This is a genomic window from Streptomyces candidus, from assembly GCF_014207445.1.
Lineage (GTDB): Bacteria > Actinomycetota > Actinomycetes > Streptomycetales > Streptomycetaceae > Streptomyces > Streptomyces candidus.
Window position 1 is genome coordinate 1 of the sequence record NZ_JACHEM010000012.1, and the last position, 55,474, is coordinate 55,474.

55 protein-coding genes (1 of these 55 cut by a window edge) are annotated in these 55,474 nt (G+C 71.3%); 21 read left to right on the forward strand and 34 right to left on the reverse strand.

The window, feature by feature from the left end:
• Positions 1 to 143 precede the first annotated feature (143 nt).
• Positions 144 to 812 (reverse strand): M23 family metallopeptidase, encoded by a 669-nt coding sequence (locus HNQ79_RS21985; protein ID WP_185033742.1) that lies wholly within the window; start codon positions 810 to 812, stop codon positions 144 to 146.
• Positions 813 to 1,376: 564 nt separating this feature from the next.
• Here HNQ79_RS21985 and HNQ79_RS21990 point away from each other — a divergent pair.
• Together HNQ79_RS21990 and HNQ79_RS21995 are read left to right on the forward strand one after the other, a co-directional pair.
• Positions 1,377 to 1,733 carry a hypothetical protein gene (locus HNQ79_RS21990; RefSeq protein WP_229923290.1) on the forward strand — a complete coding sequence of 119 codons (357 nt, stop codon included), beginning with the start codon at positions 1,377 to 1,379 and terminating at the stop codon, positions 1,731 to 1,733.
• A complete protein-coding gene (locus HNQ79_RS21995) occupies positions 1,730 to 1,975 on the forward strand; it encodes a hypothetical protein (RefSeq protein ID WP_185033744.1) in 246 nt (81 codons plus the stop codon). Before HNQ79_RS21990 ends, HNQ79_RS21995 begins: the two co-directional genes overlap by 4 nt.
• Before the next feature lie 132 nt (positions 1,976 to 2,107).
• Here the strand turns inward: HNQ79_RS21995 and HNQ79_RS22000 are convergent, their stop codons facing one another.
• Complete coding sequence (locus HNQ79_RS22000; RefSeq protein ID WP_185033746.1) at positions 2,108 to 4,636, reverse strand: ATP-dependent Clp protease ATP-binding subunit; 2,529 nt, start codon at positions 4,634 to 4,636, stop codon at positions 2,108 to 2,110.
• 454 nt (positions 4,637 to 5,090) lie between these two features.
• Between HNQ79_RS22000 and HNQ79_RS22005 the strand changes: the two genes are divergently transcribed.
• Complete coding sequence (locus tag HNQ79_RS22005) at positions 5,091 to 5,738, forward strand: SCO3374 family protein (RefSeq protein ID WP_221508032.1); 648 nt, start codon at positions 5,091 to 5,093, stop codon at positions 5,736 to 5,738.
• On the opposite strand, the gene HNQ79_RS22010 is transcribed toward HNQ79_RS22005, so the two are convergent.
• The 10 genes from HNQ79_RS22010 to HNQ79_RS22055 all read right to left on the reverse strand — a co-directional run bounded on the left by HNQ79_RS22010 (position 5,717) and on the right by HNQ79_RS22055 (position 13,848).
• Positions 5,717 to 6,049: a histone-like nucleoid-structuring protein Lsr2 gene (locus HNQ79_RS22010; RefSeq protein WP_185033747.1), complete on the reverse strand. Its 333-nt coding sequence runs from the start codon at positions 6,047 to 6,049 to the stop codon at positions 5,717 to 5,719. The genes HNQ79_RS22005 and HNQ79_RS22010 overlap by 22 nt on opposite strands.
• Before the next feature lie 158 nt (positions 6,050 to 6,207).
• Positions 6,208 to 6,738 carry an amino-acid N-acetyltransferase gene (locus HNQ79_RS22015; RefSeq protein ID WP_185033749.1) on the reverse strand — a complete coding sequence of 177 codons (531 nt, stop codon included), beginning with the start codon at positions 6,736 to 6,738 and terminating at the stop codon, positions 6,208 to 6,210.
• A 9-nt stretch (positions 6,739 to 6,747) separates the two neighbouring features.
• Positions 6,748 to 7,137: a BlaI/MecI/CopY family transcriptional regulator gene (locus HNQ79_RS22020; protein ID WP_185033752.1), complete on the reverse strand. Its 390-nt coding sequence runs from the start codon at positions 7,135 to 7,137 to the stop codon at positions 6,748 to 6,750.
• A gap of 134 nt (positions 7,138 to 7,271) precedes the next feature.
• Positions 7,272 to 7,436, reverse strand: a complete 165-nt coding sequence (locus HNQ79_RS22025; protein ID WP_185033754.1) for a hypothetical protein — start codon at positions 7,434 to 7,436, stop codon at positions 7,272 to 7,274.
• 13 nt (positions 7,437 to 7,449) lie between these two features.
• On the reverse strand, positions 7,450 to 8,058 hold the full coding sequence (locus HNQ79_RS22030; RefSeq protein WP_185034146.1) for a hypothetical protein: 609 nt from the start codon (positions 8,056 to 8,058) through the stop codon (positions 7,450 to 7,452).
• 316 nt (positions 8,059 to 8,374) lie between these two features.
• Entirely contained in the window at positions 8,375 to 9,175 is an 801-nt protein-coding gene (locus tag HNQ79_RS22035) for a type III pantothenate kinase (protein ID WP_185033756.1), read from the reverse strand.
• 2 nt (positions 9,176 to 9,177) lie between these two features.
• Positions 9,178 to 10,218 carry a carboxylating nicotinate-nucleotide diphosphorylase gene (gene nadC / locus HNQ79_RS22040; protein WP_185033758.1) on the reverse strand — a complete coding sequence of 347 codons (1,041 nt, stop codon included), beginning with the start codon at positions 10,216 to 10,218 and terminating at the stop codon, positions 9,178 to 9,180.
• Positions 10,215 to 11,957 carry an L-aspartate oxidase gene (locus tag HNQ79_RS22045; protein WP_185033760.1) on the reverse strand — a complete coding sequence of 581 codons (1,743 nt, stop codon included), beginning with the start codon at positions 11,955 to 11,957 and terminating at the stop codon, positions 10,215 to 10,217. Before HNQ79_RS22045 ends, nadC begins: the two co-directional genes overlap by 4 nt.
• Positions 11,954 to 12,985, reverse strand: a complete 1,032-nt coding sequence (gene panC / locus HNQ79_RS22050; protein WP_185033762.1) for a pantoate--beta-alanine ligase — start codon at positions 12,983 to 12,985, stop codon at positions 11,954 to 11,956. The genes HNQ79_RS22045 and panC overlap by 4 nt, the downstream gene beginning before the upstream one ends.
• Positions 12,982 to 13,848: a Rossmann-like and DUF2520 domain-containing protein gene (locus HNQ79_RS22055; protein ID WP_229923311.1), complete on the reverse strand. Its 867-nt coding sequence runs from the start codon at positions 13,846 to 13,848 to the stop codon at positions 12,982 to 12,984. The genes panC and HNQ79_RS22055 overlap by 4 nt, the downstream gene beginning before the upstream one ends.
• Before the next feature lie 427 nt (positions 13,849 to 14,275).
• Between HNQ79_RS22055 and HNQ79_RS22060 the strand changes: the two genes are divergently transcribed.
• Positions 14,276 to 15,496 carry a threonine aldolase family protein gene (locus HNQ79_RS22060; protein WP_185033766.1) on the forward strand — a complete coding sequence of 407 codons (1,221 nt, stop codon included), beginning with the start codon at positions 14,276 to 14,278 and terminating at the stop codon, positions 15,494 to 15,496.
• On the opposite strand, the gene HNQ79_RS22065 is transcribed toward HNQ79_RS22060, so the two are convergent.
• A complete protein-coding gene (locus HNQ79_RS22065) occupies positions 15,493 to 15,783 on the reverse strand; it encodes a hypothetical protein (protein ID WP_185033768.1) in 291 nt (96 codons plus the stop codon). The two genes, HNQ79_RS22060 and HNQ79_RS22065, sit on opposite strands and share 4 nt — an antisense overlap.
• A 137-nt stretch (positions 15,784 to 15,920) precedes the next feature.
• Here HNQ79_RS22065 and HNQ79_RS22070 point away from each other — a divergent pair, with 137 nt between their 5' ends.
• A complete protein-coding gene (locus tag HNQ79_RS22070) occupies positions 15,921 to 17,033 on the forward strand; it encodes a DUF5937 family protein (protein ID WP_185034148.1) in 1,113 nt (370 codons plus the stop codon).
• Between the two features lie 44 nt (positions 17,034 to 17,077).
• Here the strand turns inward: HNQ79_RS22070 and HNQ79_RS22075 are convergent, their stop codons facing one another.
• Positions 17,078 to 17,764: a response regulator transcription factor gene (locus HNQ79_RS22075; RefSeq protein ID WP_185033769.1), complete on the reverse strand. Its 687-nt coding sequence runs from the start codon at positions 17,762 to 17,764 to the stop codon at positions 17,078 to 17,080.
• Positions 17,765 to 17,877: 113 nt separating this feature from the next.
• On the reverse strand, positions 17,878 to 19,071 hold the full coding sequence (locus HNQ79_RS22080) for a sensor histidine kinase (RefSeq protein WP_185033771.1): 1,194 nt from the start codon (positions 19,069 to 19,071) through the stop codon (positions 17,878 to 17,880).
• Between the two features lie 209 nt (positions 19,072 to 19,280).
• Between HNQ79_RS22080 and HNQ79_RS22085 the strand changes: the two genes are divergently transcribed.
• Together HNQ79_RS22085 and HNQ79_RS22090 are read left to right on the forward strand one after the other, a co-directional pair.
• Positions 19,281 to 20,249, forward strand: a complete 969-nt coding sequence (locus HNQ79_RS22085; protein WP_229923309.1) for an SAM-dependent methyltransferase — start codon at positions 19,281 to 19,283, stop codon at positions 20,247 to 20,249.
• Positions 20,250 to 20,458: 209 nt separating this feature from the next.
• Positions 20,459 to 21,604: an NADH-quinone oxidoreductase subunit D gene (locus tag HNQ79_RS22090; RefSeq protein WP_185033775.1), complete on the forward strand. Its 1,146-nt coding sequence runs from the start codon at positions 20,459 to 20,461 to the stop codon at positions 21,602 to 21,604.
• Positions 21,605 to 21,689: 85 nt separating this feature from the next.
• Here HNQ79_RS22090 and HNQ79_RS22095 read toward each other — a convergent pair whose 3' ends face one another.
• From HNQ79_RS22095 to HNQ79_RS22110, 4 genes are all read right to left on the reverse strand, one after another.
• Positions 21,690 to 22,859 carry a hypothetical protein gene (locus HNQ79_RS22095; RefSeq protein ID WP_185033777.1) on the reverse strand — a complete coding sequence of 390 codons (1,170 nt, stop codon included), beginning with the start codon at positions 22,857 to 22,859 and terminating at the stop codon, positions 21,690 to 21,692.
• A gap of 106 nt (positions 22,860 to 22,965) precedes the next feature.
• A complete protein-coding gene (locus HNQ79_RS22100) occupies positions 22,966 to 23,952 on the reverse strand; it encodes an ABC transporter substrate-binding protein (protein WP_185033778.1) in 987 nt (328 codons plus the stop codon).
• Between the two features lie 152 nt (positions 23,953 to 24,104).
• The gene (locus tag HNQ79_RS22105) at positions 24,105 to 24,773 is read right to left on the reverse strand and encodes an ABC transporter permease (protein WP_185033779.1); all 669 of its coding nucleotides are present in this window, start codon (positions 24,771 to 24,773) and stop codon (positions 24,105 to 24,107) included.
• A 5-nt stretch (positions 24,774 to 24,778) separates the two neighbouring features.
• The gene (locus HNQ79_RS22110) at positions 24,779 to 25,510 is read right to left on the reverse strand and encodes an ABC transporter permease (RefSeq protein ID WP_185033780.1); all 732 of its coding nucleotides are present in this window, start codon (positions 25,508 to 25,510) and stop codon (positions 24,779 to 24,781) included.
• Between the two features lie 186 nt (positions 25,511 to 25,696).
• On the opposite strand from HNQ79_RS22110, the gene HNQ79_RS22115 reads away from it, so the two are divergent.
• Entirely contained in the window at positions 25,697 to 26,854 is a 1,158-nt protein-coding gene (locus tag HNQ79_RS22115) for a betaine/proline/choline family ABC transporter ATP-binding protein (protein WP_185033781.1), read from the forward strand.
• A gap of 10 nt (positions 26,855 to 26,864) precedes the next feature.
• Here HNQ79_RS22115 and HNQ79_RS22120 read toward each other — a convergent pair whose 3' ends face one another.
• Positions 26,865 to 27,977, reverse strand: coding sequence for an alpha/beta hydrolase (locus tag HNQ79_RS22120; RefSeq protein ID WP_185033782.1), 1,113 nt, complete (start codon positions 27,975 to 27,977; stop codon positions 26,865 to 26,867).
• Positions 27,978 to 28,124: 147 nt separating this feature from the next.
• Here HNQ79_RS22120 and HNQ79_RS22125 point away from each other — a divergent pair, with 147 nt between their 5' ends.
• On the forward strand, positions 28,125 to 29,963 hold the full coding sequence (locus tag HNQ79_RS22125; RefSeq protein WP_185033783.1) for a phosphatidylglycerol lysyltransferase domain-containing protein: 1,839 nt from the start codon (positions 28,125 to 28,127) through the stop codon (positions 29,961 to 29,963).
• A gap of 193 nt (positions 29,964 to 30,156) precedes the next feature.
• Here the strand turns inward: HNQ79_RS22125 and HNQ79_RS22130 are convergent, their stop codons facing one another.
• Positions 30,157 to 31,083 carry an NADP-dependent oxidoreductase gene (locus HNQ79_RS22130; RefSeq protein ID WP_185033784.1) on the reverse strand — a complete coding sequence of 309 codons (927 nt, stop codon included), beginning with the start codon at positions 31,081 to 31,083 and terminating at the stop codon, positions 30,157 to 30,159.
• A gap of 161 nt (positions 31,084 to 31,244) precedes the next feature.
• Between HNQ79_RS22130 and HNQ79_RS22135 the strand changes: the two genes are divergently transcribed.
• From HNQ79_RS22135 to HNQ79_RS22160, 6 genes are all read left to right on the forward strand, one after another.
• Entirely contained in the window at positions 31,245 to 31,727 is a 483-nt protein-coding gene (locus HNQ79_RS22135; RefSeq protein WP_185033785.1) for a MarR family winged helix-turn-helix transcriptional regulator, read from the forward strand.
• Positions 31,728 to 31,743: 16 nt separating this feature from the next.
• On the forward strand, positions 31,744 to 32,640 hold the full coding sequence (gene folP / locus HNQ79_RS22140) for a dihydropteroate synthase (RefSeq protein WP_185033786.1): 897 nt from the start codon (positions 31,744 to 31,746) through the stop codon (positions 32,638 to 32,640).
• A complete protein-coding gene (locus tag HNQ79_RS22145) occupies positions 32,637 to 33,092 on the forward strand; it encodes a nuclear transport factor 2 family protein (RefSeq protein ID WP_185033788.1) in 456 nt (151 codons plus the stop codon). The genes folP and HNQ79_RS22145 overlap by 4 nt, the downstream gene beginning before the upstream one ends.
• A 250-nt stretch (positions 33,093 to 33,342) precedes the next feature.
• Positions 33,343 to 33,702, forward strand: a complete 360-nt coding sequence (gene folB, locus HNQ79_RS22150; RefSeq protein ID WP_185033790.1) for a dihydroneopterin aldolase — start codon at positions 33,343 to 33,345, stop codon at positions 33,700 to 33,702.
• Positions 33,699 to 34,298, forward strand: a complete 600-nt coding sequence (gene folK, locus HNQ79_RS22155; RefSeq protein WP_185033792.1) for a 2-amino-4-hydroxy-6-hydroxymethyldihydropteridine diphosphokinase — start codon at positions 33,699 to 33,701, stop codon at positions 34,296 to 34,298. The genes folB and folK overlap by 4 nt, the downstream gene beginning before the upstream one ends.
• Before the next feature lie 72 nt (positions 34,299 to 34,370).
• Entirely contained in the window at positions 34,371 to 34,856 is a 486-nt protein-coding gene (locus HNQ79_RS22160) for a DUF3180 domain-containing protein (protein WP_185033794.1), read from the forward strand.
• Between the two features lie 43 nt (positions 34,857 to 34,899).
• On the opposite strand, the gene folE is transcribed toward HNQ79_RS22160, so the two are convergent.
• The 6 genes from folE to dacB all read right to left on the reverse strand — a co-directional run bounded on the left by folE (position 34,900) and on the right by dacB (position 42,396).
• The gene (gene folE / locus HNQ79_RS22165) at positions 34,900 to 35,505 is read right to left on the reverse strand and encodes a GTP cyclohydrolase I FolE (protein WP_185034149.1); all 606 of its coding nucleotides are present in this window, start codon (positions 35,503 to 35,505) and stop codon (positions 34,900 to 34,902) included.
• Positions 35,506 to 35,645: 140 nt separating this feature from the next.
• Complete coding sequence (gene ftsH / locus HNQ79_RS22170) at positions 35,646 to 37,673, reverse strand: ATP-dependent zinc metalloprotease FtsH (RefSeq protein ID WP_185033796.1); 2,028 nt, start codon at positions 37,671 to 37,673, stop codon at positions 35,646 to 35,648.
• A gap of 219 nt (positions 37,674 to 37,892) precedes the next feature.
• Positions 37,893 to 38,453, reverse strand: a complete 561-nt coding sequence (hpt, locus tag HNQ79_RS22175) for a hypoxanthine phosphoribosyltransferase (protein WP_185033798.1) — start codon at positions 38,451 to 38,453, stop codon at positions 37,893 to 37,895.
• A 29-nt stretch (positions 38,454 to 38,482) separates the two neighbouring features.
• Positions 38,483 to 39,508: a tRNA lysidine(34) synthetase TilS gene (gene tilS / locus HNQ79_RS22180; protein WP_185033800.1), complete on the reverse strand. Its 1,026-nt coding sequence runs from the start codon at positions 39,506 to 39,508 to the stop codon at positions 38,483 to 38,485.
• Positions 39,509 to 39,694: 186 nt separating this feature from the next.
• Entirely contained in the window at positions 39,695 to 40,828 is a 1,134-nt protein-coding gene (locus tag HNQ79_RS22185; RefSeq protein WP_185033803.1) for an Rv3626c family coenzyme F420 biosynthesis-associated protein, read from the reverse strand.
• A gap of 152 nt (positions 40,829 to 40,980) precedes the next feature.
• Positions 40,981 to 42,396, reverse strand: a complete 1,416-nt coding sequence (dacB, locus tag HNQ79_RS22190; RefSeq protein ID WP_185033805.1) for a D-alanyl-D-alanine carboxypeptidase/D-alanyl-D-alanine endopeptidase — start codon at positions 42,394 to 42,396, stop codon at positions 40,981 to 40,983.
• A gap of 178 nt (positions 42,397 to 42,574) precedes the next feature.
• On the opposite strand from dacB, the gene HNQ79_RS22195 reads away from it, so the two are divergent.
• Both HNQ79_RS22195 and HNQ79_RS22200 read left to right on the forward strand, forming a co-directional pair.
• Positions 42,575 to 43,069: an inorganic diphosphatase gene (locus tag HNQ79_RS22195; RefSeq protein ID WP_185034151.1), complete on the forward strand. Its 495-nt coding sequence runs from the start codon at positions 42,575 to 42,577 to the stop codon at positions 43,067 to 43,069.
• A 634-nt stretch (positions 43,070 to 43,703) separates the two neighbouring features.
• Positions 43,704 to 45,419, forward strand: coding sequence for a threonine/serine exporter family protein (locus HNQ79_RS22200; protein WP_373312500.1), 1,716 nt, complete (start codon positions 43,704 to 43,706; stop codon positions 45,417 to 45,419).
• Positions 45,420 to 45,607: 188 nt separating this feature from the next.
• Here HNQ79_RS22200 and HNQ79_RS22205 read toward each other — a convergent pair whose 3' ends face one another.
• Positions 45,608 to 46,348, reverse strand: coding sequence for a DedA family protein (locus HNQ79_RS22205; RefSeq protein ID WP_185033807.1), 741 nt, complete (start codon positions 46,346 to 46,348; stop codon positions 45,608 to 45,610).
• Between the two features lie 167 nt (positions 46,349 to 46,515).
• Between HNQ79_RS22205 and HNQ79_RS22210 the strand changes: the two genes are divergently transcribed.
• Positions 46,516 to 46,881, forward strand: coding sequence for a YbjQ family protein (locus HNQ79_RS22210; protein ID WP_185033809.1), 366 nt, complete (start codon positions 46,516 to 46,518; stop codon positions 46,879 to 46,881).
• A 107-nt stretch (positions 46,882 to 46,988) separates the two neighbouring features.
• On the opposite strand, the gene HNQ79_RS22215 is transcribed toward HNQ79_RS22210, so the two are convergent.
• Positions 46,989 to 47,747, reverse strand: coding sequence for a MerR family transcriptional regulator (locus tag HNQ79_RS22215; RefSeq protein WP_185033811.1), 759 nt, complete (start codon positions 47,745 to 47,747; stop codon positions 46,989 to 46,991).
• A gap of 225 nt (positions 47,748 to 47,972) precedes the next feature.
• On the opposite strand from HNQ79_RS22215, the gene HNQ79_RS22220 reads away from it, so the two are divergent.
• Complete coding sequence (locus HNQ79_RS22220; protein WP_185033813.1) at positions 47,973 to 48,686, forward strand: bleomycin resistance protein; 714 nt, start codon at positions 47,973 to 47,975, stop codon at positions 48,684 to 48,686.
• 17 nt (positions 48,687 to 48,703) lie between these two features.
• Here HNQ79_RS22220 and HNQ79_RS22225 read toward each other — a convergent pair whose 3' ends face one another.
• The 3 genes from HNQ79_RS22225 to HNQ79_RS22235 form a co-directional block, all read right to left on the reverse strand.
• Positions 48,704 to 49,228, reverse strand: coding sequence for a DinB family protein (locus tag HNQ79_RS22225; RefSeq protein ID WP_185033815.1), 525 nt, complete (start codon positions 49,226 to 49,228; stop codon positions 48,704 to 48,706).
• 86 nt (positions 49,229 to 49,314) lie between these two features.
• Positions 49,315 to 50,772, reverse strand: coding sequence for an aldehyde dehydrogenase family protein (locus HNQ79_RS22230; RefSeq protein ID WP_185033817.1), 1,458 nt, complete (start codon positions 50,770 to 50,772; stop codon positions 49,315 to 49,317).
• 180 nt (positions 50,773 to 50,952) lie between these two features.
• Entirely contained in the window at positions 50,953 to 51,816 is an 864-nt protein-coding gene (locus tag HNQ79_RS22235) for a Sco1979 family transcriptional regulator (protein WP_185033819.1), read from the reverse strand.
• Positions 51,817 to 52,133: 317 nt separating this feature from the next.
• Here HNQ79_RS22235 and HNQ79_RS22240 point away from each other — a divergent pair, with 317 nt between their 5' ends.
• Entirely contained in the window at positions 52,134 to 52,625 is a 492-nt protein-coding gene (locus tag HNQ79_RS22240) for an ATP-binding protein (protein ID WP_185033821.1), read from the forward strand.
• Positions 52,626 to 52,746: 121 nt separating this feature from the next.
• On the opposite strand, the gene HNQ79_RS22245 is transcribed toward HNQ79_RS22240, so the two are convergent.
• The gene (locus tag HNQ79_RS22245) at positions 52,747 to 52,989 is read right to left on the reverse strand and encodes a DUF397 domain-containing protein (protein ID WP_185033823.1); all 243 of its coding nucleotides are present in this window, start codon (positions 52,987 to 52,989) and stop codon (positions 52,747 to 52,749) included.
• 262 nt (positions 52,990 to 53,251) lie between these two features.
• On the opposite strand from HNQ79_RS22245, the gene HNQ79_RS22250 reads away from it, so the two are divergent.
• Complete coding sequence (locus HNQ79_RS22250; protein ID WP_185033825.1) at positions 53,252 to 53,791, forward strand: hypothetical protein; 540 nt, start codon at positions 53,252 to 53,254, stop codon at positions 53,789 to 53,791.
• A 45-nt stretch (positions 53,792 to 53,836) separates the two neighbouring features.
• On the opposite strand, the gene HNQ79_RS22255 is transcribed toward HNQ79_RS22250, so the two are convergent.
• On the reverse strand, positions 53,837 to 55,474 hold the 3' portion of the coding sequence (locus tag HNQ79_RS22255) for an FUSC family protein (RefSeq protein WP_185033827.1). It continues 606 nt past the right edge of the window; the window shows 1,638 of its 2,244 coding nt (coding positions 607–2,244); the start codon falls outside the window, past its right edge; its stop codon occupies positions 53,837 to 53,839.

Sequence of the window (55,474 nt, forward strand, 5' to 3'; positions counted from 1 at the left end):
CCCGATCCGGCGACAAGGCGCCACATGGTCATCGATGAACACGTACAGTGCCGCCAGAAGGGCGTCCAGGTCTGTCTTCACACACTGACCAACGGGCGCCCTTCGCCATGGTCGCGACCAGCACAAACATCGGACTCATTCATCTAGACGCGCACGCCCACCGAACGCAGGTAGGCGACCGGGTTGATCGCCGAGCCGTAATTGGCGGTGGTGCGGATCTCGAAGTGCAGATGCGGGCCGGAGGAGTTCCCGGTGTTGCCGGACAGGGCTATTCGCTGGCCGGCCGCGACCCGCTGGCCGGGCTTGACCTGGAGGCGCGAGAGGTGCGCGTACTGGGAGTACGTGCGGTCGGCGTGCCGCACGACGATCGCGTTGCCGTACGCGGGGCCGTCGCCGCCGCCGTTCGGTCCCGCCTTGACGACGATGCCGGGCCCGGCGGCCTTCACGGCGGTGCCGACCGGGACGGCGAAGTCCTGGCCGGAGTGCTTCTGGGCCCACATGCCGCCGCCCTTGCCGTAGGTGGCGGAGAGCGCGTAACCCTGGACGGGCCTGGCCCATGCCCTGGCCCCGGCCTTCTTCTGGACGGCCTTCGTCCGGGTTGCCTTCTTGGCGACGGCCTTCTTGGCGACAGCCTTCTTCTGGACGGTCTTCTTCTGGACGGCCTTCTGCACGGAGGCGGACTTGCCGACGGGCGCGGCGGTCCTAATCTCCGCGGCGAAGGCGGCGCTCCCGGAACCGGCAACGGCCGTCGCACCGAATACGACGGCGACGAGGGCGGTGCGGATCCGCCGGGAATGGGCGCGCTTCGACATGCGGGAAAGACCTCCGGACGTGAAAGATCCCGGCGGGTTCCCGCCGGGCTTGCTCCACCTTGGTAACCCGCCGCTCCCCGCAGCCCCAAACCCCCCACGTACGAGTCCACGTAGTAGCCGGGGCGGATGAACACGGCGCCTTGACGCCCTCAGCTCCGCCCTGCCGTACCACCCGAAACCCGGCGAAAACCTTCCCCTGCTACGCCACCCCACCCGTACCCGGAGCCACGGCGGCCGCTTCCGACAGGCCGTCAGCCCGAGCCGGAGGACCTGCCTCGCGCCGCTGCCGAACCGTCGCAGGACGGCCGGTGAACCCGACTACCACCTCTAGTAGGCGGGGTATCCCCTGTGCGCCTTGTCACGAGCAGCCACCCCCGCGCCGTACCCGGACGGGCACCCCTCGGCCTCAGCGCGTCAACCAGGCACCCTTCGTCCACTCGTACGGACGGCTCGTTGCCGTTCCGCTCGCCCGTCCGTTCCTCGTGCGCAAGTCTCAACCGCATGAGGGGAGTCGGCGTACCGTGGGGACGCAGGACAGTGCTGGCCGGACCGGAGGGGCGCCGTATGGGCGAGAACCGAGCGAAGAACAGCGGCGACAGCGACCCCGTCGGCCCCACAGCCCCCGCCCTCCCCGCCCACCCCACCTGGCACACCGTCGTCAGCGGACGGCAGATCGACCTGCCCGCGACACTGCCCACCATCCGCGCCGCCCTCACCGCCGCGCAGGCCGCCGACCTGGATGCCGAGCTGGCCCGTACCCCGGCCCTCGACCTCCCCCTGGTGCTGGCCCGCTGGGCGCTCGCCCCGACGCAGGCCGCCGCGGAGGACGAAGCGGTCTTCGCCCGCCTGGCGACCGGCGACTTCTCGGACTGCGTGGCCGCCTCGGGCGACGAACCCCGACCCGCCCCGGAAGTTTCATGACGCGTCTGCGCATCCAGTACGCCCCGGCCGCCGAGATCGCCCGGCACGCGATGCACCCGGACCTCCGCCGCCGTTTCGAACACTCCATGCGCGCCCTCGCCCGCGACCCGTACGGCCAGGGAACGCGAGACGTCAAGGGCGAGAAGGACCGCCGGCAGGGGGTCGCGGGCGGGGCCGTGGTCGTCTACTACGTGAGCGCGGCGGTGCTGGTGGTGACGGTGGTACGGATCGTGCACGCGTGACGCCGCGGCCAAGGAGCGGTCGGCGGCGCCGGCCGTAGGGGCCGGCGTCCGTCACGTCACGGGAAAGGGGCCCCGGAAACCTTTCGGTTTCCGGGGCCCCTCACGCGCTCACCTCGGCACGGATGCCGAGCGTCACGCGTCCTTCGTCATGTTCGGCCCGGCGTTGCCGCCCGCGGCCGACTCGATCGGCGGGACGTCGGGCAGCGCCGCCTTCTCCTCGCCGCGGAAGGTGAAGGCCTTCGCTTCGCCCTCGCCCTCGGTGCCGACGACCACGATGTGACCGGGGCGCAGCTCGCCGAAGAGGATCTTCTCGGAGAGGATGTCCTCGATCTCGCGCTGGATCGTCCGGCGCAGCGGCCGAGCGCCCATCACGGGGTCGTAGCCCTTCTTGGCGAGCAGCGACTTGGCTTCCGAGCTCAGCTCGATGCCCATGTCGCGGTCCTTGAGACGCTCGTCCACCTTGGCGACCATGAGGTCGACGATCTGGATGATGTCTTCCTCGGTCAGCTGGTGGAAGACCACCGTGTCGTCGACACGGTTGAGGAACTCGGGCCTGAAGTGCTGCTTGAGCTCTTCGTTGACCTTGACCTTCATCCGCTCGTAGTTGGTCTTGACGTCGCCCTGGGCCGCGAAGCCCAGGTTGAAGCCCTTCGAGATGTCCCGCGTACCCAGGTTGGTCGTCATGATGATGACCGTGTTCTTGAAGTCCACGACCCGGCCCTGGGAGTCGGTCAGGCGACCGTCCTCCAGGATCTGGAGCAGGGAGTTGAAGATGTCCGGGTGCGCCTTCTCGACCTCGTCGAAGAGGACCACGGAGAACGGCTTGCGCCGCACCTTCTCCGTCAGCTGGCCGCCCTCTTCGTAGCCCACGTAGCCGGGGGGCGAACCGAAGAGACGCGAGACCGTGTGCTTCTCGCTGAACTCCGACATGTCGAGGGAGATCAGCGCGTCCTCGTCGCCGAACAGGAACTCCGCCAGCGTCTTGGACAGCTCGGTCTTACCGACACCGGAAGGACCGGCGAAGATGAACGAGCCACCGGGGCGCTTCGGGTCCTTCAGGCCCGCACGCGTACGGCGGATCGCCTGCGAGAGGGCCTTGATGGCGTCCTTCTGACCGATGACGCGCTTGTGCAGCTCGTCCTCCATGCGGAGCAGCCGCGAGGACTCCTCCTCGGTCAGCTTGAAGACCGGGATGCCGGTCGCGGTCGCCAGGACCTCGGCGATCAGCTCGCCGTCGACCTCGGCGACGACGTCCATGTCGCCGGCCTTCCACTCCTTCTCCCGCTTGGCCTTCGCGGCGAGGAGCTGCTTCTCCTTGTCGCGCAGGGAGGCGGCCTTCTCGAAGTCCTGCGAGTCGATCGCCGATTCCTTGTCCCTGCGGACGCCTGCGATCTTCTCGTCGAACTCTCGGAGGTCCGGCGGCGCGGTCATCCGGCGGATGCGCATCCGGGATCCGGCCTCGTCGATCAGGTCGATCGCCTTGTCCGGAAGGAAGCGGTCCGAGATGTAGCGGTCCGCCAGCGTCGCCGCCTGGACGAGGGCCTCGTCCGTGATGGAGACGCGGTGGTGGGCCTCGTAGCGGTCGCGCAGACCCTTGAGGATCTCGATGGTGTGCGGCAGCGACGGCTCCGCGACCTGGATCGGCTGGAAGCGGCGCTCAAGAGCGGCGTCCTTCTCCAGGTGCTTGCGGTACTCGTCGAGCGTGGTGGCGCCGATGGTCTGGAGCTCACCGCGGGCCAGCATCGGCTTAAGGATCGAAGCCGCGTCGATCGCGCCCTCTGCGGCACCCGCGCCGACGAGCGTGTGCAGCTCGTCGATGAACAGGATGATGTCGCCGCGGGTGCGGATCTCCTTGAGGACCTTCTTCAGCCGCTCCTCGAAGTCACCGCGGTAACGGGAACCGGCGACGAGCGCGCCGAGGTCGAGGGTGTAGAGGTGCTTGTCCTTGAGGGTCTCGGGCACCTCGCCCTTGACGATGGCCTGCGCCAGGCCCTCGACGACGGCGGTCTTGCCGACGCCGGGCTCGCCGATGAGGACCGGGTTGTTCTTGGTCCGGCGGGACAGCACCTGCATGACCCGCTCGATCTCCTTCTCGCGCCCGATGACCGGGTCGAGCTTGGACTCACGAGCGGCCTGGGTGAGGTTCCGGCCGAACTGGTCGAGCACCAGGGACGTGGAAGGCGTGCCTTCCGCAGGGCCGCCGGCAGCGGCGGTCTCCTTGCCCTGGTAACCGGAGAGCAGCTGGATGACCTGCTGCCGCACCCGGTTGAGATCGGCGCCCAGCTTCACCAGGACCTGGGCGGCGACGCCCTCGCCCTCGCGAATCAGGCCGAGCAGGATGTGCTCGGTGCCGATGTAGTTGTGGCCGAGCTGGAGGGCCTCTCGGAGCGACAGCTCCAGGACCTTCTTCGCACGCGGGGTGAAGGGAATGTGGCCGGACGGAGCCTGCTGGCCCTGACCGATAATCTCCTCGACCTGCTGGCGAACCGCCTCAAGCGAAATGCCGAGGCTCTCCAGGGCCTTAGCGGCGACACCTTCACCCTCGTGGATCAGACCCAGGAGGATGTGCTCGGTGCCGATGTAGTTGTGGTTGAGCATCCGGGCTTCTTCCTGAGCCAGGACGACAACCCGCCGCGCGCGGTCGGTGAACCTCTCGAACATCGTTATTCGCTCCTCAGAGCGGTCGGGCAGTTAAGGGGTCGGTCCCCTCCCTGTCCTTCCGCATGCTAGTCCCGCAGGGCGGGACAGCTCATTCCAACTGCCGACACCCGTTCTTGCCTCCCGGCCTGAACAGCCGACAACTACTTCAACTCGATGGTGCGAGACGATGTTCCCGCAGGCCAAGCAGTTAGCCCCATCGCCACTACGCCGATGGCGAACGTGGGACTGCTTCGTATGCGTGTCGCCCCTGTCTGCGTAGCTGCCGGAGTGGGCCCTTACTAGGTCTGTCTTACCCGCAAGCACTGACACTCCATGCGGCGCACGCCGGTTCCCTCAGCTACGGGCGAACATCCTTGCGCCGCCGGAAGCGCTGGCGCGCCCCCCATGGGCCCACGGAACGCATCCGCCCGGGGACCCACCGTAACCATGCGTCGTTTCCGGAGTTTTCCCGGGCATGGCCCTCACCCTTCCGCACCCCCGGCTTCCGCTGTCCGACGGTGGCACCGCGCAGTGCGCCGCCTGGTACGAGAAGGAACTCGGCTGGGCCACCGTCAGCGCTCCCGGCGAACCGGTTCTGCTCCGTACCGGTCTGCGGTTCGACGTGCTGGAACTGCCCGCCACCGCGGGCCACGCCGTACTGCGCCGGGTCGGCCCCACGGGTCCGGTCGCGCTGTTCGGGCACCGGATGCGGCTGCTGATCGCCCCGGGGAGCGCCGAAGAGGTGCCCGCGCTGCTGGAGTGGCTGGAGTGGGGTTCCGTGCCCCTGGATCTGCGGGCGACCGGCCCCGGAGGACTGATCGCCGCCCCCGCCCCGCCCGGAGCGGCGGCGTCCGGTCCGGTTCCGGCAGGCGGGGCCGCGGTCTGGCTGCGGCCCCCCGCACCGGGGCACGAGGAGGAACAGACACTGCCGGCCTTCGCCGGCGTCGGGGGCCGCGGTGCCGCCCCCGATCTTCTGCGCCTGGTGGCCGCGGCGGCGACGGAATGCCACCGGGCCCGGTTGGCCGTCTCGACCGTCGAGGTGCGGATCGACGGCGAGCAGACCGACCGCACCAATACGGCACTGCCAAAAGAACGGCAGGCTCAGCCGTTGGCCTTCTCGTAGGCCTCCCGCACCGAGGCCGGGACGCGGCCGCGGTCGTTCACGTCGTGGCCGTTCTCCTTGGCCCACTTACGGATCTCGGCCGTGTTCTGGCTGCCACCGGAAACAGCGCGCGTCTTGCCGCGTCCCGCAGCACGTCCGCCGGTGCGGCGGCCGTTCTTGGTGTAGGGGTCGAGCAGCCCGCGGAGCTTCTCCGCGTTCGCGGTGGTGAGGTCGATCTCATAGGTCTTGCCGTCCAGAGCGAACGTCACCGTCTCGTTCGCCTCGACGCCGTCGAGGTCGTCAACAAGAAGGACCTGAACCTTCTGCGCCACCGGATTTCCTTTCATCGAAAATGCAGTACGCGGAAAGGAAACCGCTTTTCTACGGAAAACACAAACCCCTGTCGGAGGTTCAGTTGCGCGAGAACACGGGAAACGTGCGCGTATCGGACATAGGGATACACGGACTTACAGCAGCTTCAGCGGTCGCTTCAGAGGTGCAGAAGCATCCGGCTGTTGCCCAAGGTGTTGGGCTTCACTCGTTCGAGACCGAGGAACTCCGCCACGCCCTCGTCATTGGAACGCAGCAACTCGCTGTAGACATCTCCGTCGACCGGGGCCTCGCCGATCTCCACGAAGCCGTGCTTCGCGAAGAACTCGACTTCGAAGGTCAGGCAGAATACGCGGCGGACCCCGATCCAGCGTGCGGTCTGGAGGAGTTTGTCCAGGACCTGATGTCCCACACCGGCGCCCTTGAAGGCGGGGTCGACGGCGAGAGTGCGTACTTCGGCGAGGTCTTCCCACATGATGTGCAGGGCGCCGCAGCCGATCACCGAGGCGTCCTCGTCGCGTTCCGCGACCCAGAACTCCTGGATGTCCTCGTAAAGCGTCACGTTCGCTTTGTCGAGGAGGATGCGGCTGCGGGCGTAGGTGTCCACGAGAGCGCGGACGGAGGGCACGTCACTGGTGCGTGCCCGGCGGACGGTGATGGCTTTTGCCGACGCAATACGATCTGGGGCCATGACCGGACGCTATCGCCCGGAGGTCTTCTCGCCGTCACCGGGGAGTTGCACGACCCGCATCGCGTCCTGAAGTGCCTCGCGCTGCTCGGCGGACATCATGCCGAAGAACGCGACAAGGGCCGCGGCGGGGTTGTCACTGGTCGACCAGGCTTCGTTCATCAGTGCGGCCGAGTAGGCGGCCCGGGTGGAGACCGAGGTATATCTATAGGCCCGGCCGTCGACTTCCCTTCGCACCCAGCCCTTCTGATGGAGATTGTCCATTACGGTCATGACGGTGGTGTAGGCGATGGACCGGTCCTTCTGAAGATCTTCGAGGACTTCCCGGACGGTGACCGGACGGTTCCACTCCCACACGCGCGTCATGACGGCGTCTTCCAGCTCTCCCAATCGGCGGGGCACAGCGCCACCATAGTGGGAGTTATCGCCGAATGGCGGGTCATCGGGGCCCTGGACAGCAGAAAAAGGGTGTGCGGGTCAGCAGGAGCTGATCCGCACACCCTCTTGGTTCCGGCGATGTTGCCGGTCCGGCCGCCCTACGCGTCGCCGGTGCGCTGCGCGGCCTCGGCGGCCGCGGCGTCCACGTAGGCGTCTTCCTTTGCCTTGTTGGCACCGCCCTGCGTCTTGACGATCGTCACGATGAGGGCGATGAAGAAGGCGGCCATCACCACCGGGGGCAGGAGCGCGGAGACATAGTCCATGTCTCCAGAGTAGCTAGCTCGCTTCCCGGCGCTCCCCCGGGGGCGTGGGCCGTTTGCGGGGCGGGAAGGCCTCGGCCGGGGTCGGCACCGGACGGCCGTGGGCCGGGGTGTCGGCCGGCGCGGGTTCCCGTGGAGCCGGCTTGGCCGGCCGGGAGGGCTTGGCGTCGGCGGAGAGGCCGCCGGGCAGTGCGGTGAGCCGGGTGCGCGGGGCCGGCGCGGCGGGTGCCGGAGCGGCGGTCGCGTACGAGGTCGTACGGGCGAGTCTCGCGCGTACGGAACGCTCCGCGATGCCCTGGCAGCGGGCCAGCAGCGCCGCAGCGAGCGGCATGGAGCGCAGGGAGCGCAGCGAGACGAGGTCGTCGGGCAGCGGGCGGTAACCGGCCGCCAGGGCGTCCTGGAGGAGTTCCAGGTAGCCGGTGGCGGAGCCGGGGAGGGCGACCCGGTAGCGGGCGAGGTCCGCGAGCAGGAAGGCGCGCAGCCGGCCTGCCTCGTGGATCGCCTCGTCCACCGACTCGGCCAGGCGCAGGCACTCCCGTACCTCGTCGGCGGGGAGGGGGGCGGGGTGGAGGGCGAGGGCAAGGGCGCGTCGGAGCACACGCAGTTCGTCTGCGCTGAACGCCATGCCGCCGCGGGAACCGTATGGCGTGGGCATGTGGTGACTTTAAGTGCTAAGCGGACAAATTTCTCTTAACGGGTGTTCGGTGGCGCGTCAAATCCGCGCCTCCTGATCGGTTCGGCCCGCGGGCGGGCGGAGCTGTCGTGTGCGGGGGGCGGGGCGTACGGCACAGGGGCGGGTCCACCCGGTTCGTCCGGCCGGGCGGGCCCGCCCCTGTCGGGCGAAGCGGTTCACCCGCGGGCGGGCCCGCTCTTCACCCGAGGGCATGTCGTGGCGCACCCGCGGGAGACGTCGCGCTTCACCCGCGGCAGACGTGGCGGTGTCACATGCGGGAGATGTTGCGTTCGTACACCAGGCGCAGGCCGATCAGGGTCAGCCACGGTTCGTGCTCGTCGATCGCGGAGGACTCGCCGAGGATGATCGGAGCGAGGCCGCCGGTGGCGATGACGGTGACGTCGTCGGGGTCGGCCGGGGAGAGTTCGCGGGCCATGCGGGCGACGACTCCGTCGACCTGGCCGGCGAAGCCGTAGACGATGCCCGACTGCATCGCCTCCACCGTGTTCTTGCCGATGACGCTGCGCGGCCGGGCCAGTTCGATCTTGCGGAGCTGGGCGCCCTTGACGCCGAGCGCGTCGACCGAGATCTCGATGCCGGGGGCGATGACGCCGCCCACGTACTCGCCGCGTGCGGAGACCGCGTCGAAGGTGGTGGCGGTGCCGAAGTCGACGACGACCGCGGGGCCGCCGTACAGCTCGACGGCGGCTACCGCGTTGATGATGCGGTCGGCACCCACCTCCTTGGGGTTGTCCATGAGGATCGGGACGCCGGTCTTCACCCCTGGCTCGACAAGGACGGAGGGGACGTCGCCGTAGTAGCGGCGGGTGACCTCGCGCAGCTCGTGCAGGACCGAGGGGACGGTGGCGCAGATCGCGATGCCCTCGATGCCGTCGCCCAGCTCGTTGCCGAGCATGGGGTGCATGCCCATCAGACCCTGGAGGAGCACGGCGAGTTCGTCGGCGGTGCGGCGGGCGTCGGTGGAGATGCGCCAGTGCTCGACGATCTCCTCGCCGTCGAACAGACCGAGGACGGTGTGCGTGTTGCCGACGTCGATGGTGAGGAGCATGCCTACTTCTCCTCGCCCCGGGTGCCTTCGGCCTCACGCAGGTCGAGGCCGATGTCGAGGATCGGCGAGGAGTGGGTGAGGGCGCCCACCGCGAGGAAGTCGACGCCGGTCTCCGCGTACGCGCGTGCCGTGGCCAGGGTGAGGCGGCCGGAGGACTCCAGGACGGCGCGGCCGTCGACGAGGGCGACCGCCTCCGCGGTCTGCCCGGGGGTGAAGTTGTCCAGCAGGATCAGGTCGGCGCCCGCGTCCAGGACTTCGGTGACCTGGGCGAGGGTGTCGACCTCGACCTCGATGGGGACCTCGGGGAAGTTCTCGCGTACGAGCGTGAACGCCTGGGCCACCCCCCCGGCCGCCACCACGTGGTTGTCCTTGACCAGGGCGGCGTCGGACAGCGACATGCGGTGGTTGACGCCGCCGCCGCAGCGGACCGCGAACTTCTCCAGGGAGCGCAGACCGGGGGTGGTCTTGCGGGTGTCGCGGACCTTGGCCTTGGTGCCGTCGAGCACGTCCGCCCAGGCGCGCGTGGCGGTGGCGATGCCCGACAGGCGGCACAGCAGGTTGAGGGCGCTGCGCTCGCCGGTGAGCAGGTCGCGGGTGCGGGTGGTGACGGTGAGGAGCTTCTGGCCGGCTTCGACGCGGTCGCCGTCCTCGACGTGCCGCTCCACCTCGAACTCCTCCGTGCAGACGATCGACAGAACCGTCTCGGCGATGCGCAGACCCGCGACGGTGCCCGCTTCGCGGGCGGTGAAGTCGCCGGTGGCCACGGCCTCCTCGGGGACCGTCGCGACGGTCGTCACGTCGACGCCGTGGGCGAGGTCCTCGGCGAGGGCGACGTTGGCGATGTCCTCGACCTCGATCGGGTCCAGGCCGCAGTCGAGGAGGAGCTGGGCGAGGTCGGGGTCCAGGCCGCAGTCGGCGAGTTCGTACGCGTCGTCCGCCCCGCCGTCCTGGGGTTCCGTTCCGGCGGAGCAGCCGCAGGCGTCGCCGCAGCCGCCACCCGTGTCGGCCTGCGGGAGGAGCCGGGGATTCTCGGGGGTGCTCACTGGTGCTGCTCCTTCGGGAGGGATGCGGGTGCTTCCGGTACGGGGGACTGCTGCTGTACGGAGGGCTGCCGTACGGGCGGGAAGGCGGCGCTGTCCGTACGGTGGACGACCGGGCGGCGGTCGGGGGTCAGCCGTACCACCAGGTGGCGCCGCCAGTCGGTGTCGTCGCGGTCCGGGCGGTCCTCGCGCCAGTGGCAGCCGCGGGTCTCCTCGCGCTCCAGGGCGGCGGCGACCAGCACGCGCGAGACGCACAGGAGGTTGGTCGTCTCCCAGGCGTCGACGCCCGGCTCGGCGGACTTGGCGCGGCCGTCCGGGTCGTGCGCCGCGTCGCGCTGCACGGCCTCCAGAGCGTCCGCGGCCGCGCTCAGGCTTGCGGCCGAGCGCAGGACGCCCGCACCCTGCGACATCGTCTGCTGGATGCCGTGCCGGGCCTCCGGGGCGATGAGCGGGAGGACGGTGGCGGGCCCGGTCGGGGTCCCCGGGGTGCGGAGGTCCGCGGCCGAGATGTCCTCGGCGATGCGCTCGGCGAAGACCAGTCCCTCCAGGAGGGAGTTGGAGGCGAGCCGGTTGGCGCCGTGGACGCCGGTGCAGGCGACCTCGCCGCACGCGTACAGGCCGGGCACCGTGGTGCGGCCGTGCAGGTCGGTGCGGACGCCGCCGGAGGCGTAATGGGCGGCCGGGGCGACCGGGACCGGCTCGGTCACCGGGTCGATGCCGTGGGCGCGGCAGGCGGCCAGGATGGTCGGGAAGCGGTTCTCCCACATCTCGCGGCCGAAGTGGCGGGCGTCGAGGTACATGTGGGCGGCGCCCTGTTCCTGCATGCGTCGCATGATCGCCTTGGCGACGATGTCGCGGGGGGCCAGTTCGGCGAGTTCGTGCTGCCCGAGCATGAAGCGCACGCCGTCGCCGTCCACCAGGTGCGCGCCCTCGCCCCGTACCGCCTCGGAGACCAGCGGCTGCTGGCCCTCGGCGCCCGCGCCCAGGAACAGCACCGTCGGGTGGAACTGTACGAATTCGAGGTCGGAGACCTCCGCCCCGGCGCGCAGTGCGAGGGCGACACCGTCGCCCGTGGAGACGGCCGGGTTGGTGGTGGCCGAGAAGACCTGGCCCATGCCGCCGGTGGCGAGGACCACGGCGGGGGCGTTGACCGCGCCGACGCCGTCGTGCTGGCCCTCTCCCATGACGTGCAGGGTGACGCCGGCGGTGTGTCCCCGCGCGTCCTTGAGGAGGTCGAGGACCAGGGCGTTCTCGATGGTGCGGACGGCCCTGTCGCGGACCGCTTCGACCAGGGCGCGGGAGATCTCCGCGCCGGTCGCGTCGCCGCCCGCGTGCGCGATGCGGCGGCGGTGGTGGCCGCCCTCGCGGGTCAGCTCGATGACGCCGCTCTCCGGGTCGGTGTCGAAGAGCGCGCCGGTGGCGATCAGGCGCCGTACGGCGTCCGGGCCCTCGGTGACCAGAGTGCGCACCGCTTCCTCGTCGCAGAGGCCCGCGCCGGCGACGAGGGTGTCGTCGAGGTGCTGTTCGGGGGTGTCGCCCTCGCCGAGGGCGGCGGCGATGCCGCCCTGCGCCCAGCGGGTGGAGCCGTCGTCCAGCCGGGCCTTGGTGACGACGACGGTGCGCAGTCCCGCGGCGGTGCAGCGCAGGGCGGCGGTCAGACCGGCGACGCCGGAGCCGACGACCACGACGTCGGCGTCGATCGCCCAGCCGGGGGCGGGGGCGGTGAGGCGTATGCCGGTCACTGTGCTGCTCCTTGCGGGCGCTGCGCTTCGGCCCCGGCGGGGCCGAAGGTCAGCGGGAGGTTGTCGATCAGGCGGGTCGCGCCGACCTTCGCGGCGACGGCGAGGACCGCCTCGCCGACGTGGTCGTCGGGGACCTCGGTGAAGTCGTTCGGGTCGACCAGGGCCAGGTAGTCGAGCACGAGCGGGGGTTCCAGCTTCGCCGCCTTGGACACAACGGTGCGGGCGGCCTCCCGTACGGCGGCGGGGGCGGGCTGCACGGCGCGCTCCACGGCGTGCGCGTCGGCGGCCTCGCGCTCGGCGCCGAGGGCGGCCGGGGCGCCGCCCCGCGCGCGCGGGGGCGCGTGCTCGCCCTGGGCCTGTCCGCGCGCGTGCAGGGCCTGTTGCGCGGCGAGCCGGTCGCGGCCCGCGAACAGGGCCGCGGACAGCGCGAGGGCGGTGCGGCGCTCGGGCGCCGACAGGTAGCGGTTGCGGCTGGAGAGGGCAAGGCCGTCGTCCTCGCGGACGGTGGGGACGCCGACGATCTCGACGGGGAAGTTGAGGTCGCGGACCATGCGCCGGATCAGGGCGAGCTGCTGCGCGTCCTTCTGTCCGTAGAAGGCCAGGTCGGGGGCCGTGAGGTGGAGCAGCTTGGCGACGACGGTGAGCATGCCGTCGAAGTGGCCGGGGCGGGTGGCGCCTTCGAGCCGCTCCCCCATGGGGCCCGCCGTGAGGCGCACCTGGGGCTCGCCACCGGGGTAGACCTCGTCGGCGGCGGGGGCGAACACGGCGTCCGCGCCCGCCTCCTTCGCGATCAGCAGGTCCGCTTCGAGGGTGCGGGGGTAGCGGTCGAGGTCCTCGTTGGGGCCGAACTGGAGCGGGTTGACGAAGACGGTGGCGATCACCTGCCCCTGCGCGCCCGCACGGGCGCGTGCCGTGCGGATCAGGGTGGCGTGGCCCTCGTGCAGGGCTCCCATCGTCATGACGACGCAGCGCCTGCCGGTGCGCGGGAGGGCCGCGAGTTCGGCGGCCGTACGTACCAGGGCGGTCATCGCAGTTCTCCCTCGGAGAGCACGCCCAGCAGGTCTTCCGCCAGCTCGGGCTTGAGCAGGCCGTGGGCGAGGGCGCGGTCGGCGGTCGTACGGGCCATGGCGAGGTAGCCCGCGACGGCCTGCGGGGCGTGTTGGCGCAGCTCCGTGACGTGGGCGGCGACGGTTCCGGCGTCCCCCCGGGCGACCGGCCCGGTGAGGGCGGCGTCGCCGGAGCGCAGGGCGTTGTCGAGGGCGGCTCCCAGGAGGGGGCCGAGCATCCGGTCGGGAGCCTCGACGCCCGCCGTGCGGAGCAGCTCCATGGCCTGGGCGACCAGCGTGACCAGGTGGTTGGCGCCGAGGGCGAGGGCCGCGTGGTAGAGCGGGCGGGCCGCTTCGTCGATCCACTCGGGTTCGCCGCCCATTTCGATGACCAGGGCCTGGGCGGCGAGCCGCAGCTCCTCGGGGGCGGTGATCCCGAAGGAGCAGCCGGCGAGCCGCTGGACGTCCACGGAGGTGCCGGTGAAGGTCATCACGGGGTGCAGGGCCAGCGGGAGCGCTCCGGCGCGCAGGGCCGGGGCGAGGACGTCCGTCCCGTACCGCCCGGAGGTGTGCACGACGAGCTGACCGGGACGGATCGCGCCGGTCTCCGCGAGACCCTCGACGAGCCCGGGAAGGGCGTCGTCCGGGACGGTGAGCAGGACGAGCTCCGCACGGGCCAGCACCTCGGCGGGCGCGACCAGCGGAACGCCGGGGAGCAGCTCGGCGGCGCGGCGCACGGAGGCGTCGGAGACACCGGACGCGGCGACCGGACGGTGCCCCGCCCGGCGCAGCGCGGCCGCCAGTGCGACACCGACCCGGCCGGCCCCGACGACGCCCACGGTCAGGCGGGCGGGACGGTCCGAGGGGTCGGGAACACCCTCGGAGCGGTACGCGGACGGGGGCTCGGGACGGCTCCCGGGGCCGCCGTCCGAGGGAGCTTCGGGGCGGAGCCCGGGGCTGTGGGCCGAGGGCGGCTCGGGACTGCGGGCCGAGCTGGGCCCGGGGCGGTCTGCCGAGGGGGGCTCGGGGTGGGGCGATGCGTTCACGCGGAAACGGCCTTCCGTTCCAGTCCGCAGGGGGTACCGGACGACTGCTCGTCATGCTACGCCAGGGTTTCGGGGGCTTCCCGGGGTGCGCGGCGGGGCGGGCCGACGGTCCTCGGGCCGTCTCCCACGGCCGCCTGTCCACAGGGCCGGCTGTCACGGGCCGGCTGTCCACAGGCTGTGGGGAACCGCGGCGACGCGACCCGTTTCCGTACGCGATCATCGGCGGATGACCGACGACAGCAGCAGGGCCGCCCGGAGCCAGGACGCACTGGCCGAGGACGCACCGGGCACGGACGGACCCGACGTGGACGGGCTCGGTGAGGACGGGATCCGGCGGATGCGGGTCGCCTGGCGCGGGGCGACGCGAGTGCTGTCGCGCACCTCCGCCGAACGCCGGATCGGCGTCCGGCTGGCCGACCTCGCCGCGCACGCGGGCGGCGTGTACGACCTGGACGAGAGCGTCGACATGTACGGCGACGGCGTCGTCACGGAGCTGGAACGGCGCACCGCCCGCCTGCTGGGCATGGAGGACGCGGCCTTCTTCCCCACCGGCACCATGGCGCAGCAGGTCGCCCTGCGCTGCTGGGCGGGACGGACCGGCAACAGCACCGTCGCCCTGCACCCCCGCTCGCACGCCGAGCTGCACGAGCGCGACGCCCTCCACGAGGTGAGCGGGCTGCGCACGGTGCACCCGACGACCGGGCCCCGGCTGCCGACCGCCGACGAGGTGAGCCGCCTGGGCGAGCCCTTCGGCACGCTGATGCTCGAACTGCCGCTGCGGGAGGCGGGATTCGTACTGCCGTCCTGGGAGGAGCTGACGGAGGTGGTGGAGGCCGCCCGGGAACGGGATGCCGTCGTCCACTTCGACGGGGCGCGGCTGTGGGAGTGCGCCCCGCACTTCGGGCGTCCGCTGGAGGAGATCGCGGCGCTCGCCGACAGCGTCTACGTGTCGTACTACAAATCGCTCGACGGCATCTCCGGCGCGGCCCTCGCGGGACCGCGGACGCTGGTCGACGAGGCGAGGGCCTGGCGGCACCGCTACGGGGGCGATGTCTTCCACCAGTTCCCGGCGGCGCTGAGCGCACTGCTCGGCATGGAGCGGGAACTGCCCCGGCTGCCACAGTGCGTGGCACACGCGAAGGTGGTCGCGCAGGCGCTCGGGGAGGGTTTCCGCGCGGCGCGGACGCCATGGTCCCGGGTGCATCCGGAGGTCCCGCACACCCACCAGTTCCGGGTGTGGCTGCCGTACGCCGCCGAGGTGCTGACGGAGGCGGCGGTACGGCAGGCCGAGGAGACGGGCGTGGCCCTGTTCCATCGGTGGTTTCCGTGCCCCGAGGGGCCGCCGGGGATCGCGTTCTGCGAGGTGACGGTGGCGTCGCAGGGGCTGGAGTGGACGGCGGAGGACGTGGTGGCGGCGGTGGCCGGGTTCATCGGCCGGATCGCCTAGCTCCGGTCCGCGGTACGGGCGCGGGGCGTCCTGCCGGTACGGGTCGGCCGGGCGGTACCCGTCGGCCGGGCGGCGCGCAGCCGGTCCGCGAGGCGTGCGCACGCGGCCCTGAGGAACGACCGGCCGGGCTGCCCGGCGGCCACCGAGCGGAAGCGGAGGCCGTCGCGGGCGGCGTCGCCGAGTTCGCGGAGGGTCTGCCGGTCGTGCCGGCCGGGGGCGGGCGGGGTGCGGCTGCCGTGCCGGGCGGCGCGGTGGGCGTCGAGGAGGTGCTGCTGCGATGCGGTCATGGCCTCACGCTGCGCCGGCCCGGCCCCGCGGGCCGAGCGGATTGGCCGAAGCCGTCAATCGGGGCCCTCCTGATTGACGGGCGGCGTCAATCGGCGGCCCGGGTGTCAGTGGTGGCGTGCACCATGAGGGCATGAGCGTGACCATCGACATCACCGGACTCCCGCCCGAGCGGATCGACTTCGCGATCTCGCCCCTGGCGGAGCTGGGCATGGCCCTGCACACCCTGTCGGAGCCGGGACACCATCCGGCGCAGCACGGCTGGGCGACGGCGACCGCCGCCTCGCTGAAGCCGGACCTCGCGGACCGGCTGACCGAGGCCGACTTCCTGTGGCGGACGACGTTCTCGGACGTGTTCATGCCGTTCGCCGGGGTCAAGGGCCACGCACGCGTGCCGGGGACGTCGCTCGCGGAGGACCTGGACCGGCTGGACCGGCTGGATGACGAGACGTTCGTGTCGGCGGCACTTGAGTTCACCTGCTCCAGTACGTACTCGGCGGGCGGGCCCTCGCCGCTGGTGAACGCCGAACTCCGGTCGCGGGCCCGGGACATGGCGGCGGCGCGCGGGCCCAAACCGCTGGAGTTCACCGACCGGCTGCTGGCGGACCCCGGGTCCGTGCGGGTGTGGCTGCGGCGACTCTTCGAGGACTGCGACGACGCCTTCTTCCGGGACACCTGGCAGCGGGTCCGTATGCAACTCGCCGCCGAGGCACGGCAGAAGACCGACCTCCTGCACCGCCGCGGTCCGGCCGCCGCTCTGGGGGCGGTGTCCTCCGCCGTCACCCTGGACGAGGAGGCGCGCCGCATCGAGGTCGACAAGCTCTCGGTGGGCCACACCAGCGCGGTGGGCACGGAGGCGGGGGCGGGCCTGACGCTGATCCCGTCCGCGTTCGGCTGGCCGCACCTGTGGGTGCTGTACGCCCGGAACTGGCGGCCGGTGATCCATTACCCGGTGGGCTCCCCCGAGCTGGCCTCACCGGCGTCGCTGGAGGTGCTGCAACGGCGGATGGACGCCCTCTCGCATCCGCTGCGCATGCAGCTGTGCCGTTTCCTCGGACGCACCCCGTACACGACGGTCGAACTGACGGACGCGCTGAACATCACCGCTCCCGAGGTGTCCCGGCACCTGACCGTCCTGAAGAAGGCCGGGCTGATCACCACCCGGCGGCGCGGCCGGTACGTACTGCACCAGCTGGACATGACCGTGGTGGCGCGGCTGGGCAGCGACTTCCTGGAGGGGGTGCTGCGGTAGGCGACCTCGTTCGACGTCCGGAGCCCTCCTGCGACGCCCGGCGCTCAGCGTGCTCCGGGCGAGCCCCCGGCGCGTACCAGGCCGGCCTCGTACGCGAGCACGACCACCTGTACGCGGTCGCGCAGGCCGAGCTTGGTCAGGATGCGGCCCACGTGCGTCTTGACCGTGGCCTCCGACAGGACCAAGCGGGCGGCGATCTCCCCGTTCGACAGGCCCTGGGCGACCAGCAGCATCACCTCGCGCTCGCGCTCGGTGAGCTTCTCGACCTCCTTGTGCCGCGGCTCCTTGCCGGTGCTCGGCAGCATCGAGGAGAAGCGGTCGAGCAGACGGCGGGTGGTGGACGGGGCGACCACCGCGTCCCCGCTGTGCACGGAACGGATCGCCGCCAGCAGTTCCGCCGGCGGCACGTCCTTCAGCATGAAGCCGGAGGCTCCCGCCTGGAGGCCGGAGAAGGCGTACTCGTCGAGATCGAAGGTGGTCAGGATCAGCACCTTCGGCGGGTTCTCCGCCGCGCAGATCTTCCGGGTCGCCTCCACCCCGTCCAGCCTCGGCATGCGGACGTCCATCAGCACGACGTCGACGGCGGTGCCGCGCAGCAGGTCGATGGCCTCCTGCCCGTCGCCCGCCTCCGCGACGACCTCCATGTCGGGCTGCGCGGCCAGCACCATCCGGAATCCGGTGCGCAGCAGCATCTGGTCGTCGACGAGCATGACGCGGATCGAATTCGGCATGGAGGGGGACCTTCCGGGGAGCGGGCGGGGCGGGTTCGGGGATGCGGGCCGGGTGGAGCGGGGCGCGCAACAGGCGTGGGGCGGTTTCGCGTGCGGGCGGGGCGGGCCGGCTGTCAGTGGGCCGGTTTGAGCGGGAGCAGCGCGCTGATCCGGAAGCCGCCGCCGGGGCGCGGGCCCGCGTCCAGCGTGCCGCCGACCATACCGACCCGCTCACGCATGCCGATCAGACCGTGCCCCTGGCCGTCCGCCCCGCCGTCCTGGTACAGCTCGTGGGAGGCGCCCCGGCCGTCGTCCTCGACGAGCAGGCCGAGCCCGTCGTCGAAGTAGACGAGCCGCACGCTCGCGCCCACGTCGGGGCCGCCGTGCTTGCGGGTGTTGGTGAGGGCCTCCTGCACGATCCGGTACGCGGTCAGCTCGACTCCGCTGGGCAGCGGTCGCGCGGTGCCCTCGACCTTGAAGTCGACGGCGAGGCCCGCGGCCCTGACCTGCTCCACCAGGTCCTCGATCTGCTGGACGTCGGGCTGGGGAACGTACTCGCCACTCTCCTGCTGCTCGCCCGTACGCAGGACGCCGAGCAGTCTGCGCATCTCGGCGAGCGCCTGGCGGCCGGTCGTCGAGATGGTCTCCAGCGCCTGTTTGGCCTGCTCGGGCGAGGCGTCCATGACGTACGAGGCGCCGTCGGCCTGCACCACCATCACGGACACGTTGTGCGCGACGACATCGTGCAGTTCCCGGGCGATCCGGGCGCGCTCCGCGGCGACGGCGACCTTGGCCTGCGCCTCGCGTTCCTTCTCCAGCCGGGCCGCACGCTCCTCCAGCTGCGCGAAGTACGCGCGCCGGGTGCGCATCGAGTCGCCGAGCACCCAGGCCAGGACGAACGGGACGGTCAGGAAGACGGCGAAGACGAGGGGGGCGATCGGGTCGTTCTTCTCCACCGACCAGCGGACCTGGGAGAGCGTCGCCGCGGTCAGCGACCCGCCGAGGGCCAGCCGGGAGGCCCAGCGGGCGCCGTTCGCCGCGACGGTGTAGACGATGACGAGCATCGCGAAGTCGGAGGGGTTGGGTTCAACGTCCAGGGCGAGCTGGAGCAGCCCGGCCAGGATCGTCACGATCAGCATCGCCTCGGGGGCGCGACGGCGCAGTGCCACCGTGAGACACAGCACGAGGATGCAGAAGGCGGCGGGAATCTCCCCTGTCCCGGAAACAGTCCCCCCGAACATCAGCACGGACATTCCGAGGAGCATCACGGCCCAGAAGCTGTCGACGCTCGTCGGGTGTCTGCGGATGAAGTCGTAGAGGCGCTGCACATGTCCAGCGTAGGGAAACCCTGGAGGCCATTGGGTCAACCGGAGGGGCGATCCGGTGGCCGGGCCACTACTCCCCAAGGTGGAGACGTCCGTGGAGACTGGGTGGCGTGAGAGACGAAAAGGGCCGCACGGACGGACGAGGCGCCGGTCGGCCCAAGGGGTGCGAGCGAAGCGAGTGGCTCGGGTGGCGGGAGGCGTCGGAAGCCGCGCTGTACGGGCCCGGCGGGTTCTACGTACGGCCGGACACCGACGGACCGGCCGCGCACTTCCGTACGTCCGTGCACGCGTCACCGCTGTTCGCGGGGGCGGTCGCGCGACTGCTGCGGGAGACGTACGAGTCGCTGGGCGGACCGGCCGGAATCGCTCTCGTCGACATCGGTGCCGGGCGCGGCGAGTTGTTGACGGGAGTGCTGGCGGCGCTCCCGGACGGCTTCGGGGTGCGCGCGTACGCCGTGGAACGGGCGGCCCGTCCGGCCGGGCTCGACCCCCGCGTCGAGTGGCTCACGCGGCCCCCCGCCGGTATCACCGGCCTGGTCTTCGCGAACGAATGGCTGGACAACGTGCCGGTGGACGTCGCGGAGGCGGACGAGGACGGGGTGGCGCGGTACGTCGAGGTGCGGGCGGCGGACGGCGCGGAGCGCCTCGGGGCGCCGGTGTCCGGGGCCGACGCGGCGTGGCTGGAGCGGTGGTGGCCGCTGACGGGACGGCCGGGCCACCGGGCGGAGATCGGACGCCCTCGGGACGCGGCCTGGGCGGACGCGGTGGGGACGCTCGACGCCGGCCTGGCGGTCGCGGTGGACTACGCCCACGCGCGCGCGTGCAGGCCGCCGTACGGGACGCTGACCGGGTTCGCCGGCGGCCGGGAGGTACGGGCGGTGCCGGACGGCAGGTGCGACGTGACGGCGCATGTGGCGCTGGACGCGTGCGCGGCGGCGGGCACGGAGGCCGGTGTGCGGGGAGGTACGGAACTGCTGACGCAGCGCCAGGCCCTCGGACGGCTGGGGGTCGTGGGCTCGCGTCCCCCGCTGTCACTGGCGTCGACGGATCCGGTCGCGTACGTGCAGGCGCTGTCGTCGGCGGGCGAGGCGGCGGAACTGGTGGCGCGCGGCGGGCTGGGGGACTTCGGGTGGCTCATGCAGACGGTGGGGACGGCGTGTGAGGGGGACGGCGGCGTCTGAGGGAACGGCGTCATGAGGGGGCGGCGGCGTGAGGGGCACGGCCGCCCCGCCGCCGCTACGGGTTCCGGTCTGAGGAGAGCGGCCCTCTGCCGCCCCGGCCCCCGGCGCGGGGAGCGGTCCCGCCGGCGCCCCGGTCCTCGGCTCCCCGCCGCCCGAGTACCCCCGCTCCCCTGCCCCCGCCCCGAGCCACCCGGTGGATACTGTCCCCCATGACGCAGACGACGACAGTCGGCATCGGCGGCGGCGCCGAGAGCACCGACATGGTGCTCAACATCGGCCCCCAGCACCCCTCCACGCACGGCGTGCTCCGTCTCAAGCTCGTCCTGGACGGCGAACGCATCCAGCATGCCGAGCCCGTCATCGGCTACATGCACCGCGGCGCGGAGAAGCTCTTCGAGGCGCGGGACTACCGCCAGATCGTCATGCTCGCCAACCGCCACGACTGGCTGTCGGCCTTCTCCAACGAGCTGGGCGTCGTCATGGCCGTGGAGCGCATGCTCGGCATGGAGGTCCCGGAGCGCGCGGTGTGGACCCGTACCCTCCTCGCCGAGCTGAACCGGGTGCTCAACCACCTCATGTTCCTCGGCTCGTACCCGCTCGAACTCGGCGGCATCACGGCCGTCTTCCACGCCTTCCGGGAGCGCGAAGAGCTTCAGGCCGTGATGGAGGAGGTGTCCGGCGGGCGCATGCACTACATGTTCAACCGGGTCGGCGGCCTCAAGGAGGACGTCCCGGCGGGCTGGCCCGGCCGGGTCCGCGACGCGGTCGCCTCCGTCCGTTCCCGTATGAACGTCTACGACGACCTGGTCCTCGGCAACGAGATCTTCCGCGGCCGTACCCGGAACGTCGGCGTGCTCTCCGCCGATGCGGTCCACGCGTACGGCGTCTCCGGCCCCATCGCCCGTGCCTCGGGCGTCGACTTCGACCTGCGGCGCGACGAGCCGTACCTCGCGTACGGCGAACTCCAGGACACCCTCAAGGTGGTGACACGGCAGGAGGGCGACTGCCTCGCGCGCTTCGAGTGCCTGCTGGAGCAGACCCACAACGCGCTCGACCTCGCCGACGCCTGCCTCGACCGGATGGCCGGCCTGCCGCCGGGCCCGATCAACCAGCGTCTGCCGAAGGTGCTCAAGGCCCCGGAGGGCCACACCTACGCCTGGACCGAGAACCCGCTCGGGATCAACGGCTACTACCTGGTCTCCAAGGGTGAGAAGACCCCGTACCGGCTGAAGCTGCGCTCGGCGTCCTTCAACAACATCCAGGCACTGACCGAGCTGCTGCCGGGGACGCTGGTCGCGGACATGGTCGCGATCCTCGGCTCGCTCTTCTTCGTCGTGGGCGACGTCGACAAGTAGCGGGTGGACGGCCGGCGGCGGGCGAGCGGCCGGCCGTCGGCGAGGTGACGAGCCGGCGGCGGGCAGCAGGCGGCGGGCCGGGGCCTCAGGAGCCGATCGCGCTCCGGAGGTCCGCCACGTCCAACTGCTCGGTCTCGTCGTGTGCCGTCAGGTCGATGACCGCGCCGACGGTCTCGGCGTCGGCGGCCGTACGGGAGGACCGGTGTTCGGCGAGGGCTTCCTCGCCGACGACGTCCGCGAGGTCCTCGTCCTGCATGTCGGCTGCCACGCCCGCGCCCGTGCTGGTCCCGAAGAAGTCGAAGCCGCCCTGCTTGCGTACGGCGGGCAGATTCTGCGGCGCGTACGGCGTGAGGGCCGACGAGGGCCGGGTGTGCTCCCGCGCCTCACGGGCGGCGTCGGGCGCGGGCCGCGGAGTCGCGGCAGGTACCGGGCCGGCGGAGGGGGCGGCGGCGGGTACGGAGGCCCCAGGGGGTGCGGAGGCCGGGGGACGCGCCGCGCCCGAGGCCGGGACCGGGGCCAGTGCCTGCGCGTCCACCCGCGCCTCCTCACGCACCGGGACCTGCCCGTCCGCCGGTACGTCCGCCGGGGTGTCCCCGGTCGCGTCCCGCGGTGCGGCCACCCGTGCCGGGACCTGCGCCGCGGGCCGTACCGCCATCCCGCCGGACGCGACGCGGGCCGCCGCCTCCCGCTGGGCCCGGCCGTTGCGCTCCAGGTTCTCCAGCGCCGCCGCCGCCCGCATGTACGCGGCCGGAGTGGGCGTGGAGCGGGCGGCGGGGAGTTCCTTCGGGCGCTCCTCGGCGGCTGCCGTCAGTTCGAGCAGGCGGCGGCGCTCCAGCGCGGTCGCCCGCTCGGTCTCCGCGGTGGCGTACCTGCGCAGCAGCGCGGCGTGCTCGTTGCGCAGCGCGGCCAGTTCGGCGCGCTTGGCGCGGAGCCTGGCCTCCAGCTTGACGCGCAGGGCCCGCGACTCCTCCAGGTCGCCCTCGATCTCGGCGACGCGCTCCTCGGTCTTCCAGGTGTCGGCCTCGCGCGCCCGCTTCAGCTCCGCGACCCTGCGGCCCGCCGTACGGTCCCAGCTGCGCATCAGAACGGCCCCGGTGACGGCCGCCGCCGCGACGACGGCGACGAGCACCCGCAGGGCCACGGGTTCCGCCACGAACCAGGCGCCGACGGCGCAGGCGAGCGAGCCGCCCGCGACCGCCGACGAGGGCAGCAGTTTGTGCAGGGGTGGTGAATGGCGGTGGCGTCCACGGGGCATGGCCTGAAATTTACCGCGCGCAGGACACGTATGGGGCATCACTCGCCAATCTGTTCCCGTGCGGTTACCCGGGAATCGGCCAAGCACCGCTCCAACTGCTCTGCGGCTACCCCTTGATCAGGTTCTTCTCCTCCAGATAGGTCTTCGCGACATCGGCCGGCTTCGCGCGCTCGATGTCCACCTTGCGGTTCAGTCCGCCGAGATCCGCCGTGGTGAGCGCCTTGGTGAGCTTGCCGAGTGCCTCGGCGACCGCCGGGTCGCCGGCGTCCTTGGCGTTGACCACCGGCAGCAGGTTGTCGGCGTTCTGGAGCTTCTTGTCGTCGGCGAGGAAGACGAGGCCGAAGCTGTCGATGGTGGCGTCCGTGGTGGTGGACAGGACGAGCTGCGCCTCGCCGTCCTTGACGGCCTGCTTGGACTGGGGCGTGCCGACGCCCTTGGGGACGAGCCCCGTGACGTCGATGCCGTACTTCGACTTCAGACCGGGTGCGCAGAACGGCCGGATCTCGCACTCGTCGCCCGCCGCGATCTTGACCCTCACCTTGGACCTGCCCAGGTCGGACAGCGTCTTGAGGTTGTTCTTCGCGGCGAATTCCTTCGTGACCGCGAACGCGTTCTGGTCGACGGCCTCGCCCGCCGGAAGCACCTTCAGGCCGAGCGGCTTCGCCAGGTCCTCCAGGGCGGCGACGGTGGCCGTCACGTCGCTGGAGGCCAGCGGCTTCTTCTCCGCCTCCTTCGCGCCGTTCACCTTGGCGTTGAGGAATTCGGTGAGGGTCGCCGCGTACTCCGGTACGACGTCTATCTCGCCCTTCTCCAGCGAGGGCTCGTACAGCTCACGGTTCTTGACGACGGTCACCGAGGTGGCGAACCCGGCGTCCTTGAGGATCTGCGCGTACAGCTCCGCCAGCACCTTCGACTCGGTGAAGGCGGCCGCGCCGACCACCAGCGAGCCCTTCTTGCCGCCACCGGCGGAATCGGTCGGTCCGGAGCCGGGCTTGCCCTGCTGCTCCAGACTGTCGCCGCCGCACGCGGCGAGCGAACCGGTCAGTGCCACCAGGCCGACTACCGCACCCGCGAGGCGTGAGGTCTTGCTCATGAGAGTTCACCATCCAGGAAGTGCCCGAGGCACGGGAAACAGGGACAAGGGAGGACGAGGGAAAAGGGACGTCGAGGGAGAGGTGCGCGAGGAGGCACGAAGCGGCCCGGAGCCGTACGCGGCAGTACGGAACGAGCGGCGGGAAGTCACCGTCAGGCGGCCTTCCGCAGCGGTGAGAACACCCGGCCCAGCAGCACCAGCACCCCCTCCACCACCAGTGCGAGCAGCGCCACCAGCAGCGCTCCCGCGACCACCTGTGCGGTGTCGTAGGTGTTGAAACCGGCGGTGATGATGCGGCCGAGCCCGCCCTGGCCGACCATCGCGGCGATCGAGGCCGTGGCCACCACCTGCACGGCGGCCGACCGCACTCCGGTCATCACCAGCGGATGGGCGAGGGGCAGCTCGACCCGGGCGAAGAGCTGCATGCCCGACATGCCCATGCCGCGCGCCGCCTCCACCACCGACCGGTCCACCTCCCGCATACCGACGTAGGCGTTGGTGAGCAGCGGCGGCACGGCGAACAGCACCAGCGCGACGATCGTCGGCACGTATCCGGCGGAACGCAGCGGCGAGACCATGAACAGCGCGAGCACCGCGAACACCGGGACGGCCCGTCCCACGTTGGAGATGTTGACCGCGAGCGCACCCCCCTTGCCGAGGTGACCGAGCAGGAAGGCGAGCGGCAGGGCGAGCAGGCAGGCGATGAGCAGCGCGACCCCGCTGACGTACAGATGCTCCGTCAGCCGGACCCATGCGCCACCGTCGCCGGACCAGTTCGAGCCCGTGACCAGCCAGGTCCAGGCCTCTGCGAGGACACCCATCGAGATCAGCCCGCCCCCACGGCCGCAGTCGGCCTCCGTATTCGTGCCGTACGCGGTTCCGGCTCCGCGCCGCCCGCCCGCGTCCACGGTGTCAGCAGCCGTTGCAATCCGAGCAGCAGCAGGTCGGCGACCACGGCGAGCAGCACGCACAGCACGGACGCGGCGAGCACCTGCGCCTTGAAGAACGTGGGCAGCGCGTCCTCGATGAGGTTGCCGAGGCCGCCCCGGCCGACGATCGAGCCGACCGTGGTGAGCGCGATGGTCGACACGGTGGCGATCCGCACGCCCGCCAGCAACGCGGGGAGGGCGAGCGGAAGTTCCACTTCCCAGAGCATCCGCCCCGGTCCGTAGCCCATACCGCGGGCGGCCTCCCGGGTCTCCTGCGGGACCGCTTCGAGTCCGGCCAGGATGTTGCGTACGAGGATGGTCAGCGAGTACAGCACCAGACCGGTGATCACCAGCGCCGAGGACAGCCCGAACAGCGGCAGCAGCAGCGAGAACATCGCCAGCGAAGGCACCGTGTACAGCACGGTCGTCAGCCCGAGGACCGGGCCGGCGAAGCGCTTGCTGCGGCGGGCGAGCAGCGCGAGGGGCAGGGCGACGGCCAGTCCGATCAGTACCGACACCACCGTGATCCAGACGTGCTGGACCGTCGCCTCGGTCAACTCCTGGCTGCGGGAACGCAGATATTCCGCGCAGATCCAGTCGTTCGTCACCAGGCAGTTCTGCTCGCTCACCCGTCCCACCTCCCCCGCTCCGCCCGTTCCACACCGCTGGAGCGGCAGTGGAGAACGTATGTTCAAAGCCCGTGCGAGGACCATATCGCCGACCACTGACAACGCCCTCGGTCCGGTTCGGGCCGCCACATCCCGGCAACACCCTCTTCACACGAGTTCCGCCGCCAACCGTCACAATGGGGACCCATGATCCGGTTCGAGCACGTCACCAAGCGCTACGCCGACGGCACGACCGCCGTCGACGACCTGTCCTTCGAGGTCGCCGCGGGTGAACTCGTCACGCTGGTGGGCCCTTCGGGCTGCGGCAAGACCACCACCATGAAGATGGTCAACCGGCTCATCGAACCGTCCGCGGGCCGCATCCTGCTCGGCGGCGAGGACATAGCCGGGGTCGACCCGGTGGAACTGCGCCGACGCATCGGCTACGTCATCCAGCAGGTCGGCCTCTTCCCGCACCGGACGGTGCTCGACAACACCGCGACCGTCCCGCACCTGCTGGGCGTGAAGCGCGCACAGGCCCGTGCGCGCGCGGCCGAACTCCTCGACCTGGTCGGACTCGACCCGAAGGTCCACGGCCCCCGCTACCCCGAGCAGCTCTCCGGCGGCCAGCGCCAGCGCGTCGGTGTCGCCCGCGCCCTGGCCGCCGACCCCCCGGTCCTCCTCATGGACGAACCCTTCGGCGCCGTCGACCCGGTGGTCCGTGAGCATCTGCAGAACGAGTTCCTGAAGCTCCAGTCGCAGGTCAACAAGACGGTGCTGTTCGTCACGCACGACATCGAGGAGGCGGTCCGCCTCGGCGACCGGATCGCGGTGTACGGGCAGGGCCGCATCGAGCAGTTCGACGCCCCCGCCGCAGTCCTGGGCGCACCCGCCACCCCGTACGTCGCGGACTTCGTCGGCGCGGACCGCGGCCTGAAGAGGCTGTCGGTGACGCCCATCGAGGAGAGCGACCTGGACCAGCCGCCCGTGGTCCACCTCGACGACTCCCTCGCGACCGCCACCCGCCGGCTGTCCGCGGAGGGCGCGCGCTGGGCCGTCGTGCTCGACCGCGAGGACAACCTGCACGGGTGGATCCCCGCCGACGCCACGGAGAGGGCGGGCACGGTACGGGAGCACGCGCGCCGCATGGAGGCGTGGCTGCCGGTGGGCGCGTCCCTGAAGCAGGCGTTCGCGACGATGCTCCAGCACGACGCCGGCTGGATCGCCGTCATCGACGAGGACGGCGAGGGGCGGTTCCTGGGCGTGCTCACGCCGGCGCGGCTGCACGAGGCGCTGCGGCGCTCCATCGACGCGGACGGCCGCAAGGTCTCCCGTACGGAAGTGGCGGTCGAGACGGTCGGCTAGCGCCGCCGGGTCAGGGGGTGAGCTTCTTGCTCATCCACTCCACGACCGCCGGGATCTCGCGCTTCCAGGTGTTGAAGTTGTGCCCGCCGCTGTTGAGGGTGATCGACGACACCTGCGTGGGCGGCTTCACCTTGCTGATGAACTGGGCCGTCGGCTTCTTGTTGTCCTCGCCCTTCTCGCTGGTGGTGACCAGCAGGGAGGTCTTGGGCGCGGGCAGGTTGTCCAGGGCCCAGAGCAGGTTGGCACGCTGCTTGAGCTTCGGGTCGCCGCCGAAGAGGTCACCGGTCGTCGCGTCCTCGGCCGCCTTGTAGTACGCGGAGAGACCGGCGCCCGCGGCGAACTTGTCCGGGTGCGCCATGGCGATCTTCACGGCGCAGTAGCCGCCGGTGGAGTTGCCCATGAACCCCCAGTTCCGCGGCTTCGTCCCCACCCGGTACGCGCCGGACACCGCGCGCGGCAGGTCGTCGGCGAAGAACGTCTCGGTCTGCGGGCCCTTCGGGATGTCCACGCACTCGGTGTCCCGCGGCGGCGCGACGGTCGGCCGCATCATGACCATGATCATCGGCTGTGCCTTGCCGGCGCGGGCCTGCATCAGCGCGGTCTGCGGGTAGCGGAGCCCCTTGATCAGGTTCATCGCGGTGCCGGGGTAGCCGGTCAGCACGACCGTCGCGGGGAAGTTCTTCTTGGCGTACTGGGGCTGGAAGTACTCCGGCGGCAGGTAGACGAAGGCCGGACTGACGATCTTCGACTTCACGCCCTCTATCCGTACTTCGTGGATCTGCCCGCCGACGGACGGCTTGTTCCCGCCCGGAACGTCCATCGTCCGGGTGCCGATGAGCTGCGCGTGCCTGCCGGGGCCGGACGCGTGGTCGACGACCACGCCCAGCTCCTCCTCCTGGCCGAAGAGGTCGGCCCACGAGCCGTAGAAGAGGAACGACTTGTTCGCCGCCAGGCCGACCGCGGCGAACAGCGCCAACTGGGTCACCAGCAGCATTCCCACCCTGCCCAGCACCGCACGCCAGGTGCGGCCCGAGAGCCGCGGCCAGAGCCAGATCGTGGCCGCGAAGAACAGAACCGCGATCACAACGGTGAGCACGAGAACCTTGGTACTGGTGAGACCCATGACGAGATCGTTACTTCCTGAATGAGGATTTCCTGAGAGCCGAGTGAACCCGCCCCCCGGAAGCGCCGTCCTAGTGGACGCACGCTGTCCGGGCGGACCTTCTCCAGGGTCCCGGACTCGAAACCTACTTGCGGACCTCGGGAAGCGATGTCAATCAGAATAGATGGGGATAAGTCCGGGGCGGTTCCGGATCGGGTGCGACGGGTCCTCCGCGGACCGCGCCCCGAGAAGGTCCCTTCGCTGGTCGGCGCGGCGGTCACGCTCGTCGGTCTGCTCGACATCGCGGCCGGGGTCATCCCCCGCTTCCGGCACAGCCGGATGCACAGTCTGGCCGAGGTGCTGCCCGGGACGTTCGGGCCGTTCGCCGCCGCGTTCTCCCTCACGGTGGGTGTCCTGCTGCTGCTCCTCGCCCACGGGCTCAAGCGGCGCAAGCGGCGTGCCTGGCGCTCGGCGGTGATCCTGCTGCCGGTGGGCGCCCTCGCGCAGTACATCTACCGGCACTCCGTCATCGGTGTGCTCATCGCGCTCGCGCTGCTGGCACTGCTGCTGGTCCACCGGCGGGAATTCGCCGCGCTGCCCGACCCGCGCAGCCGCTGGAAGGCCCTCGCCAACTTCGTGCTGACCACGCTGGGCTCGATCGGGCTCGGCCTGGTGATCGTCAGCTCCCACCCGAAGACGATCATCGGGAACCCGGACTTCGGCGACCGCCTCACCCACGTCCTCTACGGGCTGGTCGGCTTCGAGGGGCCGATCGACTACGCCAGGCAGGCGTCCTGGACGGTCGGCTACTCGCTCGGCGCGCTCGGCTGGATCATCGCGCTCACCACCGTCTACCTGGCACTGCGTCCCGAGCACCCGGCGGCGCGGCTCACCGAGGAGGACGAGGTACGGCTGCGCGCGCTGCTCGACAGGCACGGCGCCCGCGACTCGCTGGGCCACTTCGCGCTCCGGCACGACAAGGCCGCCGTCTTCTCCCCCAGCGGCAAGGCCGCCGTCACCTACCGCGTGGTCTCCGGCGTGATGCTCGCCAGCGGCGACCCGATCGGCGATGTCGAGGCCTGGCCGGGGGCCATCGAGCGCTTCATGGAGGAGGCCAAGGCACACTCCTGGACCCCCGCCGTGATGGGCTGCTCGGAGACCGGCGGCGAGGTCTGGACCCGCGAGACCGGTCTGGACGCCCTGGAACTGGGCGACGAGGCCGTCGTCGACGTACCGGACTTCTCCCTCTCCGGGCGGGCGATGCGCAACGTGCGGCAGATGGTCAAGCGCATCGAGCGCAACGGTTACCGGACCAAGGTGCGCCGGGTCGGGGACCTGGAGCCCGAGGAACTGGAGCGCATCCGCAGGGCCGCCGCCGACTGGCGCGGCACGGAGACCGAACGCGGCTTCTCCATGGCGCTGGGCCGGGTCGGTGAACCGGGCGACGGGGACTGCTTCATCGCCACCGCTCACAAGGCCGCCGAGGAGGGCGCGCCTCCCGGCCCCTACGGCGACATCAAGGCCGTCCTGCACTTCGTGCCCTGGGGCTCCGACGGCATGTCCCTCGACCTCATGAGGCGCGACCGGGCGGCGGACCCCGGCATGAACGAGCTGCTGATCGTGGCGTCGCTGACCGCGGCCCCGGGCCTCGGCATCAAGAAGGTCTCCCTCAACTTCGCCATGTTCCGCTCGGCACTCGCCCGCGGCGAGAAGCTGGGCGCGGGGCCGGTGCTGCGGGGGTGGCGGGGGCTGCTCGTCTTCCTCTCCCGCTGGTTCCAGATCGAGTCGCTGTACAAGTTCAACGCCAAGTTCCAGCCGCGCTGGGAGCCGCGCTTCGTGGTCTTCCGGACCACCCGCGACCTGCCCAGGATCGGATTCGCGGCGATGCAGGCGGAGGGTTTCGTGACGCTGGGCCTGCCGCGGATGTTCACCCGCAGGTCCGCCACGCAGCGCACCTCCCGCCCCTGCGCCCACACGGACCGCCCCGCCCTGGAACGAACCGCCTGACCCCGCCCCACCGCCCCCGGCAGCCCTGTTGGGCGACGGCGCCGCTCTACGTCAGCCCCCGGGGCGCGGGGGTCCCCCTGCACAAGCCAAGCCGAATGCCTGGCGGAGGGCGGGCAGGGGGGCGGCCCCCACCGGAGGTGCCGTCCCCCGCCCTACGCCCACCCCCGCCACGTACGCCCCCCGCCCACGCCCACTACGCCACGCTGATCGCGATCTTCCCCCGCGTATGTCCCCCAATGCTGTCCCGGAACGCATCCGCCGCCTTCTCCAGCGGATAGACCGCCGCCACCTCCACCTTGACCTCGCCCCGCTCGACCAGCTCCGTCAGCGCCAGCAGGTCCGCCGCGTCCGGCCGCACGAAGACGTAGTCGCCGCCGAGTTCCAGGACGCCGCCGTCCGCGATGGACGCCAGCCGTCCACCCTCGGCCAGCAGGCCCGGCGACAGCTGGAGCGCCTCCCCGCCCACCAGGTCCAGGACCGCGTCCACGCCGTCGGGCGCGACCTCCCGCACCCGCTCGGCGAGGCCCTCGCCGTACTCGACCGGAGTGGCCCCGAGGGACCGCAGGTAGTCGTGGTTGCGGGCACTGGCCGTACCGATGACCTTCACCCCGTGCGCCCGCGCGATCTGCACGGCGAGCGAGCCGACCCCGCCGGCCGCCGCGTGCACGAGCACCGTCTCGCCCTCGCGCACCTTGAGGCTGCGGTGCAGCGACTGGTAGGCGGTGAGACCCGCCAGCGGCAGCCCCGCCGCCTCCTCGAAGCTCGTGTTGCGCGGCTTGCGCGCCAGCGTGCGGATGGGCGCGGCGACGTACTCCGCGAAGGTCCCGCGGGACACGAAGTCCTCGCGTACGTACCCGATGACCTCGTCGCCGGGCTTGAACTCGGACACGGACGGGCCCGCCTTCTCGACGACGCCCGCCACGTCCCAGCCGGGGATCACGGGGAAGACGGCGTCCAGCGCGGGGTCCAGGTACCCGGCGAGGACCTTCCAGTCGACGGGGTTGACCGAGGCAGCGCGGACCTTGACCAACACGGAGTCGGGGCCGAGCTTGGGTTCGGGGCGGTCGCCGTACTCCAGGACGTCGGGGTCGCCGTACACGGGGTAGGAAATGGCCTTCATGGGGGGAGCCCTCCAGTGATGAACGGTTGGGAGCAAAGGGTTCGGGCCGGAGGCCGGGCCTGTACGACCGAGCCTCAATTGTTGAGGATCTCAAGCAATTCAATCCGACCGTAAACCTCAATGGTTGAGATGGTCAAGTTTTGCGGCGTACACTGCGTGTCATGGCAGCCAACCCGCCGACCAAGGCCGAGCTAGTCGAACGACTGGCCACCTCCTTCGGTCTCTATTACGGCGACTTCACCCTCGCCGCCGCCACCGCAGGGCTCACCCCGAGCCAGGCGAAGGCGCTCAGCGTGCTGCGCGGCTCCCCCGCCCCGATGCGCGCCCTCGCTACTACCCTCGCCTGCGACGCGTCCAACATCACCGGGATCGTCGACCGGCTGGAGAAGCGCGACCTGGTGCGCCGCGAGCCCAGCGCCACCGACCGCCGCGTGAAGAACGTCGTCCTGACCGAGTACGGCGAGCGCACGATCGACACCATCCGGGCCCGCATGCACACCACGCTGAACGGTCTGGACTCCCTGGACGACTCGGAGCGCACCGCCCTGTTCGGCCTCCTCGGCCGGGTCTTCCCCGAGGGCCCCGACGGCGGCACGGCCGGTGGCGCGGGCCGCGGCACGGGCGGTCCGGAGATCACGCGCTGAGGCCTAGGCTGGGCGTATGAGTACGTTGCTGCGCACCCACCCCGTCGAAGGGCTCCCGGAGTGGGACCGCTGTGCGGTCATGGGAGTCGTCAACGTGACCCCCGACTCCTTCTCCGACGGCGGCCGATGGTTCGACACCACGGCCGCGGTGAAGCGCGGCCTCGCCCTGGTCGCGGAGGGCGCCGACCTGGTCGACGTGGGCGGCGAGTCCACCCGGCCGGGCGCCACCCGCGTGGACGCCGACGAGGAGCTCAAACGGGTCGTGCCGGTCGTACGCGGCCTGGTCTCCGAGGGCGTCACCGTCTCCGTCGACACCATGCGCGCCTCCGTCGCCGAGCAGGCGGTCACCGCCGGCGCGGTCCTGGTCAACGACGTCAGCGGCGGCCTGGCGGACCCGCACATGGTCCCTGCGGTCGCCGCCGCCGAAGTCCCCTTCGTGGTCATGCACTGGCGCGGCTTCAGCGAGAACATGAACAGCCTCGCGGTGTACGACGACGTGGTCGCCGAGGTCCTCGCCGAACTGCACGCGCGCGTGGACGCGGTCGTCGCGGGCGGCGTCGACCCGGAACGCATCATCGTCGACCCGGGCCTCGGCTTCGCCAAACAGGCCGAGCACGACCTCGCGCTCCTCGCCCACCTCGGCGACCTCGGCACCCTCGGCCACCCCCTGCTGGTCGCCGCCTCCCGCAAACGCTTCCTGGGCCGCGTGCTCGCCCGGGACGGCGCCACCCCCCCGCCCGCCCGCGAGCGCGACGCCGCCACCGCCGCCGTCTCCGCGATCGCCGCCCACGAGGGCGCCTGGGCCGTCCGGGTCCACGAGGTACGGGCCACCGCGGACGCGGTACGGGTCGCCCGCGCCGTCGCGGGAGCCAGGACCACCCCGGCACCGTCCGGTACGGCAGGCACCCGGTGACCCCCCGCAGCACCGACGCCGAGCGGGTCGAACTGGCCAACACCGCGTTCTACGAGTGCCTGGAGCGCGGCGACTTCGACGAGCTGTCCGCGCTGTGGCTGGACGACGAGATCACCTGCGTGCACCCCGGCTGGCCGGTGCTGACCGGACGCGGCGAGGTGCTGCGCTCGTACGCGCTGATCATGGCGCACACCGAGTACATCCAGTTCTTCCTCACCGACGTGAAGGTCTCGGTGATGGGCGACACCGCGGTGGCCACCTGCACCGAGAACATCCTAAGCGGCGGCCCGGCCGAGGAGAGCGGCGAACTCGGTCCGCTGGTGGGCCAGCTGGTCGTCGCCACCAACGTCTTCCGGCGCACCCCGGACGGCTGGCGGCTGTGGGCGCACCACGGCTCCCCCGTGCTGGCGGACGCGGACGACGAGGACACGGACGACGATCCGGCCGAGTAGGACGCCGTCCGGGGGCGCGGGGCGGCTTCCGGGGGCGCAGGGGACGGATGCCGTGCCGCCCACCCGGCGGTCCGGCGTCGCAAAGGGTCCCGAATGGGTAGGGGCCCTGTGAGAAGGATCCCGGAAGCCCGCCGTCCGCAGCCCCGCGAGCGGGGCCTGTCGGTGCACGCGGGTAGATTCGTTTCCCAGGTGAGGCGCCGACCGCACTCGGCGCGGAGCCAGATGACTACGAACAGCAGGAGTGATTCGCGTGGATCGTGTCGCGCTGCGCGGCCTCAAGGCCCGCGGGCACCACGGCGTGTTCCCCAGGGAGCGCGAAGAAGGCCAGACCTTCATCGTGGACCTCGTCCTCGGCCTGGACACCCGTCCCGCCGCGGCCGACGACGACCTGACGAAGACCGTCCACTACGGGGTGGTCGCCGAGGAGGTCGTGGCGGTCGTGCAGGGCGAGCCGGTCAATCTGATCGAGACGCTCGCGGAGCGGATCGCCCAGCAGTGTCTCAAGCACGAGGGAGTCGAGGAGGTCGAGGTGTGTCTGCACAAGCCGGACGCCCCGATCACCGTGCCCTTCGACGACGTGACCATCACCATCACCCGGAGCCGAGTATGAACCCCATGCAGAGCGACCCCACCGTCCAGCCGGTTCCGGCCTCCGTGACGCAGCGGGTCGACGCCGCGGACATCACTCTCTCCAACCCCAAGTGGGCCGTGATCGGCCTGGGCAGCAACCTCGGCAACCGCCTGGAGACCCTCCAGGGCGCCGTCGACCTCCTGGAGGACACCCCCGGTGTCCGCGTCAAGGCGGTCTCCCCGGTGTACGAGACTGAGCCGTGGGGCGTCGACTCCGGCTCCCAGCCGTCGTACTTCAACGCCGTGATCCTGGTGAAGACCACCCTTCCGCCGTCCTCGCTCCTGGAGCGCGGCCAGGCCATCGAGGAGGCCTTCGACAGGGTGCGCGAGGAGCGCTGGGGTCCGCGCACCATCGACGTCGACATCCTGTCGTACGCCGACGTGATCTCGGACGATCCGGTGCTCACCCTGCCGCACCCGCGCGCCCACGAGCGCGGCTTCGTGCTCGCCCCGTGGCACGATGTGGACCCCGAGGCCCAGGTCCCGGGCCGCGGCGCGGTCGCCGAGCTGCTGGGCGCCGTCCCCACCGACGGCGTACTCGCCCGCGCCGACCTGGAACTCCGGCTGCCCGAGTAGACGTTGCATTGGGCAGAAGCCTGATCTGTACGACACCCATGACCGCGTGACTGTGACGGAGAGCGGAGCCTCGTGAAGCAACTACGGCTCGGGGTACTGGCGGGCGTGTTCGCGGCGGCCGGAGTGCTGTCGTGGGCGGGGGCCCGCCTCTGGTCCTCGGTCGGCACCCTGCCCGGCGTGCCGGTCGCGGCGCCTGTCGTGCTGGCGCTGATCGCGGCGGTCCTGCTGGCGACCGCGCTGGGGATGCGCTCGCGGCTGCGTGCCCAGCGCGAGCGCCGCCCCGGCGCCAAGGGCGTCGATCCGATGGTGGCCGCCCGCGCGGTCGTCTTCGGGCAGGCCAGCGCCCTGGTCTCCGCTCTCGTCGCCGGCATGTACGGCGGTGTGGGCGTCCACCTGCTGATCAGCCTCGTCGACCTGCCGGCCCGCCGTGACCAGGCGATCTACGCGGGCTTCGCGGTCCTCGCGGGCGCGGCGGTGATCGCCGCGGCGCTCTTCCTGGAGCGCGTGCTGCGCCTGCCCGACGACGAGGACGGGGCCCCGGTGGCGGACGTCGCCTGAGGCCTCGTCCTCGTCGTACGGGGCCGTGCCCGGTCGCCGGTCGTCAGCGGGCGATGATCAGGCTCATCGCCTCGGCCCGCGTCGCCGGGTCGCGCAGCTGCCCGCGCACCGCCGAGGTGATGGTCTTCGCGCCGGGCTTGCGCACCCCGCGCATCGTCATGCACATGTGCTCGCACTCGACGACGACGATCACACCGCGCGGTTCCAGTATCCCCATGAGGGAGTCCGCGATCTGCGTGGTGAGCCGTTCCTGCACCTGCGGGCGGCGCGCGTACACGTCCACCAGCCGGGCAAGCTTCGACAGTCCGGTGATCTTGCCGTCGGTGGACGGAATGTAGCCGACGTGCGCGACGCCGTGGAAAGGGACCAGGTGGTGCTCGCAGGAGCTCATCACCTCGATGTCCTTCACCAGCACCATCTCGTCGTGGCCCAGGTCGAACGTCGTCGTGAGCACGTCCTCCGGCTTCTGCCACAGCCCGGCGTATATCTCCCGGTACGCCCGTGCCACCCGCCCGGGGGTGGCCCGCAGGCCCTCGCGGTCGGGGTCCTCGCCCACGGCGATCAGAAGCTCGCGCACCGCGTTCTCGGCCCGCTTCTCGTCGAAAACGCCGATGCTGGGCTCGCCGTCCAGCGTCACCGGGTCGGTCATCAGTGCCTCGTTCCTGTGGTTCATGCCGCGCGCGTCGCTCCGCGTGCACACGCGTAAAGAAAGTGCCGCGACCCCCAGGCTAGAACCTGGGGGTCGCGGCATCCATTCCGGGCCCGGTGCGAGGCGGGCGGGGGACGGTGTCAGCTGTTCTCCGGACGCTCTTCCGGAGCCGGGATCGCGTCGCCGGGGGTCACGTCCTTGGTCACCGAAGTGATCGCGGGCGTGGCGCCGTTGGTGAGCGCGAGCTCCTTGGGTGAGAGCACCGGCGGCCGGGTGGAGGGCGTACGGCGGGACGAACCGGTCCACGCGGGGCGGGCCGGACGCCGCACGATCGGCTGGAAGATCTCGGCGATCTGCTCCTTGTTCAGCGTCTCCTTCTCCAGGAGGGCCAGCACCAGGTTGTCGAGAACGTCGCGGTTCTCGACCAGGATCTCCCACGCCTCGTTGTGCGCGGTCTCGATGAGCTTCTTGACCTCTTCGTCGACGAGCGCGGCGACCTCTTCCGAGTAGTCGCGCTGGTGCGTCATGTCCCGGCCCAGGAAGGGCTCGGTGTTGTCGCCGCCGAACTTGATCGCGCCGAGGCGCTCGGTCATGCCGTACTGCGTGACCATCGAGCGGGCCGTACCGGTGGCCTTCTCGATGTCGTTCGCGGCACCCGTCGTCGGGTCGTGGAAGACCAGCTCCTCGGCCGCGCGCCCGCCCAGCATGTACGCCAGCTGGTCGAGCATCTCGTTGCGCGTGGTCGAGTACTTGTCCTCTTCCGGAAGCACCATGGTGTAACCCAGGGCCCGGCCGCGCGACAGGATCGTGATCTTGTGGACCGGGTCCGAGTTCGGCAGAGCCGCCGCGACCAGGGCGTGTCCGCCCTCGTGGTACGCGGTGATCTTCTTTTCCTTTTCGGACATGATCCGGGTCCGCTTCTGCGGGCCCGCCACGACGCGGTCGATCGCCTCGTCGAGCATGAGGTTGTCGACCAGCTTCAGGTTGCTGCGCGCCGTGAGCAGCGCGGCCTCGTTCAGCACGTTCGCCAGGTCCGCGCCGGTGAAGCCGGGCGTACGACGGGCGACAGCACCCAGGTCGACGTCCGGGGCGACCGGCTTGCCCTTCTGGTGGACCTTGAGGATCTCCAGACGGCCCTGCATGTCCGGCCGGTCGACCGCGATCTGCCGGTCGAAGCGGCCCGGGCGCAGCAGCGCCGGGTCGAGGATGTCCGGCCGGTTCGTCGCGGCGATCAGGATGACGCCGCCCTTGACGTCGAAGCCGTCCATCTCGACGAGCAGCTGGTTGAGCGTCTGCTCGCGCTCGTCGTGACCGCCGCCCATGCCGGCGCCGCGGTGGCGGCCGACGGCGTCGATCTCGTCGACGAAGACGATCGCCGGGGCGTTCGCCTTGGCCTGCTCGAAAAGGTCACGGACACGCGAGGCGCCGACACCCACGAACATCTCGACGAAGTCGGAGCCCGAGATGGAGTAGAAGGGCACGCCCGCCTCGCCCGCGACAGCTCGCGCGAGCAGCGTCTTGCCGGTGCCGGGCGGGCCGTACAGCAGCACACCCTTGGGAATCTTGGCGCCGACGGCCTGGAACTTCGCCGGCTCCTGGAGGAACTCCTTGATCTCGTGGAGTTCCTCGACCGCCTCGTCGGACCCGGCCACGTCGGCGAAGGTCGTCTTCGGAGTGTCCTTGGTGATGAGCTTCGCCTTGGACTTCCCGAACTGCATGACCCGGGAGCCGCCGCCCTGCATCTGATTCATCAGGAACAGGAAGACGACGACGATCAGGACGAAGGGCAGCAGGGACAGCAGGATCCCGACGAAGGCGTTCTGCTTCGTCGGCGTGACCGTGTAGCCCTTTTCGAGCTTGCCGGACTCAAATTTCTTGTCGAGCTCCGCGACGAGCGTGGAGCCCTGGTTGCCGATGTAGCTCGCCTGGATCTTGGAGCTGTCGTCGACCTTGAGGTCGCCCGTCAGCTCAACCTTGATGATCTGTTCGTCACCGGTGGTGACCTTGACCTGCCGGGCCTGGTCCTTGGCGATCGCCTGGATGACCTTGCCGGTGTCGACCGTCTTGTAGCCGCCAGACGAGCCGACGACCTGCATCAGCACGACCACGGCGAGGACGGCCAGCACGATCCACATGACCGGCCCACGGAAGTATCGCTTCACGTCCATCCATACGGGGCGAACTGCGCCCCGTCCCTCCTGCCCGTAGGTAAATGCCGCTGAATAAAAGACTGTTCTTCGGACGGTACCCCAGCATTGTCACCCGCGACCGCAGGGGACGGCTGACAAGGCTGCCTTCCCCTGCTCCAACGGCGGGAATAGCGCGAGGGTTCCCCGAAACGGCCCCGAGGTGCCCCGGAAGGGTTCCCGGGGGCCGGATGCCCGGGCTCAGCCCCCGTATACGTGGGGCGCGAGCGTCCCGACGAAGGGGAGGTTCCGGTACTTCTCGGCGTAATCCAGGCCGTATCCCACGACGAATTCATTCGGAATGTCGAAGCCGACCCACTTCACGTCGATCGCGACCTTGGCGGCCTCCGGCTTGCGCAGCAGCGTGCACACGTTGAGGGACGCCGGTTCGCGGGAGCCGAGGTTCGACAGCAGCCACGACAGCGTCAGGCCGGAGTCGATGATGTCCTCGACGATCAGGACGTGCTTGCCCTTGATGTCGGTGTCCAGGTCCTTGAGGATCCGGACCACACCGGAGGACTGGGTGCCCGCGCCGTACGACGACACCGCCATCCAGTCCATGGTGAGGGGGGTGGACAGCGCACGCGCCAGGTCCGCCATCACCATCACGGCACCCTTGAGCACCCCGACGATGAGCAGGTCCTTGCCCGCGTACTCCGCATCGATCTCCGCGGCCAGCCCGGCCAGCTTCGCGTCGATCTCTTCCTTGGTGATGAGCACCGACTTGAGGTCGGTACCCATGTCGTTCGCGTCCACCCGCATCACTTTCGTAGAACGTCGGCCCTGCCGATTCAGCCCTGCCGAATCACCAGTCTGCCACCCTGCCGCCGGGCCTCCACCCGGCCGGGGAGATTGATGGCTCCCTGACCGCGCCAACCGGTGATCAGCCGGTCCACCTCTTCGATGTGCCGGGCGAAGAGAGAGCCCGCGGGCGACCCGGCCTCGATGACCGCGCCGCGCAGCACCCGGCGGCGCACCGCGGGGGGCAGGGCGTAGAGCTTGGCGCATTCGAGGCGGCCGGTCTCGTCCCGTACGGAACGGCCGGCGTCGGCGGCCCAGTGGTCGAGGGCGTCCGCGTCGTCGCGGGAGAGCTGGGCGGTGCGGGCGAGGGCTTCGACGACCCCCTTGCCGAGCGCCTTCTCCAGGGCGGGCAGGCCTTCCTGGCGGAGCCGCGAGCGGGTGTAGGCGGGGTCGGCGTTGTGCGGGTCGTCCCAGACGGGCAGGGACTGGACCATGCAGGCCTTGCGGGCGGTCTGCCGGTCGAGCTGGAGGAAGGGGCGCCGGTAGCGTCCGGCCGCCCCCGAGACGGCCGCCATACCGGACAGCGAACGGGTGCCGGAGCCACGGGCCAGGCCGAGCAGGACGGTCTCGGCCTGGTCGTCGCGGGTGTGGCCGAGCAGGACGGCGACGGCGCCGTGCCGCTGGGCGCTGCCGTCCAGGGCGGCGTACCGGGCGTCGCGGGCGGCGGCCTCGGGGCCCCCGGCGCGGCCGACGGTCACCGAGACGGCCTCGACGGGGGCCAGCCCCAGCGAGGACATCCGGGTCACGACTTCGGCGGCGCGGGTGCCCGATCCCGCCTGGAGGTTGTGGTCGACGGTGACGCCGCCGGCCCGGACGCCCAGCTTGGGCGCCTCGAAGGCGAGCGCGGAGGCGAGCGCCATGGAGTCGGCGCCGCCGGAGCACGCCACGAGCACGAGCGGCGGGGCGGCCGGCTCGTGCGCGGGGTCGAGCTGCTTGCGGTGGTGGTCGTTCAGGACGTCGTGGAGTACGCGGCGGACCGCCAGGCGTATCGCTGCGACCGCAGGATGGGGACCCATGTCCGGTGCCCTTCGGTGGAGTTGGGGTGCCTCGGGAGGAGGCGTCTCTGTCACGGAGAGTGCGTAGATGGTGACAGAAACGAGCGGTTACCCGAGCATTGCACGCCTACCCAGCGCTTACGGTCCCTCGGATGGGTGATTTCGGGGGCGTTTCCCTTACCGGTCCTGCCGAGGCGCACTCCGGTGTCAGGCGTCTCCCTTACGGTGCACCCGCGCGACCCAGTCCGCCGGTTTTGCGATCTCGGCCTTGGTCGGAAGCGTGTTCGGCGAGGTCCACACCCGGTTGAAGCCGTCCATGCCGACCTCGTCGACCACCGCGCGCACAAACTTTTCGCCGTCCTTGTACTGGCGCAGCTTGGCGTCCATGCCGAGCAGCTTGCGCAGCGCGAGGTCCAGCCGGCTGGCGCCCTTGGCCCGGCGCTGCTGGAACTTCTCGCGGATCTCGGCGACGGACGGCACGACCTGGGGGCCGACCCCGTCCATGACGTAGTCCGCGTGTCCTTCGAGCAGGGACATCACGGCGGTCAGCCGGCCGAGGATCTCGCGCTGCGCGGGACTCTGGACGAGTTCGACGAGGCTGCGTCCGCCGTCGTCGTCCGCCTCGCCCTCGGGGCGGCTGCCCGCGAAGGACTGGGCGGCTTCGCGGACGCGCTCCAGGATCGTCATCGGGTCGACGTCGGTCTCGCCGAGGAACGACTGGATCTCGTTCTCCAGGTGGTCGCGCAGCCAGGGCACGGCGGTGAACTGGGTGCGGTGGGTCTCCTCGTGCAGGCAGACCCAGAGCCGGAAGTCGTGCGGGTCCACTTCGAGTTCGCGCTCGACCTGGACGATGTTCGGGGCGATCAGCAGGAGGCGGCCCCCGCCGTTCCCGCCGGCGGGGAGGTCTCGGGAGGCGGGGGCGAAGGTCTCGTACTGGCCCAGTACCCGGGAGGACAGGAAGGACAGCAGCATGCCGACCTCCACGCCGGTGACCTTGCCGCCGACGGCACCGATGACGGCTCCGCCGGGGGAATTGCCGCGACGTTCCTGCATCTTGCCCAGCAGGGGTTTCAGCAGTTCGCGGAAGCCCGCGACGTTCGCCCTGATCCAGCCCGCCCGGTCCACGACCAGTACCGGGGTGTCCTGTGGCTCCGTGCCTTCGGGGATCATCCGCGTGAACGCGCGGACGTGTTCCTCGGACGCCTTGGCATGCCTGCGAAGCTCCGCGACGACCGCGCGGGCCTCGTCCCGACTGACGTCGGGACCGGGCCTCACCAGTCGGGTCGCGGTCGCCACCGCGAGCTTCCAGTCGACCATCTCCGCACCACCGATGCTCGTCATGCGTCAACCGTACGTTGTCGAGTGCGTGCGCGGAGGGGGTCGGTAAGAGTGGGGTGCGACGGAGCGGGCACGGCGTACGGACGGCGACGGGGCCACGGCCGCCTGCGGCGCGGCGCCGCTCCGCCCGTTTCCCGGAACTGCCGGTCAGCCGGTCAGCCGGTCGCCGCGAGTTTCGAGGCCAGGGCGTCCAGGGCGTCCTGGGCCGGGTCCCGGGCGGGGGTGCCGCCCGCCAGGAACGCGAAGGCGACCAGGCGGCCGTCCTGGGTGACGACGGTTCCGGCGAGTGTGTTGATGCCGTTCAGGGTGCCCGTCTTGGCGCGGACCAGGCCTGTTCCGGGGGCGTCCGCGGCGTACCTCGTGCTGAGCGTGCCGCTGAAGCCCGCGACCGGGAGGCCGGTCAGCACCGGGCGGAGCTCGGGGTGTGCGGGGTCCGCCGCCCGGGTGAGGAGCGCCGTGAGCAGGCTCGCGGACACCCGGTCGTTGCGGTCGAGACCGCTGCCGTCCGCGAAGCGGGCACCGGTGAGGGCGTCGGCCGCCGGGAGGTCCAGCCCGGCGAGCCGGTCGTGCACCGCCTTGCCCGCGCCCGCGAAGCTCACCTCCTCGCCCGCCGCGATCGCCGTCTGCCGGGCGAGGGCCTCGGCGATGTCGTTGTCGCTGTGGGTCAGGGTGCGCTCGACGAGAGCGGAGAGGGGGGCGGAGAGGGTCTTGGCGACCGGCTCGGCGTCGGCGGGTGCCTTGGCGGAGGACGGGTCGCCGGTCAGTCCGACGCCCAGGGCCCGGAGTTCGGCCGCGAAGGCGCGGGCCGCGTCGCCGGCCGGGTCGGGGCTGCGGTCGCCGATGCCGCTGCGGGTGCCGTCGATGCGGCCCTCGTTCACCATCAGCGGCGTCACGCGCGCGAGGTTCTCGTTGTTCCGGCCGATGGGGTGGATGTCGGGGCCGGTGTAGAGGGTCGTGTCGTAGGAGAGGGAGACCGGGCCGGCGCCCTTGTCGCGCAGGGCGCGGGCGGTGTCGGCGGCGAGGGCGCGCAGTCCCTCCTTCTCCAGGGTGGGATCGCCGCCTCCCTTGAGGACGACGCCCGTGCCGTCGGCGGTGGCCAGGACGGTGGTGGGGATCCGGTGGTCGGGGCCGAGCGCGGACAGCGCCGCGACCGCCGTGGCGATCTTCACGGTGGACGCCGGGGTCATGGCGTCCCGCTCGCCGCGCGTGAACAGCGGCTCGCCGGTGGTGGCGTCCACGACGGACGCGGTACGGAGCCGGCCGAGGGCGGCGGCGTCGAACAGCGGCGCCAGTGCCCCCTTGACGCGGTCGGCCTTCGACGGCGGAACGGCGGGTGCGCCGAGCGTGCCCAGGACGCTGCGGGCGCTGGGCGCGGGGGCCGGTTCGGCCGGGTTCCGGGACGGCATTTCGTGATGTGCGCCACCCGTACGGTCGTGGGCGGCCGCAACGTCCCGTTCGGCCTTACGCTGACCGGAGTCCCAGGGCCCCGAGACGGCGACCGCACCGGCCGCCAACGCCAGTCCGGCCACGGCGGAGCCCGCCGTGAGCTGCCAGGTTTTGAGCTTGGGCACTGCGGACCAGCCCCTTTCGCGATCACACGTCTGCGTGAGGGACACTTAACCACTGCGTTCTGCGTGAGCAGGGCACCCCGCGAGGCATACCCGTCCATTCGGCCGGACCCGGGGGGAGCCGACTCCTCCGGGAGGGCGCAGCATCCCTAGGACTGTGTTGATCATGGAGGAGCCACCCGTGGAGTTCGACGTCACCATCGAGATTCCGAAGGGTTCGCGGAACAAGTACGAGGTGGACCACGAGACCGGTCGGATCCGTCTGGACCGTCGACTCTTCACCTCGACCAGCTACCCCGCGGACTACGGATTCGTCGAGAACACCCTCGGCGAGGACGGTGACCCGCTGGACGCGCTGGTCATCCTGGACGAGCCCACCTTCCCGGGCTGCGTCATCAAGTGCCGCGCGATCGGCATGTTCCGCATGACGGACGAGGCCGGCGGCGACGACAAGCTGCTGTGCGTCCCGGCGTCGGACCCGCGGGTGGAGCACCTTCGCGACATCCACCACGTGTCGGAGTTCGACCGCCTGGAGATCCAGCACTTCTTCGAGGTCTACAAGGACCTGGAGCCCGGTAAGTCGGTCGAGGGCGCGGACTGGGTCGGCCGGACCGAGGCGGAAGCCGAGATCGAGGCCTCGTACAAGCGGCTTGAGGCGCAGGGCGGGGCGCACTGAACGGTGCGTGAGCGGTAACCGTAGGCGGTAGGTGCGGCGGGCGGCGTGCACTCCTCGTTTTTTGGGGGGTGGGCCGCCCGCTGTGCTGTGTGTGAGGGGCGCGGTACGGGGGCCGGGCTTTACGGAGGGGCTGGGCGGAGCGGGGGCGGGGTGTACGTGGGGTGGCGGGGCGCGGGGTGGGAGGTGCGCGTCCCGTGGGGGGCCGCCCCCTTGCCCGCCCGTTCCGCCCCCGGGGGCGGCCCCGCCGCCCAAGAGGGCTACGGGACGGTGGGGGCGGCCCCGCCGCCCAAGGGGGCTACCGGGGGCGGGCCGGCGTAGGGGGTGGGGGTGGCGGGCGGCGAGGGGGGTGGATCCGTGGACATACTGGGCAGGCGGGTGTGTCGAGGCGTGTGGAGTGGTGGGAGCGAGGCGAGTGGTGGCGGAGTCGGAGCGGGGCAAGGGCGGTACCGGGGCTGAGGAGGCCGAGGACCGCAAGCCGACATCGGACGAGGCGCACAGCGCGTTCGCGGCGCCGTCCGGAGCGAAGGCTGCCGCCGGGTCCGGGTCCGGAGTGGGTGGGAACTCCGAGGCCGGGCGCAGCGGACGTACCGCGTCCAGCACCACGTCCGGGGTCGGCGCGACCCAGGCCATCCCCGTGGTGGCGGTGGACGAGGACCAGTCCGTGACCTCCGAGTTCGCGCTCCCGCAGGGCTTGCGGAGCACTCCGGTGGTCGAGGAGGAGCAGCCGACCTCCGAGTTCGCCCTTCCCAGGGGGCTGACGCCCGAGACCCCGCAGTCGCAGGAAGGCTCCGCCTTCGACGTGCCGAAGACCGCCGCCCAGAAGCGGAACACGCAGAGGGGCGGGTCCGGAACCGCGCTGGACGTTTCCAGGACCTACGGCGCGCGGCACTCGCCGCCGGCCTTCACCCCCGCCCACGGCATACCCATGGTCAAGCTGACCAAGGAGGCCCCCTGGCAGGACCGGATGCGCACCCTGCTGCGGATGCCCGTCGGGGACCGGCCGGTGCCGGACACCGTGCAGCGGCACGGCGACGAGGAGGACTCGGGACCGGCCGTGCCGCGCGTGCTCGACCTGACGCTGCGTATCGGCGAGCTGCTGCTGGCGGGCGGCGAGGGCGCCGAGGACGTCGAGGCGGCCATGTTCGCGGTGTCCCGGGCGTACGGACTCGACCGGTGCGAGCCGACCGTCACTTTCACGCTGCTGTCCATCTCGTACCAGCCCTCCCTCGTCGACGACCCCGTCACCGCGAGCCGGACCGTGCGGCGCCGGGGCACCGACTACACCCGTCTGGCGGGCGTCTACCGGCTGGTCGCGGACATCACGGCCGCGGACACCGACGTCACCCTGGAGGAGGCGTACCGGCGGCTGGCGGAGATCCGGCGGAACCGGCACCCGTACCCCGGGTGGGCGCTCACCGGTGCCAGCGGGCTGCTCGCGGGTTCGGCCTCGGTGCTGGTCGGCGGTGGTGTGCTCGTGTTCATCGCGGCGACGCTCGGGGCGATCCTGGGCGACCGGCTGGCGTGGCTGTGCGCGGGGCGCGGGCTGCCCGAGTTCTACCAGTTCGTGGCGGCGGCGATGCCGCCGGCCGCGATGGGCGTGGGCCTGGCCTTCGTGCCCGACAGCGTGGTGAGCGGAATCCTGCCGTCCGCCGTGATCACCGGTGGGCTGTTCGCGCTGCTGCCGGGACGGGCGCTGGTCGCGGGCGTACAGGACGGGCTGACCGGCTACTACATCACCGCGTCCGCGCGGCTGCTCGAAGTCATGTACTTCTTCATCGCGATCGTGCTGGGCGTGTTGATCGTGCTGTACGTGGGGGCGGGGCTGAACCCGAACCTGCATCCCGACGCGACGATGCACGTGCAGTCGCGGCCGGTGATCCAGATCCTGGCCTCGATCGCCCTGTGCTTCGCCTTCGCGATCCTGCTCCAGCAGGAGCGCAGCACCGTCCTGATGGTGTCCCTCAACGGCGGCGTCGCGTGGATCGTCTTCGGGGCGATGAACACCACCGGGAACATCTCGGCGGTGGCGTCGACCGCAGTGGCGGCCGGGCTGGTGGGCCTCTTCGGACAGCTCTTCTCGCGCTACCAGTACGCGTCGGCGCTGCCGTACGTGACGGCGGCGATCGGGCCGCTGCTGCCGGGTTCCTCGACGTACTACGGACTCCTCGGCATCGCTCAGAACGACGTGAACGCGGGGCTCACCTCCTTGTCCAAGGCGGCGGCGATCGCGCTGGCGATCGCGATCGGCGTGAACCTGGGGGGCGAGATCTCCCGGCTGTTCCTGCGGACGCCGGGGGCGGCGCGCGAGGGGGGGAGCAGGAGGGCGGCGAAGCGGACTCGGGGGTTCTAGGCGAGGTGGGGCCGCGAGGTGGGGCCGCCCCCTTGCCCGCCCGTTCCGCCCCCGGGGCGCGGGGCCCGCCCGCCCTCCGCGGGACGGCCGGGGCCCGCCGCCCAAGGGGGCTCCGGAGGAAGGGCGCGCCGCCCCACCGCCCAGGGGGCTGTGGGGCGGCGCCGTGGGGTTCCCGCAGGCAGTCGGGGTCAGCGTTTGGCGTGGCGACCGCGTTGGGGGGGGTTCGGGGGCTGGGGCTGGGGCTGCAGGGGGGCGCCGTCGGGGCCGATGACCGGTGCGGCGCCGTGCTGCGGGACCGGCGGGCTCTTCTTCGACTGGCGGCGGGCCTTGATGACCTCGACGACGATCGGTACCACCGAGATCAGCACGATGGCGATCAGGATCATCTCGATGTTCTTGTGCACGAACTCGACGTTGCCGAGAGCCGCACCGAGCAGGGTGACGCCCGCGCCCCAGAGCACGCCGCCGACGATGTTGTACGTGATGAACGTGCGGTAGTTCATCTTGCTGACACCGACGATGATCGGCGTGAAGGTGCGCACGATGGGCACGAAGCGGGCCAGGATCAGCGCCTTCGGGCCGTGCTTCTCGAAGAACTCGTGAGCCTTCTGGACGTTCTCCTGCTTGAAGATCTTGGAGTCCGGCCGGCTGAAGAGGGCCGGGCCGACCTTCCGTCCGAAGAGGTAGCCCACCTGGTCGCCCACGACCGCGGCGATCACGATCAGCAGACAGAGCAGCCACAGCGGAGTCTTCAGCACGCCCGTCGTCACCAGCAGACCGGCGGTGAAGAGGAGCGAGTCGCCGGGCAGGAAGAAGCCGATCAGCAGACCGGACTCGGCGAAGACGATGGCCAGCAGGCCGTACAGGCCGAATTGGTTGAGCAGGAAGTCCGGGTCCAGCCAGGCCGGTCCGAGCGCAATCGTGTTCACGGGTTCCGGACTCCAGGGGGATCGTCTTCAAGTGGGCTGGCCAAAAGTATCAACGCCTATCGGCACTCGCGGGTTCCCCCGGTCCTTCCAGGGTGCACTCTGCGCGTACGAGCGCAAGGCTCTCCGGGGAGAACGGGCGCGAAGTCGACGGGAAGAGGTGCATCCGGATGGGAATCGAGGAGTTCGGCGGCGGCCAGAGCGGCGAATCGGACATTCTGGTCGTCACCACCAACGACGTACCGGGTCATCGGGTGGAACGGGTGATCGGCGAGGTGTTCGGCCTGACAGTACGGTCCCGGCACGTGGGCAGCCAGATCGGGGCCGGGTTGAAGTCGTTGGTCGGCGGGGAGCTGCGCGGCCTGACCAAGACGCTCGTGGAAACCCGCAGCCAGGCGATGGAGCGGCTGACGGAGCAGGCGCGGGCGCGCGGGGCGAACGCGGTGCTGGCGATGCGGTTCGACGTCACGGCGGGCGCGGACGTCGGTACCGAGGTGTGCGCGTACGGGACGGCGGTCGTCATCGTCAGGGAGTGAGAACCGGTGCGCGCGGACGGGGCGTGGGGCCGGGAGCCGGGCCCGGCGGACCCGTCCCCGCCCCCGCCCCGTGCCCACGCCCGTGCCCGTGCCTGGGCCCGTGCCCGTCAGACGTTCCGTACCCCGTTGGCCAGGATCGCGTCGCGCATGTAGACAGCGAGGCCGGGGCGGATGTTCTCGTAGACCGCGGTGAACCGTTCGTCCGCGACGTACATCTCGCCGAAGCAGGTGTGCATCTCGTGCGAGACGTGGAAGTAGCCGTCGCACATGAACAGGCGGTGTTCCTCGGCCACGTCCATGGCGTCGGTCGAGTCCGCCGGGACGCCCGCGGCGAGCAGGTCGGCCATGTTGTTGTGGAGGGCGTCGAGCCCCTCGGTGAGCCGCTTCCAGTCCTCCTTCGTGTAGGTGGCGGTCCGCCGCTGGGACTCGCGGTACGCGTCGGTGTCCCCCCAGCGCTCCTGGACCTCCTCCGCGTACTGGTCGGGGTCGTGGTCCCCGAAGACCTCGAACTTCTCCTCGGGGGTGAGGTTGATGCCCATCCTCCGTGCCTCCATGGCGGTTTCGACGGCGGCGGCCATCTCCTGGAGTCTGGTGATCCGGGCGGACAGCAGTTCGTGCTGGCGCCGCAGGTGTTCCCGCGGGTCCGTGTGCGGGTCGTCCAGGAGGGTCGCCACCTGGTCGAGAGGGAAGCCGAGCTCCCGGTAGAACAGGATCTGCTGCAACCGGTCCAGATCCGTGTCGTCGTAACGCCGGTGACCTGCGTGGCTGCGCCCGCTCGGGGAGAGCAGGCCGATCGCGTCGTAGTGGTGCAGGGTGCGCACGGTCACTCCGGCGAACTCGGCGACCTGTCCCACGGAATAGCTCATGGCGGTTCCGCTGCCCTCTCTGTGAGGTGGTGTTCCGTGTCGTTCCTCAGCGTGCCTCCTCACGTCGCGTGAGGTGCAAGTCCGTGTCCGGGGTCTCCGCCGCGAAGACGTAAGCCCCCATCCTCGATCCACCCGGTCTGGCCCGCGCGCCCGGTGCGCCGGACCGGTCACGGGGGTACGCGAGAACCCTGTACACGAATGGTCAAATTTGACTAGGGTCGCTGCATGGCCGAGAAGACGATTCCGATCCTCCCCTGCCCACACATCCAGCCGGTGGTCGACTTCTACACCGTGCTCGGTTTCACGACGACGTATCAGCAGAACAGCCCCAACCCCTACGCGGAGGTGGAGCGCGGCGGCATCCGGCTCCAGTTCTTCGGGATGAAGAAGTACGACCCCACGCAGTCGTACTCGTCCGCGTACATCGTCAGCGACGGCGTGGACGCGCTCTACGAGGACTTCCGGGGCCGCCTCAAGGAGGCGTACGGGAGGATCCCGGCGCGGGGGCTGCCGCGCATCGGAGCACTGCGGGACATGTCCTTCGGGATGCGGCAGTTCCTGGTCAGCGATCCGGGCGGCAACTGCCTGAGGTTCGGGCAGCCCGCCGGGGAGGATTTGACCCGCGCCCCGTCGGACACCTTCGGCCGGGCGATGTACTACGCGGCCCGCTGGGTCGACGCCAGGGAGCACTTGGCGGGTGCCGCCCAGCTCCTGGACCGGACGCTGGCGATCACGGACGAGCAGCCCACCCCGGTGCAGGTGTTCGAGATGCTGGTGATGCGGGCCGACGTGGCCTTCCGGAGCGACTGCCTTCAGGAGGCCGCCGGTTTCCTGGACCGGGCGAGGACGGTACGGCTCGGCTCCGCCGAGCAGGCCGCCGTACGAGACGAGCTGCGGCGGTCCGAGGAGATCCGGGAGGCCCTCCTCGGACCGCGATGAGAGCGGCGCCCCGCGCGCTATTCCCCGAGTTCGTACGAGTTCTTGCCGTCCAGGGACTCGCGGATGATGTCCGCGTGGCCGGCGTGCCGGGCCATCTCGGTGATCAGGCGCAGCAGCACCCAGCGCAGCGAGACGTCCTCCTTGGGGAACCAGGGGGTGTCGGGCAGCGAGAACGTCGTATTCAGGTCGGCCGCTCGCGCGAACTCGGCTCCCGTGCGCGCCACTTCGGCCCAGCGTTCGGTCATCGCGGACACCGTCTCGCCCTGCTCGGGGACCAGCCGGAAGGAGTCCTGCCAGTCGGTCTCGGAGCGCTCGGCGGGGGTGATCTCGCAGCCCGCGAGCGCGAGCCAGTTCTGCTCGACCTCGGTGACGTGCTTGAGGAGGCCGGAGAGCGAGAGCGTGCTGGCGCTCGGCGTGGTGGCCGCCTGCTCGTCCGTGAGGCCGCGCAGGGCGTTGCGGATGCCCGCGCGCTGCTCGTCCAGGAAGGCGAGGAGGGTGCTGGTCTCGTCGGTGCAGTTCTCGGCGCTGACGTGCAGGACCATGGCGGGCCGCCCTTCGGGGGAGTTTCTCTGGAACGACTCCCACGTTAGCGGCGCATGCGGACAGGTTGTGTCCGCAACCAGCGCTCCTAGAAGGGGAACTCCGACCTGCCGTGCTGGATCGAGATCCACTTGTGGGTGGTGAAGACGTCGACCGTCGACTCGCCGTTCATCCGGCCGATTCCGGAGGCCTTCTCACCGCCGAAGGCGACCATCGGGTCGTCCTGGATGGTGGAGTCGTTGATGTGGATCATGCCGGTTTCGATCCGGCGGGCGAAGCGCACACCGCGTTCCACGTTGCGGGTGTGCACGGCGCCGCTCAGGCCGTACGGGCTGTCGTTGGCGATCCGTACCGCCTCGTCGTCCCCGTCGAAGGGCAGGAGGAGGGCGACGGGGCCGAATATCTCCTGCTCCAGGATGGGCGACCCGGCGGGAACACCGGTCAGGACGGTCGGCTCGACCAGGTTGCCGCGGGTGGCCCCCCGTACGAGAGCGGTGGCGCCTTCGGCGAGGGCCTGGTCGACGAGGCCGGTCAGGGCGTCCGCGTGGAAGGTGTTGATGACGGGGCCGAGCTGGGTGGCGGGGTCGGCCGGGTCGCCGGTGCGCAGGTCCCGTACCTTCGCGGCGAAGATCTCGGTGAACTCCCGCTCCACGGCGCGGTCGACGAGAATCCGGTTGGCCGCCATGCAGATCTGGCCCTGGGAGACGAAGCGGCTGAAGACGGCCGCGTCGGCCGCGTAGGCGAGGTCGGCGTCGTCCAGGACCACCAGGGCGCTGTTGCCGCTGAGGGAGAGCACCGCGCGCTTGAAGTGCGCTCCGGCGACGGCTGCGACGTGGCGGCCGGTGCGGTCGGAGCCGGTGAAGGCGATCACCTTGGGCACGGGGTGTTCGAGGAGCGCGTCGCCGATCTCGGCTATGTCGGTGATCAGGACGTTGAGGAGCCCGGCGGGCAGCCCCGCCTCCTCGAAGAGGTGGGCGATGAGGCCGCCGCCGACGACGGGGGTGTTCTGGTTCGGCTTGATGACGACCGCGTTGCCGAGCGCCACGGCGGGGGCTGCGGCCTTGACGCCGGTGAGGAAGGGGAAGTTGAAGGGGCTGATGACGCCGATGACGCCGACCGGGAGCCGGTGGACGCGGTTCTCCTTGCCGGGCGTCGGGGAGGCCAGGATGCGGCCCTCCGGAAGGGTCGCCAACTGGGTCGCCTCGCGCAGGAATTCCTTGGCCAGCCGGACCTCGAACGTCGCCTTCACCCGGGTGCCGCCGACCTCCGTGGTGATGGCGTCGACGATGGCGTCCTCCCGGTCCTCCAGGAGGCGCAGGACCCGCTCGACGACGTCCCGGCGGCTGAAGGCGTTGACGTCCGCCCAGGCGCGCTGGGCACGCTCGGCCGCGCGGTAGGCGTCATCGACCTCGGTGACCGAGGCGACGGTGATCGCGGCCAGCTTCTCCCCGTTGTACGGGTTGAAGTCGATGATGTCCCACGACCCGCTGCCGGTGCGCCACTGGCCGTCGATGTACTGGTGGGCCAGGTCGGTGAAGTAGGACATGTGATCCCTCAGTTCTGCCCCGGCGTCCCCGGTGTTCCCGAGTGCCACTGTTCCCCCGTTGTGTGGTCCGTGCTGATCCATCTGGTGCGGTCGTCGCCTGCGGTGCTGCGGTTCCTTGTGCGCTTCCCGTGACGTCCGATGCGCTCGGGAGGCACGAGGTTCCGCCAACGTACAGCTCGGTCAGATGAGTTGGAGAAGTCCGCGCAGGACGTCCCGAGTGGCGGACGGGCTCGGGCAGTCCTCCTGGAGGCGGTCCATGACCCGTTCGTACTGCTCGACCTCCTCGCGCTTGTCGAGGTAGAGCGCGCTGGTCAGCTGCTCCAGGTACACCAGGTCGGAGAGGTCCGACTCCGGGAAGCGCAGCAGGGTGAAGGCGCCGCTCTCGCCCGCGTGGCCGCCGAAGTTGAAGGGCATCACCTGGAGCGTGACGTTGTGGCGCTCCGAGATGTCGATCAGGTGCTGCAACTGCCCCCGCATGACGTCCTTGTCGCCGTACGGGCGGCGCAGCGCGGCCTCGTCGAGCACCGCGTGGAAGTGCGGGCCGCGCTCGGAGACGAGGACCTTCTGGCGTTCCAGGCGCAGGGCCACGCGGCGGTCCACCTCGGCGGTGGTGGCGTGCGGGATGCCGCGCCGCACGACCGCGTGCGCGTAGGCCTCCGTCTGCAACAGGCCGTGCACGAACTGGACTTCGTAGACGCGGATCAGTGACGCCGCGCCCTCCAGGCCGACGTAGGTCTGGAACCAGCCGGGCAGTACGTCGCCGAAGCTGTGCCACCAGCCGGCGAGATTGGCCTCCCGGGCGAGGGCGAGCAGCGACTCGCGCTCCGCTCCGTCCGTGACGCCGTACAGCGTCAGCAGGTCCTCCACGTCCCTGGCCTTGAAGCTCACCCGTCCCAACTCCATGCGGCTGATCTTCGACTCGGACGCACGGATCGAGTAGCCGGCCGCCTCGCGGGTGATGCCGCGCGACTCGCGCAGGCGCCTGAGCTGAGAACCCAGCAGGATGCGCCGCACCACAGATCCGCTCGATTCGCCTGCGGTCACCTCTCCCGCCCTCCCTCTCGTTGCCTCTGCCGCTCGTTCGTCCGTGCCCGCTCCGTGTGTGCGAGGCCCTCCCCGGAGTCCCGAGGCCGCAGTCTGCCACCAAAACGCTCCGCCCCGTACTCATCCGGTTACGGAAATGGCAGGGGTACGAAAGTGGTTGCAGGAAGAAATGAGCAAGAAACGGCACGGTGTTGTCCAAGTCCGGCGCGTGCACGTGCATCTGCCCTTGCATCTGCTCTACGCATTCGGAACCATGGTCCGCGCGCACGTCTGACCAACGCCGTATGTCACGACCGCGAACCCGGGGAGCGCCTCGCATGGGGACCAATGGATCGACCATGCTCGTGCCTTTACGGCAGGGCCTGCCCCCCATCGACCCCGCGTCGGTGTCCTCCTCGGCGTCCTGCGCACTGCCCGCGCGGTTCGAAGCGGTGGGCGGGGCACGGAAGTTCACGCGCGCCACGCTGTGCCAGTGGGACCTGGAGAGCCGGTTCGACGACGTCGCCCTGGTGGTGTCGGAACTCGTCACCAACGCGCTGAGACACGCCCTTCCGGCCGACACCCCGCGGGAGAGCGACGTCCCCGTGCGGCTGCACCTGACGCACTGGAACGCGCGACTGGTGTGTGCGGTGCGCGACCCCAGTCACGACGGCCCTTCGGCGCGCGACAGCGACGACTTCTCGGCGGAGTCCGGGCGAGGGCTGTTCCTGGTGGACTCCTTCAGCGACAGCTGGGGCTGGCACCCGCTGGACGGGACGCTGCACGGCAAGGTCGTGTGGGCGCTGTTCCGGCTGCGGAACGAGCAGTGAGGACGGGCGCCCGGCCCCGGCACGGACGGTGAGACCGCGCCCCGCCCGGGAACGGCCAGCGGGTCCGGCACCGGTGCGGGGAGCGGGGCTCCGCGCCGCGGGTGGTGCGTTGCCCGGGTGCTCAGTTCCCCGCCGTCAGGTGGTCGAACTCGCCGTCCTTGATGCCGAGCAGCATCGCCTCGATCTCCGCGGGCGTGTAGACGAGCGCGGGCCCCTCCGGGTGCCGCGAGTTGCGCACCGCCACGTCGCCGCCCGGCAGCTTCGCGAACTCCACGCAGGAGCCCTGCGAGTTGCTGTGTCTGCTCTTCTGCCAGACCACCCCGTGGAGCTGTGTGGCCGCCATGCCGTTGTATGCGTGGTGCACAGGTCGCTCCCGGAAGTGCTGGTGTCAACTGCTACTGGCTACCGGCGTCGTCCGCCGTCAACTGCTGTCGGAATGTCAACTGACCCGGATCATAGCTTCGTTCATCTGCGGATGCATGGGCAGATGCACGTGCACGCGGGGTTGTCCCCCGACTACGGAACCGACGGGCCGTGGTGACTCCCGCCTTCTCCCTCTGGACGCCCTGGTAGCTTGACGCGTTCCTTCCACCACTTGAATGCCGACCACACATGGGGAGTCCGGAGTGCACCAGCACGTACGTACCGCCGCGGGTGCGGCCGCCCTGGCGGCCGCCCTCCTGCTGACCGGATGCAGCAGCGACGGCGACAAGGGCAGGACCCCGCAGGACTCCGCGAGTCCTGCGGGGTCCGCCGACGCCGGCGCGACCACCACCGCGCCGCCCGCCGGGGACGCGGGCGCCGGGGACGTCAACGGCTCCTGGATGGCGACCACGAACGGCAAGTCCGTCTTCCTGACCGTCCAGGACGACGCGGCCGGCATCCTGGGCGAGCACATGTGCACCGGCCGGGTGGTCCGCCGGGGTGCCGTCACGCTCGACCTCAAGTGCCCCAACGGCAACACCGACCGCGCCAGGGGCACGGTGACCACGGGCGCGGACGGCAAGTCGCTCACGGTGAAGTGGGAGGGCAGCGGCATCGAGGACAGGTTCACCAGGGGCCCGGCGGGCGGGCTGCCCTCCGGCATCCCGACGGACCTGCCCTCGGGAATCCCCACCGACCTGCCGTCCGGGCTGCCCTCGGCGCCCAAGCTGCCGGGCTCCTGACCCGCCGCCCCGCCACCCCTGTCAGGCGCCGTCGCGTGGTGGGGGTCAGGGCTTGGTGAGGGCCGCGTCCCCCGCGTCCCCCTTGGGGCGCGGCCGCTCGGCGTCCAGGGCGTCGGTGAGCTCGTCCAGCGCCTCCAGGAGGAGCCCGGCCCCCTTGCGTACGACCTTGTCGTCGCCGGTCGGCTCCCCGGCGGCCGCCCCCGTCTCGCCCGCGCGCCAGGCCTCCAGTGCTGCGCGGAAGGCGTCCCACCGGGGAGCACGGCGTTCACGCACCGCGCGGGCCGCGGCGTCGACGTCCGCGCGCAGCGCCTTCGCGAGGGTGGCGGCGGCCGGGACCGGATGGGTGTCGCGGGCCGGCAGGTGGGCCTCCATGAGCATGGCGACGCGGGCGACCTGGGCGAGCGCGTGCGGGGCGTCGGCGGCGGCCGCGCGGGACAGGCCCCGGTGCCGTACGGGCTCGTTGGCGGCCCGTTCCAGGGCGTCCTTCCAGGCCACCCGGGCCTCGCGGGTGGCCAGCAGCGCCTCGCGCACGGCGTCCGCGGGGGCGCCGGCGGGGTCCGCGTACCGCTGCAGGACGGCGGAGGCGTACCGCACGTCGGCGACCAGCCAGTCGGCGAGGCGGGTACGCAGCCGCGGCGTCTCCCAGGCCGGGTAGACCGCGTACGCCAGCATCGCCAGGAGTCCGCCCGCCAGGGTGAGCACGACGCGTTCGGGGACGGTCTGGGTCCACTGGAGGCCGCCCATGCCGAGCAGGAAGACGACGTACGCGGCGACGCAGACCTGGCTGACCGCGTACCCGGTGCGCAGCAGCAGGAACATCAGGAAGGCGCTGACGACGGCGAGCGCGGCCGACAACTCCGTTCCCGGGTGCGCGAGTTGCACCAGGCCGGTGGCGAGGGCGACGCCGAGGAGGGTGCCGCCGAAGCGGGCGACGGCACGCGAGTACGTCTGCGAGAAGTCGGGCCGCATGACCATCACGGCGGCCATCGGCACCCAGTAGCCGTGGCCGAGCGGCAGTGCCGTGCCGAGCACGTAACCGGTGGAGGCGACGGCGGCGACGCGCAGGGCGTGCCGCAGGACCGGGGAGTCGCGGCGCAGTTCGGCACGCATCAGCCGCAGGGCGACCGGGATGAGTTCCAGCACGGTCGGGCGGTGCAGGTGGTCGTCGGGGTCCGCGCGGTGTTCGGGGTGGCGGGCCACCCGGCGGGCGGCGCGGACCGCGGCGTGGCGGGCGGTGACGTAGGCGGAACGGTCCTCGTCCTTGAGGTTGCGGCGGTCCTCGGTGCCCACCGCGTCGGTGGTGCCCGTGCCGCGGGCGGTCTCCACCACGTCGCGCAGCAGGGCGATCAGCCGGGACTCCGCGCGGCGGGCCGGTCCGGTGAGCACCGCGCCCTCCTTGGGGAGGGCGAGCACGGCCAGCGCGGCCGGGGACATCGTGACGGGCTCGCCGTGGCGTACGGCGCGGGCGGCGGCGTCGAGCGTGGTCCCCGCCGCGGCGAGCAGTTCGCGCACCCGGGCGCGCTCCTCGCCCTCCGCGGGGACCCCGAGGGCCGGGTCGGCGAGGGAGGCGAGGACCGGACGGATGCGTTCCGCGAGGCCCCGGGCGCCGTGCAGCTCGGCGGGACGGCGGCGGGCCTGGCGGGGGGTGATCGCTGCGGCGCTGCGGGCGGCCATCAGGGGCTC

Coding starts and splice junctions, on each gene's coding strand:
- HNQ79_RS21985 (WP_185033742.1), bottom strand. CDS start 812: ATGTCGAAGCGCGCCCATTCCCGGCGGATCCGCACCGCCCTCGTCGCC.
- HNQ79_RS21990 (WP_229923290.1), top strand. CDS start 1,377: ATGGGCGAGAACCGAGCGAAGAACAGCGGCGACAGCGACCCCGTCGGC.
- HNQ79_RS21995 (WP_185033744.1), top strand. CDS start 1,730: ATGACGCGTCTGCGCATCCAGTACGCCCCGGCCGCCGAGATCGCCCGG.
- HNQ79_RS22000 (WP_185033746.1), bottom strand. CDS start 4,636: ATGTTCGAGAGGTTCACCGACCGCGCGCGGCGGGTTGTCGTCCTGGCT.
- HNQ79_RS22005 (WP_221508032.1), top strand. CDS start 5,091: ATGGCCCTCACCCTTCCGCACCCCCGGCTTCCGCTGTCCGACGGTGGC.
- HNQ79_RS22015 (WP_185033749.1), bottom strand. CDS start 6,738: ATGGCCCCAGATCGTATTGCGTCGGCAAAAGCCATCACCGTCCGCCGG.
- HNQ79_RS22025 (WP_185033754.1), bottom strand. CDS start 7,436: ATGGACTATGTCTCCGCGCTCCTGCCCCCGGTGGTGATGGCCGCCTTC.
- HNQ79_RS22030 (WP_185034146.1), bottom strand. CDS start 8,058: ATGGCGTTCAGCGCAGACGAACTGCGTGTGCTCCGACGCGCCCTTGCC.
- HNQ79_RS22035 (WP_185033756.1), bottom strand. CDS start 9,175: ATGCTCCTCACCATCGACGTCGGCAACACGCACACCGTCCTCGGTCTG.
- panC (WP_185033762.1), bottom strand. CDS start 12,985: ATGACCGCCCTGGTACGTACGGCCGCCGAACTCGCGGCCCTCCCGCGC.
- HNQ79_RS22060 (WP_185033766.1), top strand. CDS start 14,276: ATGACCGACGACAGCAGCAGGGCCGCCCGGAGCCAGGACGCACTGGCC.
- HNQ79_RS22065 (WP_185033768.1), bottom strand. CDS start 15,783: ATGACCGCATCGCAGCAGCACCTCCTCGACGCCCACCGCGCCGCCCGG.
- HNQ79_RS22075 (WP_185033769.1), bottom strand. CDS start 17,764: ATGCCGAATTCGATCCGCGTCATGCTCGTCGACGACCAGATGCTGCTG.
- HNQ79_RS22090 (WP_185033775.1), top strand. CDS start 20,459: ATGACGCAGACGACGACAGTCGGCATCGGCGGCGGCGCCGAGAGCACC.
- HNQ79_RS22095 (WP_185033777.1), bottom strand. CDS start 22,859: ATGCCCCGTGGACGCCACCGCCATTCACCACCCCTGCACAAACTGCTG.
- HNQ79_RS22100 (WP_185033778.1), bottom strand. CDS start 23,952: ATGAGCAAGACCTCACGCCTCGCGGGTGCGGTAGTCGGCCTGGTGGCA.
- HNQ79_RS22105 (WP_185033779.1), bottom strand. CDS start 24,773: ATGGGTGTCCTCGCAGAGGCCTGGACCTGGCTGGTCACGGGCTCGAAC.
- HNQ79_RS22115 (WP_185033781.1), top strand. CDS start 25,697: ATGATCCGGTTCGAGCACGTCACCAAGCGCTACGCCGACGGCACGACC.
- HNQ79_RS22120 (WP_185033782.1), bottom strand. CDS start 27,977: ATGGGTCTCACCAGTACCAAGGTTCTCGTGCTCACCGTTGTGATCGCG.
- HNQ79_RS22125 (WP_185033783.1), top strand. CDS start 28,125: ATGTCAATCAGAATAGATGGGGATAAGTCCGGGGCGGTTCCGGATCGG.
- HNQ79_RS22130 (WP_185033784.1), bottom strand. CDS start 31,083: ATGAAGGCCATTTCCTACCCCGTGTACGGCGACCCCGACGTCCTGGAG.
- HNQ79_RS22135 (WP_185033785.1), top strand. CDS start 31,245: ATGGCAGCCAACCCGCCGACCAAGGCCGAGCTAGTCGAACGACTGGCC.
- folP (WP_185033786.1), top strand. CDS start 31,744: ATGAGTACGTTGCTGCGCACCCACCCCGTCGAAGGGCTCCCGGAGTGG.
- folK (WP_185033792.1), top strand. CDS start 33,699: ATGAACCCCATGCAGAGCGACCCCACCGTCCAGCCGGTTCCGGCCTCC.
- folE (WP_185034149.1), bottom strand. CDS start 35,505: ATGACCGACCCGGTGACGCTGGACGGCGAGCCCAGCATCGGCGTTTTC.
- ftsH (WP_185033796.1), bottom strand. CDS start 37,673: ATGGACGTGAAGCGATACTTCCGTGGGCCGGTCATGTGGATCGTGCTG.
- hpt (WP_185033798.1), bottom strand. CDS start 38,453: ATGCGGGTGGACGCGAACGACATGGGTACCGACCTCAAGTCGGTGCTC.
- tilS (WP_185033800.1), bottom strand. CDS start 39,508: ATGGGTCCCCATCCTGCGGTCGCAGCGATACGCCTGGCGGTCCGCCGC.
- HNQ79_RS22185 (WP_185033803.1), bottom strand. CDS start 40,828: ATGACGAGCATCGGTGGTGCGGAGATGGTCGACTGGAAGCTCGCGGTG.
- HNQ79_RS22210 (WP_185033809.1), top strand. CDS start 46,516: ATGGGAATCGAGGAGTTCGGCGGCGGCCAGAGCGGCGAATCGGACATT.
- HNQ79_RS22215 (WP_185033811.1), bottom strand. CDS start 47,747: ATGAGCTATTCCGTGGGACAGGTCGCCGAGTTCGCCGGAGTGACCGTG.
- HNQ79_RS22220 (WP_185033813.1), top strand. CDS start 47,973: ATGGCCGAGAAGACGATTCCGATCCTCCCCTGCCCACACATCCAGCCG.
- HNQ79_RS22225 (WP_185033815.1), bottom strand. CDS start 49,228: ATGGTCCTGCACGTCAGCGCCGAGAACTGCACCGACGAGACCAGCACC.
- HNQ79_RS22230 (WP_185033817.1), bottom strand. CDS start 50,772: ATGTCCTACTTCACCGACCTGGCCCACCAGTACATCGACGGCCAGTGG.
- HNQ79_RS22240 (WP_185033821.1), top strand. CDS start 52,134: ATGGGGACCAATGGATCGACCATGCTCGTGCCTTTACGGCAGGGCCTG.